The organism is Halobacteria archaeon AArc-dxtr1 (assembly GCA_025517425.1).
Classification (GTDB): domain Archaea; phylum Halobacteriota; class Halobacteria; order Halobacteriales; family Natrialbaceae; genus Halostagnicola.
Map to the genome: position 1 here is coordinate 1,392,305 of JAOPJY010000001.1, position 55,554 is coordinate 1,447,858.

Here is a 55,554-nt window from a genome sequence, read left to right on the forward strand (position 1 = left end):
GAGAGGCGACTGTTATCGAGCGCATCTACGCCGAGCTCGAGTCGGCAGATCGCATCGAGGAGGTGTACGTGAGCACGAACGAGCGGTTCGCTCCGGCGTTCGAGGCACAACTGGCCGACAGCGACTACGAAAAACCGCGACTCTCGATCGAACAAACCCGCGCCGAGGACGAGAAACTCGGCGTCGTCGGCGCGCTCGCCCAGCTGGTCGACCGCGAAGAAATCGACGACGACCTGCTGGTGATCGCCGGCGACAATATCTTCGATTTCGCGGTCGAGGACTTCCTCGAGTACTACGATCGGAAGGGCGCGCCGACGATAGCCGCCTACGACGTCGGCTCGCCCGAGCAGGCGACCGAGTACGGCGTCGTCGATCTCGAAGACGACCGCGTCGTCGGGTTCGAAGAGAAACCCGACGACCCCCCAGGGACGCGCGTCTCGATCGGCTGTTACGCGTTTCCGCGAGATTCGATCGAGTTACTACCGACGTATCTCGAGGAGGACAACGATCCCGACGAGCCGGGCTGGTTCGTCCAGTGGCTCCAGGCGAGAGAGCCGACGTACGCGTATACGTTCGGTGGGAGCTGGTTCGACATCGGGACACGAGAGAGTTATCTCGACGCCGTCGCCTGGAAACTCGATGGAGACTCGTACGTCGCCGATTCGGCGACCCTCGAGAACGCGACAGTCGGGTCGAACGCCCACGTCATGGCGAACGCGACGCTCGTCAATACCGACGTCGAACGGTCGGTCGTCTTCCCGAACGTGACGCTGGAGTCGACGACCGTCTCTCGGTCGATCGTCGACGAGAGCGTGAGTCTCGAGGGCACCGACCTCCACGACGCGATGATCGGCGCATACACACAGCTGCCGGGTGGGCCACAGGCCTAAGACCGCCTCTCTGGCGCGGACGCGAGCCATTGCTGCTCAGGACGGTTGCAGCCGTCGTCACGGTGAGTCGGCGCTGACTGGAACGCAAAACACTGGCGTATCGGCCTCGCGAACGACGTTCTCCGTGACGCTCCCGAGGAACCACTGTCCAATTCCGGTCCGGCCGTGGGTCCCCATAACGATCAGGTCGACATCGCGTTCGGTCGCGGACGTGAGAATGATGTCCGCCGGCGATCCGGACGTTATCGCCCCGGAAACGCTGACACCGGCGTCGATTGCCTGCTCTCGGACAGTCGCCATCGCGTCCTCGCCCTGTTGCTCGAGCGCGCCGAGAAGTTCGTCCGGCGCGTTCGCGGTGAGGGCACGGCTCGTATCGACGGAGTACACCGCGTGGATCATCGACTCCAGTCGGCTCGCCAGCGCGATGCCCCACTCGGTCGCGATGGCGGCGCCGTCGCTCCCGTCCGTCGGCAGGAGAAGGTCGTCGAAGGTGATCTCGTCGATTTCGCCTGCACCGGCGTTCGGCGGGACGGCGAGAACGGGCGTGCGCGCCGTTCGGAGGACGTTCTCCGTCACGCTACCGAGAAGCACTCTGTCCAATCCGTCCCGACCTTTCGTCCCCATAGCGATGAGGTCGATCTCGCGTCGGGTGGCGTACTCTCTGATCGACTGAAACGGCGTTCCGCGCGTGACGCTAGTCGTCACCTCGAGATCCGTATCGTGGGATCGTACCATCTCCGCGATGGTCTCGACTGCATCTTCTGCTTCGTCCTCGAGCGACGCGTACATCGACTCCGCTGCGTCGGTGATCCCCTCTACATCACTGCGAACGGCAACGACCGAGAGGACGTGTACGTCCGCGCCAGTTCGCGACGCCAGCGCAATTGCGCGTTTCGCTCCGGCGAGGGCGCCCTCGCTATTGTCCGTCGGAATCAGTATCGAGTCGATGAACCGGCTCATAGCTCCACATCGCTTCACCGCCACGACGCATAATTGTGTGGGGGTACCCCACCCGCAGACAGAGAGAAATCGGCTCGGTACCGAAGACAGACGTGACAGACTCGCCCTGCAGACAGGCGCGATCGACCCGTCAGTGGTCGCGGGTTAGTTCGCGGGCGATTACGTCGAGTAACTCCACGAGTTGCCGGGGCAAGAGGAACTGATCCCGAACGTGCTCACGTGCGTTCGCTCCAAACCTCGTCCGACGAGCGTCGTCCTCGAGTAGGTCGGCGATGCGATCGCCGGCTCCCTCCGCATCCTCCGGGTCGACGAGATACCCGGTTTCTCCGTCCACGACCTGCAGCGGGATGCCACCAACGTTCGATCCCACAACCGGCGTCCGCTTCCAGAGTGCCTCCGAAACGACGAGTCCGAACCCCTCGCGCAGCGACTTCTGAACGACGACGTCCGACTCGCGCTGCAAGACGTTCACGCCGATATCCGGCAGATCGGTCAGCACGTGAACATTCGGATCTGTCGCTGCCTCTTCGGCGACCTGTTCGTACAGCTCCAGCCCCTCCGGGTCGTCGCCAGCCATCCCACCGACCAGCGCGAGCTGGAGATCCGGGACGGTCTCGCAGGCACGACGGTACGCTGCCAGCGTCCCGAACTGATCCTTCCACGGGTCGAATCGGGAGATCTGTGTGACGAGCGGGTCCTCGAACGAGAGTGGATCCAGCCGGTCGCGCTCGGTTGCGACCGTGTTCTCGTCGAGCGACCGGTTCTTCTCCGTAACTGGATCGATCGACGGGTAGATGATGCTCGTGTCCGGAACCGCGGTGTCGCCGATATAGCTGGACCGGCTGAAGATTGCGTGATCGACGCGCTTCGTATACGCGGAGATGAAGGCGAGGTACTCGGGGGTCGGATCGGTGAGGTCGATGTGACAGCGCCAGACGATCGGCACGGTTGGCATGGCCTCTTCGAGATGATCGAGCATCCCCAACGGCTGTGGATCGTGGATGACGACGAGATCGTACTGGTCCTCGAGTTCGCGGGCGTTTTCCTCGTTGACGGCCCGATAGGTCGCTTTCATCGCCTCGGTCAGCGGCGGTCCGCTCCCTTGTAACGCATTGTGCATCGCCTTCGTGACTTCGAAAAACTCGTCGTCTGCGTCCATCACGAGCCAGTCGGTATCGATGCCAAGCGCGTTACAGACCGGGATGATCGATCGGAGCAGTTCAGCGACCCCGCCACCGGTCGCAGTCGAATTGATGTGAAGAATCCGCCACTCGGCCAGCGTATCGGCGAGTGACCGAAGCCGTTCGAGGCGCTGCTGACCAATCACGTGCATGTATGCGTCGATCGATTTGTTCGGAAGTGATGGTGCGTGCATCGGCCTGGCAGCCGTACAACGAGTAGGGGTATCAGTTGTGGGGAGGGGGTGCGGGCGATTGCGAGTGGAGAACGAGACGCCGTGGACACGACAGTGCTGCAGACGGCAGCGGATATCCTATCCAGGTAGGGAGCAGAGCCATGCCCATCGGTACCAATTGTAGTCCTATGCGACTCGCACACATCGGGCTGCTCGAGGAGTTCGGAAACCGCTCACTAACCATCCACGGGATCATGGTGCTCGCATTCGTCAATGCGGTGCTCGTCGGCCTGTTCGTTGGCGGCCAGGTGGGTGTGGTCTCGTTCGTCGCCCTGCTCAACTTCACCGCCGGACTGTGGATTGCACACACGATCCACTCGCTGGGGAACGCAGTTGGCGACGACGGGTACACGGGTGTGGTGAACGAACTGTTCCGCCCCGAAGAAGCGCCCGAGGAGGGATTCGACACCGGACGGTTCGGAAGATTTCTCGCTCTCGTAGCTGCCGTGACGACGGTGGCACTGTTGACGTCCGCGCAGGTGCTCTCGGGTGCAATCTTCCAGCTCGGCGTCGTCGCAATCGGGGCGATCGCACTCGTGACCGCCATCGTCGGCGTCCTCATCGCGCTAGGAGCCAGCTACGACGAGTCTCAGGCACAGACGGCGGCCGCGATCGACGGTCGAGACGAGCACACCGACGGCGCCGAGGGGGCGCCGACTCGGTAGTTCGGGATTGCCTCGACTGAGCAGTCAGCCCCATCCTGTTGGTCAGATCGAAGAGGCGGTAAAAAAGGCAGTCTCGGTCAGTTGTTCGACGATCCACCGCCCTCAATGGACGGGTCTGGGCCCGATCCGCCGTTGCCGTTTCCGTTTCCCGGCAAAAACGCCCAGACGAGGATCACGGCGAAGACGAGGGCACCGATAGCGACCATCTGAATCGCGCTGATCTCGATACCGAACCAGCCGAACACGACGCGGAGTTCGACGATGAACGGTGTCGACAGGGCGAGTGCGACCAGCAGCGCACCCTTCGAGATGCGCACTACGAGGTCACCCCGGCTAGTGAGAGGGTGGTGTCGACCGCTGGCGTCACAACCGTCGTGACGACGGCATCGAGCAGGAACATGGCGTCCTCAGCGGAATGGATGTGTACCGGCAGTTCGATCACGTCGGTACCGAACAGGCCGCCGCGCTCGATGATGCTCAGCAGCGGGAACGTGTACGCGAAGATGACGAGAACGATCGCGATTCCCGTCCACAGCTTGAGGTTGTCGAGTACGACCGGGGCGTCCTCAGGGCCAGAGAGTGTGTCTGCGTAGCCGTTGTCAGGGATCGAATCGCTCCGACCGTTGAGCGCCGTTCCGACCACGTTCGCGAAGAACAACACGAGCGAGAGGAACAACAGCGTCCCACCGAGTGCGACCTGGAGATCGAGTTCGCCGACGCTCCCGACTGCAGCCTCGAACTCGAAGCCTTCGTACTGCGGTTCGGCGGTACGACGTGGGATGCCGAGCAGTCCGCCGCGGTGCATCGCGTTGGACATGAACGTCATTCCGACGAACCAGAGCACGACCTGAACGAGGCCGACCGACCGGCTCCACAGCGCCCGTCCAGTCAGCTGCGGGAGGAACCAGTAGGTGACGGCCATAAACGTCAGCGCAACACCGGTCCCGACAGTGAGGTGGAAGTGACCCACGACCCAGAACGTGTTGTGAACGAGGTAGTTGATGTTCATCCCGGCGTTGATCATGCCGGAGAAACCGGCGGCGGCGAACATCAGGCCGGCCAGGGCCATCCCGGCGAAGACGGGGTCTCGCCAGGGCAGCGCCTTCAGCCAGCCGACGTAGCCCGTCCCGCCGCGCTGGCGGGCGCCGTGTTCCATACTTGCGACGACGGTAAACGCCGTCAGCAAGCTCGGAAGTAACAGGAACATCGTATTTGTCATCGCGATGAATTTGAACCCTTCTGAGATGCCGGGATCGAGATACTGGTGGTGGATCCCGGTCGGCACCGAGAGGAGCAAGAAGAGGACGAAGACGACGCGGGCAAGCGGGTCGCTAAACAGCTTCCCGCCGGAGATCTTCGGCAACATAATGTACCACATCATGTACGCTGGCATCAACCAGAAGTAGACGATCGGGTGGCCGAAGAACCAGAACAGGGTCCTGGTCAGCAGCGGATTGATCGTCTCGACCAGGCCGAGCGACCACGGCAGGATGAAGACCAGGAGAGCCACGGCGACGCCCAGCGTCGCGATGTACCACATGATCGTCGTCGTCAACACCATAAACGTCGGCAGTGGGATGCGCTCGTCGGGGTTCTCTGCTTTCCAGGCCAGCCACGACCGGATCCAGTCAACGCCAGCCAGCCACGTCCCAACGACGAACAGCACGAGGCCGAGATAGAACAGTGGGTGGGCCTGTAACGGCGCGTAGAAGGTAAACAGAACCGACGCGCTCAGTTCCGAACCCAGTAGCTCCGGCGGATTATCGAGGAACCCGGCGAAGATCGGGAGCGCTGCCATGACGGTGCCAAGCGACATCAGGCCGTACCACAGCCAGGTAAACCGGATGTCCTCGACGCCACGGTCGAGGCTGGTCGTCACCGCCCACGTGAAGATGCCGACGAGGAAGAAGATAGTGAACGTAATCACCAGGAACACACCGTGGGCGGTCAGAACGGTGTAGTAGTCCGCCGAGTCCATGAACCGGTAGACGTCGGTGCGGTGTAACGTCTGGACGAGCCCGAGCAGTCCACCGATCGCCAGGGCGAGGAACGAGCTGTAAAACGCCGCTCGAACCAGCTTCGCCTCAGCGGGGAACTGATCGAGGTAGGCGTTGCGTGTCTCACTCATCGTCGTCACCTCCGTTCTCTGCGTCAGCGTCGGGATCGACGACGCTCAGCGTTCCGCTCTCCTCGTAGTCGTCGACGGTGACGGTCCAGTCGTGGTCGCCCTCGCCGAGCTCCGCCGAATCGATCGGAACCGCCAGTTCGTAGGTTTCGCCACCGGCGATGGTGACGTCTTCCGTGATCGTTTCGTCGCCGATTTCGAACGCAATGGTCGTCTCGAGTTCGTCGAGCATTCGGTTCTCGACGGCGATCTCGACTGTCGTCTCGTTCCCGAGGTCGACCTCGCTGTCCGCGTCGACCGAGAGCTCGGTCATATCGAACTCGTCTTCGTCGACGACGGTGACCATCCCTTCCATGTCGTGATGCCCGGGACCGCAGTACTCGTTGCAGACGACGCCGTATTCGCCGGGTTCGTCGAACTCGACAGGCATCACGGACACCTCGCCGGGTATCGCCATCGTGTTGACGTTGGTCCCGACAAGGCTGAAGCTGTGAATAACGTCGCGGGATGTCACGTAGAACGTGACGTCACTGTCAGCAGGCACTTCGATGGGATCGGGGAGGTAACTGAACGTCTGAGCGACGACGTAGACCTCGTACTCGTTGTCGCCAACGTGTTCAACTCGCGGGTCGCCGAACCGCTCGTCGTCACCGAGCTCGGTCGGCTCGACGGTATCTTCCTGATCGGAGACCATCGTGATACCGAGGGCAACCGATCCGTAGGTAATCGTCGCGATGAACGCGACGATGAGAACCATCGCCGCGATTAACCACGCCTTCTCGTACGTGTGAATATTCATGCGATCCCCACCACCGTCCCAACGACAGTCGGGTCGTTACCGAGGAACTCGACGAAGTACATGAAAAACCACAGGAACACCAGTATCAGGAAATATAGGAGGATTAATACTAGCGTTCCGACAGGATCGAATTCGTCGTGGCCGATCTCGCGCACTCGACCCGATGTCTCTGTTTTCGGCTCCGTCTCTCCGGTCGCCTGGCTCATATGCCGGTCTTAGGAAAGGGGGTGCATTAATCGGGCGTGACGATCCCATCTCGTGGGAACAACAGCGGAGACTATGATGAGTCCTCCCTAACGACCCCGCATGTCACTCGAAGACCTCTCGCCGCGGGTCGGGCTTATCGTCGGCCTACTGGCGTTGCTACCGGTGTCGTGGTACGCCGTCGGCAGTTCCCTGTCGGCGGGAGCAGTGGCTGGACTAAACGTGCTGATAATTATCAGCTGTCTCTATATCGCCTTCCAGCCGGTGGCCACAGAGGGACACGGGCACGGTACCGACGACGCGTCGTAATGGAGCCCTTCCGTCGGCCCAGACCGCGTCCCGACCAGAGATCGGTGGGCTATCGGATGCGGTCAGTCAGCCACAGGGCGGCAACAACCACCGGTTTGACGACTGACGAAGACCAACTCCCACGCCAGTTACCCAACTCATGAGTCGACTCCCGAGTCGCTCTGGTCTCGAGGATACCCACGATCGATCAGCGTCGGAACGTGGTTCCGACGAGGGGTGTACGCTCTGTTCGTTGCCGACGCCGTCGACCCCCATTACCGATCCGAACGTCGATGGGGAGTTCTGCTGTCAAGGCTGTCTGGCAGTGTCACAGGCTTTGGACGACGCCGCAGTCGACGAAAAAGCGGTCCGCGCTCGAACCAGCACGGACTCGCCTGGCCTAGACGAACTCGACGGCGACGACGCGTTCCTCGCGGTCGATGGAATGCACTGTTCGACCTGCGAGGCGTTCCTCGAGACGCGTGCGGAGGATGCAGATGGCGTGTTGGGTGCGGAGGCGAGCTACGCGACGGATACGCTACGCGTGGTGTACGATGCCGACGTACTGGAGACGAGCGATCTTCCCGAGTTGCTCTCGGGATATGGCTACGAGGCACGCGATCGGGCAACCGGGAAAGCGGACGAACCGCGGGACGCCGCGCTCGTCAAATTCCTCGTTGGGGGCGGACTGTTCGGGATGATGGTGATGGTGTGGTATGCGGTCTTTCTCTATCCGACCTACTTCGGCTACGAGCCACTCGCTGAGTTCGGCAGCTACGACGGCTACTATCTCGTGGTGAACATCTGGCTGATGACGTCGTTCGTCCTCTTTTATACCGGCTGGCCGATCCTCCGAGGTGCGTACGTCAGTCTCCGGGCAGGAATGCCCAACATGGATCTGCTCGTCACGCTCGCCGCGGTGGGCTCGTACGCCTACAGCACCCTCGCCATGGGGCTCGGGCGGACGGATCTGTACTTCGACGTCACGGTCGCAGTCATCCTCGTCGTCACCGCCGGCACGTACTACGAAGGGCTGATCAAGCGCCGGGCTGCGGGACTGCTATCGGATCTCACGGCCGCCCAGGTCGAGGACGCTCGCCGGGCGAGCGATGGCGAACTGGTTTCGCTGGATGCGGTCGACCCCGGCGACAGACTGCTCGTCCAGCCCGGCGAGCGGGTCCCCCTCGACGGGGCGGTCGCCGAGGGGGCCGCAGCAGTCGACGAGTCACTGGTGACCGGAGAGTCACTCCCGGTCGAAAAGCAGTCCGGCGATCGCGTCCGCGGGGGAACGCTCGTAACGGATGCCCCCCTCGAGATCACAGTTGGCGCGGACGCCGAAAGTACCCACGATCGGCTCGTCTCCTTGCTGTGGTCGATTCAAAGTTCGCGGCCAGGAGTCCAGCGACTCGCGGACAAGCTTGCAACGATCTTCGTCCCGCTAGTCGTCGTTCTGGCAGGCGTCGCAACGCTCGCGTTGCTCGCAACTGGGTCGAGCCTGTCGACCGCGTTTCTGGTCGGCCTCACAGTCGTGATCGTCTCCTGTCCCTGCGCACTGGGACTGGCGACGCCACTGGCGATCGCCTCGGGTGTCCAGACGGCGGCCAAACGCGGGATCGTCGTCGCCGCCGAAACGATCTTCGAGGACGCACCAGAGGTCGACGTCGTCGTCCTCGACAAGACCGGAACGCTCACCGAGGGCACGATGAGAGTCGCTGCGGTATACGTCGACAATGAAGCCGATGAGAGCCAGGACGACGCTCCCGACACCACGGCAGTCCTTCGCCGGGCCGCGGCGGTCGAAGCGCTCTCCGAGCATCCGATCGGGGCTGCGATCGTTGAGCGGGCGCAGTCGGCAGGGGCCGAGTACGAAACGGCAGCCGTCGAGGGGTTCGAGCGCGACGTTCGAGGTGTGAGCGCGCTCGTCGGAGGTGATCGCGTCGCTGTTGGCCACCCGGACTTTTGTCGAGAGCAGGGGCTGTCGATTCCAGCCGCCCTCGAGTCGCGGGCCGAATCCATCCGAGCCGACGGCGCCGTGCCGGTCCTCGTCGGGTGGGACGGACGCGTGCGCGGTGCGATCGCCGTCGGCGACGCCCCACGGAGTAACTGGAAGCGTGCAGTCGAGAGCCTCGCAGCCGATCACGAGGTCGTCGTTCTGACCGGCGACGAGGGAGCCGCCGTCGAAACACTGCGTGAGGCCGACGGCGTTTCGGAGGTCTTCGCAGGCGTTCCCCCCGAAGCCAAAGCCGAGACCGTCCACCGACTGCGCAGTCGCGGCGTCGTGGCGATGGTCGGCGACGGGAGCAACGACGCCCCGGCACTCGCGGCTGCCGACGTCGGCATCGCCCTCGCCAGCGGGACGGAGCTCGCGACCGACGCCGCAGACGCCGTAATCGTCGGCGACGACCTCCAGGCCGTCGCCGAGACGTTCGACTTGGCCGGAGCAACCAACCGACGTATCCGACAGAATCTGGGCTGGGCGTTCCTCTACAACGCGATCGCGATCCCACTGGCGATTGCCGGGCTGCTCAATCCGTTGCTGGCGGCTGGGGCAATGGCAGCCAGTAGCCTGCTTGTCGTCTGTAACTCCGCACGCTCGCTTCGATAGCAGGCGTTCTCAGTCGTCACGGCACAGACGCAGAGCAGAACGCAGCGCGGACGTCACCGGTACGCTGCGAACTCCTCGCCAAAGAGTGCAAAGTAGCCGACGCCGACTAGCCCGATCACAGTCGCGACGGTAAAGGAAAGTTCCGGGCTGGCAAAGGCCCAAAGGGCACCCCCGAGGACGCCGCTGGGGATCACGATGGCGCCCCGGAGGAGGTAGTACGAACCGGTGACGCGTCCGCCGACACCGGCTTGTGCGGGGCCGACGATCAGCGCCTTGTGCGCCGGGAGCCCGGCAAATCGGAGGCCGGAGAACGCAAAGAGTGCGATCAGCACCCAGGCGTTCTCCGGCGCGAAGATCAGCATGACCGGGAAGATCGCGTAGACGAGGAAGCCGAGTCCAACGACGGGCTTGAGCCCGGTTCGCTCGGCGATGGTGGCGGCCGGCGCCATCGTTAGCAGGGCGACGAGCATCTCGACGCTCAACAGGACACCGAAGAACGCCGCCGGTGAGAGATCGACCGTCCCGACGACAGGCAGCGACAGCGAGAGCCCAATTCCCATCACCTGGGTAATGACGAGGATGAAGAAAGCGTAGACCATCCCGTTGGCGAAGCGAACCAGCGCGTCGGCGACGAGCAGTGGACGTAAGGGCTCGGGCAGCACCCGGAGGTCCGCGATGACCTGGCCGACTCCCTGGAACTGCTTGCCGACGGTGTCCGCATCGACCTCGTACAGCAGGTGCTGGGCGAGGGTTCCCAAAAGGGCGACGACGATGCCGAGTGCGAGCACCCACAGGAAGCCCGGCATGAGATCGTCGACGACGAGGACGGCAACGATCAGCGGGGCGAGCAGAAACGCTGTCCGGCGAAACGTCTCCGTGCTGGCGAACCCGCGTGCGAGCCGGTCCGGATCGGTGGCCTGCTTGACGATGGCGTAGTGGCCCCCGATGCCGAAGGATTTCCAGCACTGGGCCAACAGCAGGCCGACGAACACCCAGACCCACGGCTCGAGGACGAACGCGCCGAGGTCGATCGACGGGACGAACGCCGCCGCCAGCCAGATGGCGAAGCCGAACGTAGAGAGAAATCCGAAGACAGTGAGGGCGTACCGCGAACCGACACGGTCGGAGACGACCCCGCCGTAGTAGGGGTAGACGGCGCCGATGACGTTCCCGAGCGTCGCAAACAGACCGACGACGAAGCCGCCCGCGCCGAGGTAGACGAGGTAATCCGGCAGGAATCGGTTCGTCATCTGAAATCCCAGACTGAACGCGAACATCGCCAGCGACAGAACGAGAACGTCCCGCTCGAGCGAGAAGAACTGTCGAAACGCATCGAGTGGGGCAGCACTCTCGTTCGACTGGCTCACCATAGTGCGTCTCAGTTAGCAGGCCGTAAAAGTTCCAGTGGTGGCAGCTACCGGGAACGAGAGCGACGGGAGACTCCGCGTCCGAGCCGTTCACTCAGCAACAGGATCGTCATCTTCGAACCGGTCGATTCGCTCGATCGTTCGGATCTGTGAGGAATCGTACGAGGAACCCATCGAGATGAGGAAGCCGATGATCGCAGTGACGACCGCGATGGCGCCCAGCGCGACGATAGCGACCGGGAGGAGCGTCCCGGAGAGTACCTGTGCGGAGGTGAGCAACGCAATCGCCGTCACGACTGAAACCAACAAGAGAAGTCGACCGAATCGGCCGATATCGAGGGAAGCGTTCGGCCGGTCACGAGTGCGAAACAGTTCGTTTACGACGCCAGCGTACTCGTCGTCGCCAATTGCGTTCCCCAGCGAGTGGACCGAGTGAGCGACCCACAGCCCGGCGGTGATGTTGACCAGCGCGACGAACGAGACGAGACCGATCTGGCCGCCGACGAGCAGCCCGGCCAGTATCGCGTTGACGAACGCAAGTACCATGAGCCCGTGGACGACCAGCGAACGCGTACCGAACTCCTCGAGTAGCTCAATGTGTGCAAATCTCATGCGTAGACAGTCGCCATTCGACGGTATACCGCTGGTCCTTACACTTGCAGCCCCGGGCGAGTCAGCACACAGACACGACAGAGCTGAAGCGACCAAACTCTCAAGTAAGGGTGCCAACAGCGGGTTTCGACGACGGATGGGAAGAATCAACTGGGGCGGGTGTCCACCGGGAGCTAATGAGTATCGCGCGGTACGACCTTGATCCCGACGTTGACAGGAAATACGTCGCTGCGCTCTATATCAGCGCGCTGGCGCTTGCGATCGCGGGAGCCTTCTTCGGATTGCTGTACGCGCTCGGGGAGTTCGGCACCTACGTTCGCTCGCTGGGGTGGGCGGCCGGCTGGTACGCGCTTGCAGTGTACGTCGCATGGTGGACCGTCTACTACCGCTCGTCGAAGCGACCCGACCAGGCCGATCCGACGCTCACCGAGGATGCCTGCGTCGATCTGCCGGAGGGAAACGTCGTCACCCTCCGGACGTTTCTGACCTACAACACGCCCCGTGGACGGAGCTCAAACAAAGGGAAGGACCTCGCGGAGAAGGCCGCGAGAACGATCCAGACGGTCGGGGTGATCGTCGGTTTCTCGCTGCTCGTATTCTCGTTTACCCTGCAGATGCTGTACACCGAGTCGCCGGCCTACCACGAGGCACACATCTTCACGGCGGTGCTCGGCGTCCAGCTGATCGCCATCGCGAACTTCCTGATCGCCATCGACTCACTCGACACCACGACCAACGAGTTCGACGCGTTCAGCCCGGAGATGATCCACGAGCACAGACAGACGTTCTACGACCGCGGCATCGCCAACTACTACCGGGGGCTGTCGATTCTGGTCTTCTCGATGTTCCTGCTGACGATGATCGTACTGCCCGTCCTGACTGCGGTAGGCGTCCTCGCGTTCGCCTACTACGGCTACAACTACTGGTTCGGCTACACTGAGTATGCTTGAGGGAGCACTCTCTGCGGTCGTCCCGCTCGCGCTGCTGGCCGGCCTCCCGCCGGAGACGTACGCCATCGCGAGCGCGTTCGCGTGGGCCTTCTCGACGCTGTTCGTCAACCGCGGCCTCTCGCGGATGCGGGCGGCCGACGGCGAGAACGATATCTTCCTGGGGCTGGCAGCGAGCCTGCTCGTCGGCTGTCTCTTCCTCACGGCGGTCACGGTCGGTCGGTTCTCGCTGTCCGACGTCTCCCTGACGCTCGTCGCCGCCGGCGTGCTCACGTTCCCGGTCGGAACCGGCCTCTACTACTACACCGCCGAGCGCTACCGCGACCGCGCCGAGATAGCTGCCCAGTTCTCGAAGGTCAAACCGATCTTCTCGGTGCTTATCGCGCTCGTCTTCCTTCGGGAGGCGATCAGCTCGCTGATCTGGCTGGCCCTCGGGCTGATCGTCCTCGGTGTCTCCCTACTGCTGTGGGCGACGGTTCGCAGCCAGTTCAGCCTCGTGACGGCAGTGCTGGGGCTCGCGACCGCGCTGGCCTGGTCGGCCGGCGAGGGATTCATGGCCGTCGGCGTCGAGGGGACTTCCTCGCTGCTTGCGACCTACGTCGCCATCCTGACTGGCAGTCTCGTCTACCTGCTGGCGGTGTTTCCAGTGTTTGGCTCCGGCCTGGACCCACGGGGGGCGGTCGGGGAGGGGTGGCTGTTGCCGTTCGCCGGCCACGGACTGTTGAGCTTCGGGATCGCCTACACGCTGTTTTTCACCTCGATCGGCGAGATCGGACTGGCTCGCACGGCGCTGATCACCGCGTTCTGGCCGATGCTCGCGCTCGGAATTGGCTACCTCGTGGGCCGACTCACGGGCGACGGCGTCGACGAACGGATCGCCTTCCGACACCTGTTTCTGGCGGCCGGGTTTCTCGTCGCCGGCAGCGCAATCGCAGCAGTCTACTGATCCACACAGTCGGATTGCCCGCCATCTTTATTGGGCCACTCTCGAAGTGATCATCAACATGTCACGAGTTCCAGGCGAGCGTGCCATCGCGACCGCCCGACGTGACGTACTGCGGGCGGCCGGCGTCGGCACCGGCGCGCTGACGCTTGGACCGACAGCCGGGATCGGCCTCGTCGGCGCGGAGAACAGCGTCGATGAGACGACCCAGACGCCGCCGCGGCTGTCGGTCGAGGGCAATCGAATCGTCACCGACGACGGCGAGGACGTGACGCTTCGCGGGCTCAACGTCATCGACCCGAAGCGAGCGAACGGCTCGACGGCCGACCGCGGACGAACCCCAACGGAAACGATCGACCTGCTGACCGACGCGTCGGCGGGCTGGCACCCGGACGTAATCCGGGTTCCGGTCCAGCCGATCGACATCGGGGATCACGAGGCCGGACAGGCTCCAGAGCCGATCGCGTTCACCGCGGCGCAACTGGAGAGCTACCTCGATGAGCACCTCGACCCGGTCCTCAAGCAGTGTGCCGACGCCGGCGTCTATGCCATCGTCGACTTCCACCGCCACTGGCCGGAGGTGCAGTGGGGCGACGATGAGGCGGGGACGATAAACGAGACGCTGCAGGCAGAGACGCTTCAGTTCTGGGAGACCGTCGCGCCGCGGTACGCCGCCGACGACCACGTGCTCTACGAGGTGTACAACGAGCCGACCGAACCCGGGATGTGGGACTCGATCGAGGAGTCGTGGGTTCAGGACGTGTGGGAGCTCTATCTGGAGTTTATCCAGCCAGTTGTCGACGAGATCCGCACCCACACCGACACGGTCGTTCTGGTCGGCTCACCGGGATGGTCCTCGAGTCCCGAGGGAGCGCTGATCGAACCCGTGGCTGGCGAGAACGTCGGGTACACGTATCACGCCTACCCGGGCCACGAATCGAGCCAGCAGGGGGACTGGGAAGACTCCGCGATCAACGGCCAGGGCGTCGAGGCGGTCTACGAGGAGTACCCAGTGTTCGTCACCGAGTTCGGCTGGCGCGACTACGACGATAGCCTCGAAAGCGGGACGACCGCCGAATTTGGCGAGCCGTTCATGGAGTGGCTCGAATCCCACGACTCGATCCACTGGATGGCGTGGGTGGCCGACGTCTGGTGGGAACCGGCCATGTTCCAGCCCGGCTTCGACGGCACGTGTGACGATCCGCCCTGCGAGTGGGAACTGCTCGGGCGGGACGCCGGCTCCGAGGTCGATATGGGGGAGTATCTCCGCCAGGCGCTCGAGGTGGGTGGCGTCCCCGACAACTACTGGTCGGATGAAGACGGCGATGCGGACGGTGGCGGTAGAGGCGTAGACACCGGCGAGGAGGATGAAGACGAGACCGATAGTGGCAATGACGACGAGGATGGGTCAGAGGATTCCGTTGACGGAGGCGACGACGAGCCCGCCGACCAGCCGACCGGGAGCGGCGACCAGCCGAGCGATGACGGGAGCGGTGACGACGATTCCGACGCATCGGACGACTCCGTCCCCGGGTTCGGAATCGTTGCGACGGCTGCAGGGCTCGCCGGCGGGGCTGCGGTCGCGGCGCGGCGGCGACTGGACGGCGGCGAATCCGAGTAGGCGGCCGCACCGTCCCGCGAGACGCTCGCCGCGACCCCCACGATTTAGTCGCCAGCCACCGACCCGTCACACATGGGCTTCGACACCGCAGCGAAGACTGACGTCGACTCGGTCGTTCCGGAGGAAGCGGGCGGCATGTGGTTCCTCAAAGATGCACTCGAGAGCGAAGAGGTCGGGTTTACCGTCCTCGAACTCGAGCCGGGCGCTGAGGGGATGGAACACGACCACAGCGACGACGATCAGGAGGAGGTCTACTACGTCGTCGAGGGATCGATCACGGTCACGGTCGCGGACGAATCGGTCGAGCTCGGCCCCGAAGAAGCGATCCGACTCGATGCCGGCGAGACGCGCCAGATCGAAAACGACGGCGACGAGCGGGCCACGCTCGTGTTGGCGGGGGCACCGCTGTAATCGCTCCCGTGTAGGGCACCACTGTAATCGTGCCCGTGAGTGTACTACGAACCCGTGTAGGCGTCGTGCCGAGACGTCACCCGGGACAAATTGTGGTACCATCGACCACACCTAGTGTGTTTGGCCCCCCTGTTCCGTCTGCCGCCTACGACCGCGAGAACGGGCGGTTGGGGCGGGGCTTCAACATCCTTAACCGCGCTGATGGCCACGTTCTGCGTAATGCCACCGGCCATCGAGACGACGGACCTCGTCAAGGAGTACGGGGAGTTGCGGGCCTTACAGGAGCTGTCCCTGACCGTCGAGGAAGGCGAGTTCTTCGGCCTGCTCGGACCCAACGGTGCGGGCAAGACCACGTTCATCAACACGCTGGTCGGACTCGTGCGCAAGACCGGCGGCGAGGCGCGCGTGTTCGGCCACGACGTCGAGAGCGAGTACCAACAGGCCCGAGACGCGATCGGCCTCGCGCCCCAGGAGTTCAACGTCGACCGATTCTTTCCGATCAAGGAGGTACTGATGCACAAGGCTGGCTACCACGGCGTCTCCGAGGACGAGGCCGAACGCCGGGCCGAAGAGGTGTTAAAACGGGTCGGGATCTACGACAAGCGCCACGAGCGCTTCGACTGGCTCTCCGGCGGGATGAAGCGCCGGCTGTTGCTCGCGCGGGCGCTCGTGACCGATCCCGATCTGCTCATCCTGGACGAGCCGACGGCGGGCGTCGACGTCCAGTTGCGCCACGACCTCTGGGAGCTCGTCACCGAACTCAACGAGGAGGGAACGACGATCCTGCTGACGACTCACTACATCGAGGAGGCAGAACGCCTCTGTGACCGCGTCGCGATCATGAACGAGGGGCGGAAGGTGACCGTCGCGACGCCGGACGAACTGAAAACGCGCGGGACAGATACGATCTCGGTCCGGCTGGAATCGTCGATTACGTCGTCTGCAACAGCCGATCTCGAGGACGATCTGGGCGCCTACGCCCACGGAGTGTCGACGGCGGCCGACGGCCGCCTCGAGGTCCGCGTCGACGACGGCGGCTCGACTGCGCCACAGCTACTCCACGATCTGGAGGCCGCAGGCTACGAGATCGCAGACCTCGAAATCTCGCGGACCTCGCTCGAGGAGATCTTCGTCGACCTGACCAAAAGCGAGGACCGGACGGTGACGCGGTCGTCGGCCGGAACCGCTGGAGACGGCGAAGAGGAGAGCGCGCCAGCGGACGACTCAGTTGCCGAGCGCGAGCAGGAGGGGGTCGCCTGATGCTCTCGGTCGGCTTCCGGACGCTGTTCCGCCGGGAAGTGCTGCGATTCGTCCGTCGCCCGAAGAACACGTTCATGCCGCCGGCGATCACAAACGTGCTCTACTTCGCCGTCTTCGGGCTCATCCTGGGCGGTCGGATCGACGAACCCGTCGAGGGAATCGGCTACATTCTCTTTCTGGTTCCCGGGCTCGTGGTACTGGGAACGATCTCGAACTCCTTCGAGAACGCCTCCTTCTCGATCTTCCACGGCCGCTGGAACGAGTACATCCACGAGACGCTGACCTCGCCGCTGTCGTACGTCGAGATGGTCGTCGCCTACGTCGCCGCCAGCGCGGTTCGCGGACTGATCGTCGGCGTCATCATCGCGCTGATCGGTCGACTGTTCGTCCCGATCAGCATCGAGAACGGACTCTTCCTGGTGGCGACGATGGTCGTCATCGCGGCGCTGTTCGCAGCGTTTGGAATCATCGGCGGCCTCGTCGCCCGCGACTTCGACGACCTGACGGTGATGAACCAGTTCATCCTCCGACCGCTGGTCTTCTTCGGTGCGGTGTTTTACTCGCTGACGATGCTGCCGACGACCTGGCAGTACGTCTCGCTGCTGAACCCGATGGTCTATATGGTCGACAGCGTCCGGTACGGGTTACTGGGACACTCAGATATGTTCGAGGTGGCGCCGGCGGCGGTCGCCGACGTCGCCCCGTTGCTCTCGCTTGCAGTTCTGACGGGACTGACGCTGGTCGTGCTCGCGATCGACGTCTACTTGTTCAAGACGGGCTACGGGCTGACAGACTGAGTTCGAACTCGACGAGACCGAGCCGGTCGAACGCGACGTGATCACCGGCGACGACGAGATTACCGAGCTGCGCCACGGTAGCGGGCTCGGCCTCTGGCTCGTCAAGTGGACGGTCGAGACCTTCGGCGGGGAACTCTCGTTCGTCCGCAGCCGAGCCGGCGGAAGTCGGGTGCAGATACGGCTTCGGCGTTGCCAAGACGACGCGTCGTGTCTCTGAATCCATACGGTGGGCAAAGACCGTGAATCGACATCGCAAAGAGCAACTGTTTTGATCGTCGTCCCTCCCACAGTCAGGTATGGGAACTGACGACGAACGTGACAACTCGACGTGCGTAGACGGCGACGGCGGCGTTCTCGCCGAGTTACTCTCGGGCAACGAACGCCACATCGACGGCCTCGAAACGGATTATTTTGCAGCGGTACAGACTGGCCAGCACCCAGACGTCGTCACGGTTTGCTGTTCTGACTCTCGGGTACCCCAGGAGCGAATGTGGGGCACAGACGAGCCGGGAACTGTCTTCACCCCGAGCAATATCGGCAATCAGGTCTGGGACGACGATGACGGCGAGCGGATCGTCGATGGCGGCATGCTGTACCCAATCCACCACGCCGGAACTGACGCCGCAGTCGTCGTCGGTCACACAGGGTGTGGAGCGGTTACGGCGGCCTATCAGGTGGCGACCGGTGGGGATCGACCGGGACCCCGCGGCGTCGACAAGTGGGTCGACATGCTGGTTCCGGTCGTCGAAGACGGACTGGAGAGCGAACTGGTCGACGCGGACGCGCCCGTCGGCGAGGTCGTCAACCAGCTCGTCGAGTACAACGTCGACCGGCAGGCGCAGTTCCTCCGTGACTCCGACGATATCCCCGAAGACGTCTCTGTCTACGGCTTCGTCTACGACTTCCAGGGCGTCTACGGCGAAGAGCACGGACGGGCGTACCTGGTCAACGCAAACGGCGAGACCGATCCGGAGGCGATCGCAGCTGCGATTCCCGACGAGTTCGAAGGCGCGGTTCGGAGCCTGCTGTACTGATCGGGGTCGAACAGGCGTCGTCGCAGGAGCGTGTGGCGGTAAGCCTTTGCACGCCCGCTTCGAACGTCGGTATATGCGCTCGCTGTTCGACTCGGATCGGCAGTTCTACGCGATCGTCGGAGCGGCGACGATCGCCATCTTCGTGCTCGCACTCGTTGGTATCGCCGTCGTCGGTCCCGCAGGAGTGGGAACTCGCGAACTCGTCGGACTCGTTGCAGGCTTTATCGTGTTCATGTTCGTCTTCTTTATCTCGTACGCGATCAGACGGCTCGAAGACGCTGAGAACGTCTGAGGAAGCGGTTTTCCGCGCATTCTGATACGCCGACGAGAGTCACAAGGGTTATCAGTACCGAGCACCTCGATTCACAGGCAATGGCGAAAGGAACCGTTGATTTCTTCAACGACACTGGCGGCTACGGATTCATCGAGACTGAGGACGCGGACGACGACGTGTTCTTCCACATGGAAGACATCGGCGGCCCGGACCTTGAGGAAGGACAGGAGCTCGAGTTCGACATCGAGCAGGCCCCCAAGGGCCCACGCGCGACGAACGTCGAGCGCCTGTAAGGCGGATTCGTAAACGGTATCGACTCTTGACTGCAGCACTTTACACCTTCTAGCGACAGCACTGTCGGTAGTCACTGACTCTCCGCACAGCGCGCGCCCGACTCCGAACCGCTCAAGTACGCGACGCCGTTACCTACGCCCGTGTCGAAGCAGGTCCAGGATGTCGAGACGATCTTCTGTCACCAGGTCGGCGACGACTACCTCGTCGTCGTCCGACGGGACGGCACGCGGCTGTTCCGGGCGAAGCTCGGTCTCACCGAGACGGACGCGGGGCCGCGTCCGGCGAAGTTCCGGCTCAAGCGTGGGTCGAGCGAGGAGCCGCGCCAGCCCGACGAGTTCGTCGAACTCGCGCGCCGAGCGAAGCGGATTCGGCTCTCAGAGCAGACGTCGCCGTCGGCGCGTCGGCGATTTACCGAGATGCTGGCGGGGTACCAACTCGAGGAGAAGGCAAAGACCGTCCGGACCTGCCGGTACTGTGCCTCCGCAGGTCGATACTCGCCGGTGACGACCGATACGGCGGTCAAAGACGATGCAGACTGGATCTGCCAGGAGTGTGCGACTCAGGAGCTAGAGCGCCAGCTCTCCTACGCTGGGGGTGGGACGGTAACCGGCGCCGCCAAGGAGCGGTTAGAGGAGCTGATGCTTGAGGTCCAGGACTTAGAGCGAATCGTCAACCTGCTCAAGGGCCGACTCGATCCCGATTTAACGAAGTTCGATACCATCTCGGCGACGACCGACGAGGTCGATCCCGTTCGGGTCGACAGCCTCGACCTACACCCCGACCTCCAGGGACTGCTCGAGGATCGGTTCGAGACCCTGCTGCCGGTCCAGAGCCTCGCGGCTGAGAACGGGCTGTTCGACGGCGACGACCAACTCGTTGTTTCCGCGACCGCGACCGGAAAGACGCTGGTCGGGGAGATGACGGGGATCGACAGAGTGCTGAACGGAGAAGGGAAGATGCTCTTTCTCGTCCCGCTGGTCGCGCTTGCGAACCAGAAGTACGAGGACTTCAAAGAGGAGTACGGCCACCTCGTCGACGTCTCGATTCGCGTGGGTGCAAGCCGGATCGCAGACTCGGGAAACCAGTTCGATCCGAACGCTGACGTGATCGTCGGCACCTATGAGGGGATCGACCACGCCCTGCGGACGGGCAAGGAGATGGGCGATATCGGAACCGTCGTCATCGACGAAGTGCACACGCTAAAAGAGGACGAGCGGGGTCACCGGCTGGACGGGCTGATCTCGCGGTTGAAGTACACGTGCGAGCAGCGCGCCGCGCGTCGCGACGGCTACGATGGTGCCCAGTGGATCTACCTCTCGGCGACCGTCGGCAACCCCGAGCAGCTCACAGAAGCGTTGGAGGCAACGCTAGTCGAGTTCGAGGAGCGGCCGATTCCCATCGAGCGCCACGTCACGTTCGCGGACGGCCAGGAGAAGGTACGGGTAGCGAACAAGCTGGTCAGACGCGAGTTCGACACGGAGTCCTCGAAGGGGTATCGGGGCCAGACGATCATCTTCACGAACTCTCGCAGACGGTGTCACGAAATTTCGCGAAAGCTCGAGTACTCGGCCGCACCGTACCACGCCGGACTCGACTACAAGCGCCGCAAGCGCGTCGAGAAGCAGTTCGCAGACCAGGACTTAGCAGCCGTCGTGACGACCGCCGCGCTCGCGGCCGGCGTCGATTTCCCGGCCTCACAGGTCGTTTTCGACTCGCTGGCGATGGGGATCGAATGGCTCTCGGTTCAGGAGTTTCATCAGATGCTCGGGCGCGCAGGCCGGCCGGACTACCACGACGAGGGGAAGGTGTACGTCTTAGTCGAGCCCGACTGTTCGTACCACAACTCGATGGAGATGACCGAAGACGAGGTCGCGTTCAAGCTCCTGAAGGGGGAGATGGAATCGGTAATGACCTACTACGACGAGGGAGCCGCAGTCGAGGAGACGCTCGCGAACGTCACCGTCGGCGGAAAGGCCGCAAAGCAGCTCAACGACCGGATGCTCGGCGACGTGCCGACGAAACACGCCGTCGGCAAGCTGTTGCAGTACGACTTCATCGACGGCTTCGAGCCGACGCCGCTGGGACGGGTCATCACCGAGCACTTCTTAGATCCCGGCGCGGCGTTTACCCTGCTCGACGGGATTCGAAAAGACGCCCACCCGAACGAACTGGTCGCGGACATCGAACTCCGAGACACGGAGCTGTAAACCCGTCGAGTCGGGTGAGCCCCACCGCGTCAGAAGGCGACGCCGAACACCGACAGGACGACGACGAGCACGGCACCCGGCAGTCCCCCGAGTGCGACGATCGCCAGCGCGAGCGGACCCACGGAAAGCGAGATACCGAGGAGCCACTGCGCGAGAAACAGGCCCAGTAAGCCGACGGCAGCGTTGACGATGAGCGGACGCACCGCCTCAACGAGCACTGAGATGCCGAGGACGAGCACGAGAACCACGGCGAGGACCAGGATCTCGATGCCAGTGACCATGTCCGGGCATCACCAACCGGGCTGGTAAGTCGTTCGGTGGAAGGGGTCCGCTTTCGCGCCGGCGGAACGAAACCCTTTATGGGGTCCGGGTAAAAGTGAGGGTACGGGATCGTGGGTTAGCTTGGTATACTTCGGGCCTTGGGTGCCCGTGACCCCGGTTCAAATCCGGGCGATCCCACTACTTTTGCGCCGAACAAACTCGTGAGGCGCAAACTCGTCACATCGGCCGATTTGAATCAGGGAGATGAGCGGAGCGAATCGACCGTGGTTCAAATCCGGGCGATCCCATCTTACTGCTGGGAGCAATTCCGCGAACAGCGCTGCCCGAAAGCAGCGACTACACCCGAAGAGACGAGCCGCGTCGTTTCGGTGCAGTGTTCCCCACTAGAATTTGATTGTTAGCAGCGTTGGTCAACACGACCCGTGCGAGAGTGAGAGAAGATAATTGTACTGAAACCACCGAAATAGCGTATTACATGCCACCCGCATCCGAAAGTCGGTGGGAAACAGTGGGCGGCGAACGCCACATGCAATATTATCTTAAACAGGAGCGTACGGTCAGAAATGGTATCTTTCTTCATAGAACATAATCCGTGATAGACCGACGAATTGCCATAATCTTTTTAATCGCTGGTTACGAGCATACGACCATGTCCAAAGAACGGACTGACGATGCAAGTTCCTCCAGTGTCAATACTCGTAAACGTTTCCTGCAAGGACTCGGTGCCGCAGGAGCCGTCGGACTCGCCGGCTGTCTCGGTGACGACGACGAGAACGGCGACGACGACAACGGAGAGGACGATCCAAACGGGAACGGCCCAGAGAACGGCAATGGCCCAGAAAACGGCAACGGCGACCCAGAGCCAGAGCAGACCTACTGGTTCCGCGACATCGACGCTGACGCCGACCCAGACGCTGCCACTGACTGGGACAACTACGAGGAGACTGAGATCTTCAGTTCGGACGAAGTCGACGGCGAGCTGATGGCCATCGACGTCGACCCCGAGGGTCGCGTCTGGTACATCGACCGCGGTGAGGGCTTCGTCGCTTCCGGTGACGGTACCTGTGACATCGGCTACATCGACCCGGACACGGAAGAGCACACGCACGCGCTCGAACTCGACGTCATCTTCAGCGGTGACGATGTCACGGATCCCGGTGACACCTCGATCGCCCGCGAGCTGGGTGGACAGAGCGTCGCGATCTGTCCGAACTTCGAGGAGACCAACCACGTCTACGTCTTCTATCACCCCTCCAGCGAGGACCAGGAGGTCCTCGACAACCCGTACGCTGACGGACTTCACCTGGTCTACCAGGAAGTCGTCCGCTTCGAATTCGACGGCGAAGTGCTCGACCCCGACTCGGAAGAGCGCATCATCGGTATCCCACACCAGCAGACTAACTGCTGTCACCACGGTGGCTACCTCGAGTTCGGCCCCGAGGGCCACCTCTGGATCTCGACGGGTGACAACGCGAACAACGTCGGTAACCCCGACAGCGAGGTCAACTGGTCGATGACCGACGAGCGAGACGGCGACGTCCACGGCCGTCCCGCCGCAGCCTCGGACGCCCAGCGAACGTCGGCCAACACGGCCGACCTCCGCGGGAAGATCCTGCGCATCACGCCGACCGAAGACGGCGAGGAAGGCGAAATGTACGAGGTTCCGGATGGGAACCTCCAAGAGTGGTACTCCGACAAGATGGGCGAGGACTACTCGGACGACGAGATCCTGCCCGAAATCTACGCGATGGGCTTCCGGAACCCGTTCGTCATCTCGCTGGACTCCCACACCGGCTCGCTGTTCACCGGTTCGTACGGGAACGACGCGGGCTCGGTCGAATTCGAGCTCGGTATGCAGGGCCAGGCCGACTACCACCTGTTCTGTGAGCCAGGTAACGCCGGCTACCCGTACTTCCGTGGCTACTACCCCTACCGCGACTACGACTTCGAGAACGACCAGCACGGTCAGCCGTTCTGGTTCGACAACCTGCGCAACCGCTCGCCGAACAACACTGGTATCGAGAACATCCCGAACGTCACGCCCGGTATCATCTGGCATCCCCAGGGCTTCGACGGCTACGAGGACGCCCCCGCCTGGATGGACATGCCCCGTCCCGGCGAGGTCACCTGGGACGAACTCGACGCTGGCGGCTCCGCCGACCCCGGCGTCATCTACCGCCACTCCGACGAGCACGGCGAGGGCGCGCTTGACCCGTACTTCGAGGGCAAGCTGTTCTTCATGAACCCCTCGAACGCGGACAACATCCGCTACATGTCGTTCAACGACGACGGCAGCCTCGAGATCCACGACTTCCTGCCAGACAACGGCATCGGCGGCGCCTACGACATGGACGTTCTGCCAGACGGCCGCATCGTCTTCATGGGCATGTACTCCGGCATCCACCTCGTCGAGTACACCGGATAACGAGTCTCACGGAAGCGTTCCGCGGACGATTTTTTCGAGACAGTAGCTGTCGTCAGTGCGTTCACACTGAGTACCGACATCGCTCTGATAGAGAGCGGTTCGCTCATCAGTCGCAAAATCACGGGCACGATGGGATTCGAACCCACGACCGTCGGATTAGAAGTCCGACGCTCTATCCAGACTGAGCTACGTGCCCTCACGTACGAGTCGACGACGGAGTGGTATAAGCAGTTGGGATTCCAAGCGGCTATGGCCCCAAAACCCGGTTGTAGGGTAGTTGGGCGCCCGTTCGGTCGAGCCACAACACAGCCCTTATGCGAGTCAGCCGTGTACTCGTCTCCGATGCACGTCATCGGAACGGTGGGGTTGCCCGGCAGCGGGAAGGGTGAAGCCGCAGCCGTCGCGCGCCAGGAGGGGATCCCGGTAGTGACGATGGGCGACGTCGTTCGCGCCGAGACCGAAGATCGAGGACTGGATCCAACGAAAGATCACGGCACCGTCGCACAGGCATTGCGCGAGGAGAACGGGCCGGCAGCGATCGCCGAACGGTCACTCCCGATGATCGAGGAGTTCCTCGAGACGGAGCCGACTGTCCTCGTCGACGGAATTCGCTCGGACGTCGAAGTCGACGTCTTCGAGGCGGAGTTCGGGGCGGCGTTCACGCTCGTCAGCGTCGAAGCACCGTTCGAGATCCGCGCCGAACGGATCGGTACGCGCGGCCGAGACGCGGACGAAGACGACGGCGGCGAGTCCCTCGCGGCCCGAGACGAGCGCGAGCGCGGCTTCGGGATGGAGGAGGCGATGGCACGCGCCGACGTCGTCATCGAGAACACTGAGTCGCTGTCGGCGTTCCAGGATCGGGTTCGCGATATCGTCACCGACAAACACACCCAGACGGATGGAAACCGGGTAGAACAACGATGAGTAGCGAGACGACGGACGGGGGCGTCTATCGCGTTCACGTCGAGATCACTGCTCCCGTCTACGATACCGAGGTGACCGCCCGCGTCGCAGACGCGGTCGCGAACATCTTCCCAGGCGCCGACCTCGAAGAGAGCCACGGCGAAATCAGGGGAGAGACCCACTCGCTTTCGCACCTCTCGGAACTCCTCCATCGCCAGGAGATTCTTGACACTGCCCGCGGCGAGTTCTTCGAGCGCCGGCAAGGCGATACGTTCTCGTTCGCGCTCAAGAAGCAAGCCGCGTTCGAAGGCCGCGTGAACTTCTCGGTCGGCGAACCAGACGAACTCGGCGAGATCGCAGTTCGGGTTCGTGTCGACGAGCCAGACGTCGAGCCCTACGTCGACCACGTCGCTCCACCGACGGAGGACGGGCGACCCGTTACGGAGTGACGTCCTCGCAATCGTCGCGCCAACAACGTTGTGCTGTGTGAGATTATCACGTGGGTAGGTCTGCCAACACACATATATAGGTGAATTATAATATATGGGTCATGACTCGATCGGAGCCGTCCGAGCTAGTACTGAAACGGTACGCAAATCGCAGACGGTTCCTACAGGGTGTCGGAACGGCCGGAATTGTCGGCGCTGCCGGCTGTCTGGGCGACGATAACGGCGATGATACGGGTGAAGACGACGACCCCAACGGTGGAGACGGTCCGTTTTTCGAGGTCAGTGATCTCTCGCCCGGAGAGACGACCGTTATGGAAACAGCCGACCTCTCGGTCACTGCGACGATCACGAACACGGGAGACGACGAGGGGACGCAGGACGTTTCGCTGCGGGTAGCCGGCACGACGCGGGCCAGCGAGACGATCACGCTCGGTCACGGCGAAAACGAGGAGGTGTCGCTCGACACCACCGAAGTAGCGATCGGCGATCACGAGTACGGAATCTACTCGACGGACGACGCGGAAACGGCGACTCTCACGGTCGAAGGGGAGGATCGGATGGGCGACGATCCGGCGGTGCTGGTGTTCTCGGCGACCGATGGGTTCCGCCACGCGAACATCGAGGACGGGAACGAACGGATCACCGAAATGGGATCGGAGATGATCGAACGCCACGCAGCCGTCCGCGAGACGGAAGCCGACTCGGTTACGTTCGACGTGATCGACGATCCCGGCGGCGACGCCTCCGAGTTTCCCGACGACGCCTCCGAACTCGACGCGTACGACGTCGTCGTCTGGAACAACACGACCGGTGATCTGCTGGACGACGAGCAGCAGGCGGCGTTCGAAGCATACATCGAGAACGGCGGCGGCTTCGCGGGAATCCACTCTGCCTCGGATACCCACTACGACTGGGAGTGGTACGGCGAGCTCGTTGGCGCGTACTTCGAACACCACCCGCCCGGAACCCACGACGCCGAGTTGAAGGTCACCGACAGCGTCCATCCGTCGACAGAGTTCCTCCCGGCAGTCTGGGAGCGCCACGACGAGTGGTACGACTTCGATCGCAATCCCCGCGGGGACGTTCACGTGCTCGCAACGCTCGACGAGGATACGTACGAGGGAGCCGAGATGGACAACGGCCGCGTCGATCATCCGATTGCCTGGTGTCAGGAGGTCGAGAATGGTCGGTCGTGGTACACCGCGAGCGGGCATACGAGCGAGAGCTGGGAAGAAGACGAGTTCGTCGAACACGCGATGAACGGTATCATGTGGGCCGCAGGCTGGCTCGAGGGCGACGCCAGCGCCACCGTCTGGGATAGCTACGAGCGGACCGAACTCGCCGGCGGCCTCGACGAGCCGATGTCGATGAGTATCGGCCCGGACCAGCGCGTCTTCTGCATCCTCCGGGGCGGGGAGGTGATCTCGATCGATCCAGACACCGGCGAGGTGACGACCGCACTCGAACTCGACGTCTGGCATCAGGAAGAAGACGGCGGACTAGGGCTGGCCCACGATCCGAACTTCGAGGAGACGGGTTGGATCTACATCTACTACTCGGTAGCGAACGACGATCTCGATCCGGACGAAGAGATGCCGTACAACCTCTTGGCACGCTTCGACGCCGACGGCGCCGTACTCGATCCCGACTCGGAGGTCGAACTCCTTCGAGTCATCGAACAGCGAAACGAGTCCCCGGATGCGACCGGCCACTCCGCAGGCGAGATCCAGTTCGGGCCGGACGGGGTACTTTACCTCTCGACCGGTGACGACGTGACGCCGTTCGAGTCCGACGGGTTCACCCCAATCGACGAGACCAACACTGAACAAGAACAGTACGCAGACGCCCAGGGAACCTCCGCGGACACCTCCGATCTACGCGGCAGTATCTTGCGGATCGTCCCAGAGGCGGACGGCTCGTACACGATTCCCGACGGGAATTTCAAGGAGTGGTGGGAAGGCGAAACCGGCGAGACGTTCGACGACGACGTCGTTCGGCCGGAGATCTTCGCGATGGGCTTTCGAAATCCGTTCCGATTCAGCGTCGACCCCGAAACCGGATGGCTCTACATGGGTGACTACGGCCCGGACTCGCTGACGTGGAATGCAGACCGCGGACCGATCGGCATCCGCGAGTACAACCAGATTCGCGAACCCGGGTTCTACGGCTTTCCGTACGTTCGCGGCCCGAACTATCCCTACATCGACTACGACTTCGAAACCGGCGAGTCCGGTGACCCCTTCGACCCCGACGGGCCGATCAACGATTCTCCGAACAACCACGGTCTCGAAGAGCTGCCGCCGGTCCCCGAGGCGACGTTGCACGTTCCTACGGACTGGAACAACTACCTCGACGCTCCGGACAGCGATGTCTGGAACGTCCCCGACGAAATTCCGTGGCCACAGCTGACCGATCGCGCGCCCAACGGCGGTCCGCTCGTCCGGCTCCCAGAGACGCTCGACGACGGCGCCCTACCAGAGTACTTCGAGGGTAAGTGGTTCATCGGTGAGTGGAACACGGGCAACTTCAAGTACGTCTCATTCGACGAGGACGGCGAGGTGACCGAGATCTCCGAATTCCTCTCGGATCTCGACCTCTCCGCACCGCACGACATGGAGATCGGGCCAGCAGGCCGGTTCTACTACGTCGATTACGATCAGAACGCGATCTACCGAATCGACGCCGACGGCGAGTAGCGTCGACGAAAATCGATGTCGACGGCGAGTAGCTTCTAGAAGGGGTGAAGTGAGCAGAAATCGGCGGTACGGAACGCGATATGAGCGTTAGCCGAACGGGCCGCCACCCATGCCGCCCATTCCGCCACCACCGCCACCGCCTTGCATCTGCTTCATCATCCGCTGCATCTCCTTTTCGGAACCCATCCCCTGGAACTGTTTGATCGTCCGCTCCATCATCTTGTACTGCTGGAGTAGCTCCCGGACCGACTCCTCGCTCGTCCCGGAGCCCCGAGCGATCCGTTCGACCTGACTCGCGCCGATGGCTTTGGGATACTCCTTTTCGGCGTCGGTCATCGAGTCCATAATGACGCTGAACGTGCGCATCCGGTCCTGGGTGACGTCCATCGCGTCGTCGGGAAGCTGGTCTTTGATCCCGCCGCCGAAGCCGGGGATCATATCCATCACCTGATCGAGGGGCCCCATATTGTTCATCGCCTCCATCTGCTTTTGCATGTCGTTCAGGGTGAACTGACCCTGGAGCATGTCCTCGGGGTCCCAGTCGTCGTCTTCGATCTGGGTCTGCTCCATCGCGCGCTCGACGCGCTCTGCGAGCTGTCCCAGATCGCCCATCCCGAGCAGCCGCGAAATGAAGCCGTCGGGCTCGAAGCGCTCGACGTCCTGTACTTCCTCACCGGTGCCAAGGAAAGCGATCGAAGAGTCGGTCTGGTCGACGGCGGTCAGCGCCCCGCCACCCTTGGCAGTACCATCCAGTTTCGTGATGACGACGCCGTCGATGCCGATCGACTCGTCGAACTGCTGGGCCTGCTCTTTGGCACCCTGACCGATCGCCGCGTCGAGAACCAGCAGCGAGGTATCGGGCTCGACGACGCCCTCGATCTCCTCGATCTCGTCGATCAAGTCGTCCTCTAAGGCGTGGCGACCCGCAGTGTCGACGATGTGGACGTCGGCCTCGCTGGTCTCCTCGAGCCCCTTGCGGGCGATCTCGACGGGGTCGTCGTTATCCGGGTTGCCGTAGAAGTCGACCTCGGCGCGGCCAGCCATCTGTTCGGCCTGGTCGTAGGCGCCGGGTCGGAAGGTGTCGGTCTGGATGACGGCGGGTTTGAGGCCTTTCGTCGAGAACCACCAGGCCATCTTCGCGGCGGAGGTGGTCTTCCCCGACCCCTGCAGACCGGCAAGCAGGATCGTCTGCTTCTCTAGGGGAAGCTCGGTCGACTCGCCGATGAGACCGACGAGTTCCTCGTAGACGATGCGGAGGACGAAGTCCCGGGCGGGCGTTCCCGCCGGTGGCTCTTCCTCTAGGGCCCGCGTCTTGATGTTATCCGACAGCTCCATGACGAGGGAGACGTCGACGTCGGCGGAGAGCAGCGATCGCTGGATCTCCTTGACGATCTCCTCGACGTCTTCCTCGGAGATGCGGGATTTGCCGCGCAGTTTGTCGAGAGTGCCCCGCAGGGAACTCTCGAGATCGTCGAGTACCATTTGCTCGGTGTACGAGACGGCGGCGTTAAAGCCTTTTTCTGTAGCGAGTGCAGCGACCGAGGCTCACACACCCAGTAGTACGGCCAGCGCGATCCGAGCCGGGAGGTAGCCGACGAACAGAGAGAGGACGAGCACGGTGACGGTCTTCTGGACGCGTTTTTCGTACTCCGTAAGTTCGTCACTGTCAGTCCCAGCGATCTGCAGGGCGCGAACGGGTCGGAGATACAGCGGCGTCTCGGGGTGGTTCGGCGGCTGCTGGTGTAGGGAACGCTCTCGCAGTCGCCGTTGTTTCCAGAACGACCAGACGACGTATCCGACCATCGAAACCGCCGTTCCGGTAAGTGACAACAGCCACACCCACCCGGTGATCGGATCTTCGAGGTGTGGCTGATCGACGAACGGTTCGTCGGACGCTATGAGCAAGACCACGACCAGCGCAATCATAGAGAGAAGGGTCAACAGGAAGAACGCGAGCGCAGTCCGAACGAACAGTCCGCCCAGATCCGGCGGGATGACGAGCCTGTGGACCCAGGATCGGTCCGCACCCTCGTCGTCCCCGCCGCTAGTTTCATTGTCCCACCCATCACCATTGTTGACCCAACCGTCGTCATCGTCGCCCCACCGATCGCCATCCTCGTCCCATCCATCGTCTTCGTCGTCACCGTCTGACCCGATTCGGATGCTCATGCGTGAGAGATACCTTGGCTGTTGACCGTCTCTTGGAACGCACTATACTAAACAGTGAACGATATTGGAGCGAGACGAAAACCGGGTCAGGTCACGGGGACCGAGACGCCGCGTTCGACGAACTGTCGGCAATCTCAACGCCGCTGTCAGCAGATACTTGGCTCTGTCAGAGAGAGTATCGGGTATGACGAGCGATAGGCGAACCACGGTCGAACTCGCCGAGGACGAGTCGATCACCGTCACCAACGAGGACGGGCTCTACGTTGCGGAGGATTCGAAGACGGGGATCTCCAGCCAGGGGAAAACCGAGGAGGCGGCGCTCTCGAACCTCGCGACGGCGCTCGAGACGTACTACGAGGGGAAAGACGAACGAGACGACTGGCTCTGACCTGCCAAGCTGTTGTGGTCTCGAGACTACGTCGCGTCCACGACGGCGACGCCGGGAATTTCGGGAGTGTGCTGGCACGAGCAACCGCCACACCGCCCCAGTTATTTGACGCCGCCCGTGGACGGACGGCACATGAAAGAGTACGGCGTCGTCGTTCTCGGCGGCGGATCAGGCTCGCAGGTGGCCACCGCCGCGGCCGAGGCAGGGTACGAGGCAGCCGTCGTCGAGCCCGGCCCGCTGGGCGGCGCCTGTATCACCAGAGGGTGCGTGCCGACGAAGGCGCTGATCCACCGCGCGGATCTGATAACGGAGATCCAGGATGCCGACCGGTTCGGCATCGACGCCGCCGTCGAGGACGTTCGGTACGACGAGATTACGACCTCGGTGCACGAGACGGTCTTCGAGAAGGCCGAAAACCAGCGCGAAGCGCTCTCGGAGGCAGAACACGTCACGCTCTACGAGGCTGCCGGCCGGTTCGTCGACGAGCGCACGATCGAACTCGCCGACGATCTCGAGACGTTGAGAGGGGATGATGACGAGGGCAATGACCGCGAGCGAATCCGGGGCGAACACGTCGTCGTCGCGGTCGGCTCCCGGCCGGCAGCGCCGCCGATCGACGGCCTTGATGCGGTCGACTACCTCACCAGTGACGACGCACTCTATCTCGAAGAGCGCCCCGACAGTCTGGTGATCGTCGGTGGCGGCTACATCGGCGCCGAGCTCGGCTACTTCTTCGGCGCGGTAGGCACCCAGGTTTCGATCGTCGGTCGGAGCGACCATCTGGTCCCCCGCGAGGACGAGGCCGCAAGCGAGGTGGTCGAGCGGTCGCTCGCGGAGTACTGCGAGCTCTACACGGGATACGAGGCGTCAGCAGTGGCAGAGGACGGGGACGGCGTCTCGGTGACGATCGAGGGCGTCTCAGGCGAGGAGTCAGAGACCATCGAAGCCAACCAACTCCTGGTTGCCGCGGGCCGGAAACCGAACACGGACCTGCTCGACCTCGAAGCGACCGGCCTCGAGCCCGAAGACGACGGCTCGATCGCGGTGGACGACCGGCTCGAGACCGACGTCGAGAGGATCTGGGCGCTCGGCGACGTCACAGGCGAGTATCCGTTCAAACACGTCGCCGACTACGAGTCCGAAATCGTTGCGGCGAACGTCATCGAGTCGGCGGCGGAGACGGTCGACTACGCGGGTGTTCCACACGCCATCTTCACCTCGCCGCAGGTCGCGAGCGTCGGCGAGACCGAGTCGGCGCTTCAGGAGGCAGAGCGAGAGTATGAGTCGGTGACCGTGGAGTACGTCGCCGCCCCAATGGGGATGGTGCTCGATCCCGACGATGGGTTCGTAAAAATTCTCGCAGCGCCTGACGGAGAGGTGCTTGGCTGTCACGTCGTCGGCCCGCAGGCGTCGACGCTGATCCACGAGGTCGCCGGATTCGTCCGGCGTGGCGAGGGGACGGTCGACGCGCTCGCCGACGTCGTCCGCGTCCACCCGGCACTAAACGAGGTGTTGGGGAAGGCAGTCGATGATCTTGCAGGCGTTACGTACTCGACTGCGCCGGACTGGCAGGACGTGGCCGGTGAGTGAAGAGGCAGACAGGCCACAGGTCGATTCGGCGTCCGTGCCGTCTTGGCCCTACGTGTCGCCGGTTTCGACTGGCCCATTGCCGGCGAGCCAGTCGGTGAGGCTGCCTTCGTAGAAGGCGAGGTTCTCGTAGCCGAGCGCACGCAGGACGACGTAAGTGTGGCTGATCCGGCGGGCGGTGTTGCAGTAGAGGACGATTTCGCGATCGGGCAGAATGCCGTGGTCTGTGAGTAGCGTCTCGAGTTCGGCCTCGGGTTTGAGGCGGCGGGCCCCGTCGTCGACGACTTCTCGCCAGTCGAACCGGACGGCACCGGGGAGGTGAGCCTCGGCGAACTCGTCGGGTTCGCGCGTGTCGACGAGCAGGACGCCCCGATCGATCGCCTTCTCGACGTACTCACGGTCGACGAGCGGGCTCTCGGCGGGTGAGACGGGGTCGGTTTCGTAGGTGCTGGAGTCGACCTCGGTGGCCTCGGTCGTCGTCTCGAAGGCGCGATTCCAGGCGCTGTAGTCGCCGTCTAACAGGCGGACGTCCGCATGCCCGTAGACACGCGCAGTGAGCACGAACCGGGCCGCGAAGACGCCGTGGGTGTCGTCGTAGGCAACGATCGTATCCTCGGGCTGGATGCCGGCGGCTCCGAGCAGGTCGGCGAACGCCTCGGCGCCCGGGAGGGTTCCGGGCTCGTCGCCGGTCTCGTCGCGATAGCTGCCGAAGGGGATGCTGACCGCACCCGGCACGTGGCCGATGCCGTCGAACTCCCAGGCGTCCCTGACGTCGACGACGCGGAGATCGGGCTCCGCGAGGCGCTCTTCGAGCCACTCCGGCGAGACAACGTGGGCTTCGTCCATCGGGTCGACGAACGAACCGGGGGGCCGAAGGGGCGTCGGTTCCGGCACCGCTCTCAGCCGAGACGGGGTGGCGACAATATCTGCCGGGACAAGGACGGCCGGTCGGTCGGGATTCGATTGAACGGGTGACCGCCCCCGTTCGGGGGCGTTTGGCGGTATAGGTCGTATGTTCCGTCCCACTGGACCGTTGCGAGGCCGACCGAAACACCGGCAAGACTGACCCACAGGACACACCGCTGACCGAATTGTCCGGTTGAGGTGGCACTTAGTGAATGGGGGGCGTCGAGTCGAGTATGGCAGCAAACGACTACGCGAACGACGTGCTCGTCACGGCCGACTGGGTAGCAGAGCGACTCGACGACTTCCAGGACGACGATTCGAACCTGCGGCTGGTCGAGGTCGACGTCGACACGGAATCGTACGACGAGGCCCACGCGCCCGGCGCAATCGGCTTCAACTGGGAGACACAGCTCCAGGATCAGACCCGACGTGACATCTTAGAAAAAGAAGACTTCGAAGAGCTGCTTGGCAGCCACGGGATCAGCGAAGACGACACGGTGGTCCTCTATGGCGACAACGCAAACTGGTTCGCCGCCTACACCTACTGGCAGCTCAAGTACTACGGCCACGACGAGGTCTACCTGTTAGACGGCGGCCGCGAGTACTGGCTCGAGAACGACTACCCGACGACCGACGAGGAGCCCGACTTCTCCGAGACCGAGTACGAGGCCTCCGGTCCACGTGAGAGCATCCGTGCCTACCGCGACGACGTCGAGAAGGCGATCGATCGCGGCGTGCCCCTCGTCGACGTTCGCTCTCCCGAGGAGTACCGCGGCGAGATTCTCGCCCCGCCGGGCCTCCAGGAGACCGCCCAGCGCGGCGGCCACATCCCGGGTGCGAAGAACATCTCGTGGGCGGCCGTCACGGACGACGACGGACTGTTCAAATCTCGCGAGGAACTCGAGGAGCTGTACGGTGAGGAGGGAATCGACGGCGAGGGGACGACCGTCGCCTACTGCCGCATCGGCGAGCGCTCCTCGGTCGCCTGGTTCGCCCTGCACGAGCTGCTGGGCTACGAGGACGCTGTCAACTACGACGGTTCCTGGACGGAGTGGGGGAACCTTGTCAACGCGCCTGTAGAGAAAGGCGAGGGCGACTGAACGGAGTGAGGGAGCCCTCGAAGTGGAGCGGGGAGGCACTGCCGACCCGCGAAACAAGGCGAGGGTGAGTGAGCGACGCGAACGAAGCCTCGAAGTGGAGCAAGGAGGCACCGCTGACCCGCGAAACAGGGCGAGAGAAGCGTTTTTTCGGACCGTACGACGACGACGCTTCGAATTATCGCACACAGAGGACGGCGGATTACGGCGCGCTACTCGTACACGTACTCCGTGAGATCACCGGGGAGGGCGACTTCCAGGTCGCCGTCGTCTACCAGCTCCCGAATGTCGGCGACCGTCTCCTGTAATTCGGCGAGGGATCTAGCACCGAGATCGTTGTAGTAGATCGTCGTGATGCCGTTCCACTCCGCGGTCCGCTCCAAGACGTCGCGCGCCCGGTCAGCATCGGGATTCCCGATTCGGGGACAGAGCTGTGGGTTCGCGAGGTACCCGTGACCGGGGCGTCCACCACCGAATGCAAGGTCGTGGACCGATCCGGCGGCTTCGAGGACGTTGGCGTCGTATCGGCCGAGGGGATACGAGAGGTAGTTCGCCCCCTCCTCGAAGCCGTGCTCTTCGAGCCACTCTCTGGAGGCTTCGAGCGTCGCGTCCGGATCGTCGACCTCCGTCAGCGACATCTGAGTGGGGCCCTGGCTCCCGATCACCCAGCCGTCGTCCTGCAGTTCGGTGAGTTGGTCCTCGTCCATTCGCCCCTCGGCACCGACGAAGTCGGTGTTGACGAACGCCGTAGCGGGCAGATCGTAGTGTCGCAAGACCGGATAGACGTCTTCGTAGATGGCTTCTCGTCCATAATCGAACTGGAGAAGGACCGTCCCCGTGTCGGGTTTCGGTACGAAGTGGAGGTCATCACACCAGAATCGCTTCTCCTTTCCGTCGCCCGCCCAGGCTGTGATCTGGATCGACGTAATGTCGGAGAGGTCGGGGTCGCCGACGACCTCGTTGACGCCGAACTGACAGCGCATGAGCGGGAGGTCGGAACGGACCCGTCCCCGGTACTCGACCTGGTCGCCATCGCTGTCGGTGAGCTGGATGTCGGGATTGACATCGCCGTCGGTCGCAAGCGCGAGCCCAGGGGCCAACCCCGTGAGATCGAGAGGGTCGTCGAACGACCGAGAGAGGCGAATCTGGTCGTCGAACAGACCTGCCTCGAGCATGAGCGCAGGCGAGTCGGTGTACGACCGGTCGTCTGCGATCGACATCGTTCCGGCCTCGATCGACCACAGCGACGGATCCGAGAAGTCGTCGAACGTTCCCGGCTCGACGCCGTCGGAGCCGTTCGAGGATCCGTCATCATCGTCGTTGTCATCGGAGCCGTTTTCGTTCGATCCGGATCCACCAGATCCACTGCCGCCGGATCCGTTACCGTCGTCGGCGCTGGTGTCGTCAGTGGGCTCATCGTCGCCGGCGCCGAGGCAGCCGGCAACCGCAGCCGTTCCGGCCGCGGCGGTGAGGAGATATCTGCGTCGATGCATACCGATTCAGTACAGTCGTGTGATGCAAATTGTTATAGCCGAGTTACCGAGAGGATGAGAACCGAAGCCAGTCCATTCGAGCGACGACCCTGCGTCACGACACACCTAACTCGGGGCCAACCGAACGACGGGTATGAGCAACGCCGAATCCGTCATCGAGCACGTTCGCGAGGACAACCGCACCCCCCTTTCTCGACTCGGCTCCTCGAAGTCGCTGTACGCCACAACCGGCGGCGAAATAGAGACAGCGCCGGTGTTGCAAGCGACGGCCGATGCCGAGTACGCCGCCTGGCAGACGTTCGATGGGTGGGCCGAAGAGGCAAGCGAGGAGGCGGTACGCGAGGCTTTCGACCGGATCGCCGAGCAGGAACGGGGTCACTACCAGACAGTAGGGGAGCGCCTCGACGACTACGAACCCGACCGAGTGCCGGCGCTACACGAGTACCTCCGCGACCTCGAGTCGACCGTCGAGCGCGTCGGCGGGCTCGTCGGCCGAATTCTGGCCAGCGAGCGCTCGAAAGACCAGGTCGTCGGCTACTTCGTCGGCAACGCAGATCCGACGACGGCGAGCCTGTTCCGTGAGTTCGGCGAGGATTTAGACGAACAGCTCGAACTCACAGAAGAACTTCTCGGGACCGTCTGTGACGACGCACAAGACCGCGAGCGTGCCGTCGAGGCCGCAACCGGCGCGATCGAGGCAGCCTACGGCGAGTACGTCGCGAACCTAGAGGAACTAGGCGCGAATCCGAAGCCGGTCTGTTGAGGGGTCATTTTCCTGTCCGTTCCAACGCCGTCAGTTCGGTCCGACAACGTGCTCAGTCGAGACGCTCGAACCGCCCCGCGAACCCGGTGTCGGACGCCGCCGCGTCAGCGTCAAATCCGTACACGGCGTCGTGAAACTGCGTCCGGTAGCTCGCTGGGCCAGAAACGTCGCCCTCGGCCGCGCGCTCGCCGGCCAGTCCGAACGCGAGCGTGCCGTGACGGGCGGCCCGGAACGGATCGTCGAGCGCGCCACAGAAGGCTGCAAGGGTCGCACCGAGCATACAACCGGTGCCGACGACCGATCCCAGCAGCTCGTGGCCCGCATCGATCCGGACGGGGTCCTCGGCTCCCGGCGCGGCGACGATATCCGTCATCCCGGAGGCAACGACGACCGAACCAGTCGACTCCGCCAGCGAGGCAGCCGTGTCTTCGATCGCGTCGTAGTCGCCGACGGATTCGACGCCCTTGACGTCCGCCTCGACGCCCGCGAGCGCGCTGATCTCGCCGTAGTTGCCCTTGATGATGGCGAAGTCGACCGTCTCGAGCAGCGACTCGGCGACGGCCTGTCGGGTCGCCGTCGAGCCCACACCGACGGGATCGAGAACGATCGGGACGCCGCGCTCGTCGGCTACCTGCGCGGCCTCGTGCATGGCCTCGACCTTGCGCTCGGGGACCTGGCCGACGTTACAGAGGACAGCGTCGGCGAGTTCGGCCATCTCGCCGGCGTCGCCGGGCGAGTCGGCCATCACCGGGAGTGCCCCCCAGTGGAGGACGATGTTCGCCGCGTCGTTCATCGTGACCGTGTTCGTCAGCTGCTGGACGAGAGGCTCGCGCTCTGTGAGCGTTCGCAGGGAGTCCGCGAGGTCGTCGCCAGGAGCGTCGACGGCGCCGGAAGCGTCGCTCGAGTCAGTCATCACGCGCACCTCCGTGCGCCGCTTCCTTGGCGGTTTCGACGGCATCGGCGAGATCCGCGGTCGCCGCCTGCGGATCGCCGGCGGCGGTGATCTCCGAGATGACGGCAACGCCGGCAGCTCCGGCCCGGACGACCGGGCCAGCGTTTGCCGCGGTGATACCGCCGATGCCGACGATCGGGATCGAGACCGCGTCGGCGATTTCGGCGACTCGTCCGGGGCCGACGTTGTCTTTGGCCGGATCGACATCTTTCGAACCGGTACCGTAGATCGTTCCGACGCCGAGGTAGTCGGCGCCGGCGGCTTCCGCTCGCCGAGCTTCCGCGACGGTCGACGTCGAGCAGCCGACGATCGCGTCCGGGCCGAGCAGGTCGCGGACGACAGGGACGGGGAGATCGGACTGGCCGACGTGGACGCCGTCGGCGTCGATTGCCCGCGCGATGTCGACACGATCGTTGACGAGCAGCGGAACGGTCGCCTCGGCGGTCAGCTCACGGAGTTCGCGGCCCTGATCGTATCTGACGGCCGCGTCGGCGTCTTTCTCCCGGAGCTGGACAGCGTCGACGCCGCCTGCGATCGCGTCGGCGACGACCTCGGGAGTCGTCCGGCCGCGCGAGAGCGACGCCTGCGTGACGAGGTAGGTTTCCCAGCCGGCTGGGTTCATGATGGAGACGGCGCGCGGCGGGCCGAAAGGCGCTTCGGTCCCGGATAGTTGGGAGAGAGACCGAGCCGAGAAACTGGATAATCGGACGTCAACTCACCGACCCTGCCCATTCGAGCCCAACCTATATCCGGCCGATCGGTGGATACGACCCATGGGCGACACGACCAGCCACGAGGAAGAGTTGGCAAGAGAGTCCGCAGCAGCGCGGCTACAGGAGCTCGCACGAGAACTCGACAGCGACGGAACGGCCGACGTGCGTGTGGGCAACAAGATGGTGACGCTCACCCCGGCGTCGGTGTTGAACTACGACATCGAGACGCAGGAGCGCTCACCGATGCTCGGTGGTCACAGCGAGGAGATCACGGTGAAACTGTCCTGGAAGCGAGAGAAAGCCGAAGAAGAGTAGTCCGAGTTACTCGTCTTCGAGCAGCCGATCGACCATCTCGTCGGGGTCGAACCGCTCGATGTCGGGATACTCCTGGCCGACGCCGAGGAAGAGAATCGGCTTCCCCGTGACGTGGGCGATCGAGATCGCCGCCCCACCGTTGGAGTCGGCGTCGGCTTTCGTCAGGATCGCGCCGTCGATTTCGGCAGCCTCGTTGAACTCCCGGGCGCGGTTGACGGCGTCCTGGCCGGCGACCGCTTCGTCGACGAACAGCGTCATATCCGGGCCGACGACGCGGCCGATCTTCTCGAGTTGGTCCATCAGCCCCTCGTCGGTGTGGAGCCGACCCGCCGTGTCGCCTAAGACGACGTCGATGTCGTTGGCTTCGGCGTACTCGACGGCGTCGTAGAGCACCGCGGCGGGGTCACCGCCCTGTTCGTGGGCGATTAGCTTGGAGTCTCGTGCCTCGGCGTGCTCTCTGATCTGCTCGTTCGCGCCGGCACGGTAGGTGTCGCCGTTTGCCATCACCGTCGAGTAGCCGCGTTCTTCGAAGTAGCGATCGAGCTTCGCGATCGAGGTCGTCTTGCCGACGCCGTTGACGCCGGTGAAGATGATGACGACGGGTTTGTCCTCGACGGCGATGCGCTCGTCGAAATCGAACTGGCCGACGCTGATGACCTCGAGGATGGCGTCTTTGAGCGCCTCCTCGACGACGTCACCGGTCGAGGTCGTAAACGTCCGGGTCTCGCCGACGAGTTCGTCGCGGATCGAGTCGGTGATCTCCTCGGCGACGCCGAGTTCGACGTCAGCGGAGAGCAAGGCGAGTTCGAGCTCCTGGAGGGGACCTTCGAGATCCTCCTCTTCGATGACGAACTTCCCGCGAACGAGAGATTTCGCCTTCCGACCGAAGCTGGTGCCGGAGTCTGCCTCGTCAGCGTCGTCCGTCTCGTCGGAATCATCCGCATCGTCAACCGGCTCGGCGGTCGCGGGCTCGTCGTCTGCGGTGTCGACAGTCGAATCGGGCTCCGTCGTGGCAGACCCATCTGTCGGAGCCGGTGTGGACGCCTCGCTGGCCGCGGCCGAGGCGGGCGTCTCGTCGGCACCCGACGAGACATCCGTGGACGAATCGCTGGTTCCGTCGTCGTCAGTCGCCTCGTCAGGGGACTCGACGGCGGCATCCGCGTCGGCGCTCCCCTGATAGGCGGTCTCTTCGGCGGGAACGTCGTCCGCGTCGGCCTCGTCTGCGACTGGCGCGTCCTCGTCGTCTGCGACCGGTTCGACGTTCTCTTCGGCCGCCTCCGTCGCGTCGCTCCGGAAGCTGCCGAGTTTTTCTTTCAGGTTATCGAACATGGGTCAGCCCCTTACTCGTCCGGGCTCGGGCCCTGCCCCATCCCCTGCATCTGCTGTTGCATCGCCTGCTGCTGGAGCTGCTGGGCCTGCTGTTCGAGCTGGGTGCTCTCGCCTTCGAGTTCGGTGATCTCGTCGTTGAGCTCGTCGATGCGGTCGTCGAGGCGCTCCTTGCGGCTCTCTAAGGCGTCGACGGCGCCGTGCTGGTCGAATTCGGCAGCGTAGTCGGCGCCGAGGTCGACGATGACCTCGTCGATGTCGTCGATCGTTGCACGGACGTAGGCACCGCCGCCGAGTGGCACCTGCACCGTCGAGCCCGACTCGAGGGTCTCGATCGCTTCGGTCGCCTCGTCGATCGCAGACTGCTCGTTGCGGACGTCCTCGACGTCCGTCTGGAGGTGTTCGATCTCGCCCTGGATCGCCTGAAGCTGCTGGGAGAGTTCCTGGAGGCGCTGTTGACTACTCATTGGCGCTCACCCTCGACGATGCGTCCGTTCTCGGCTCGAAACTGACCGCGGACCGTGTACTCGTCCATGGCTACGCATCCGTCGGGGAGTCGGAAGAATCTTCCCTTCCACATACGGACGGCGGGAAACCGAACGGTAGAAAGGTAGCAGCCGATTCCGGGGCGATATGGAGGTCTTTGTCCTGCTGTTCGGGATGCTCGCGGTGTTGCTGGCCGGGATCGGTCTGCGCTCGCGAGGAGTGCTCGACGCGCGCCGAACGGACAGGGTAAACGCCGCCGCCTACTACGTCGCGCTACCAGCACTGATCTTCGTCTCGACGTACGATCAGGCGATCGGCGAGTTGCTCTCGCCTGCGCTGTTCGGAGGGTTGCTCTTCGTCCTGGGAGTGACGGTTGCACTCTCCTGGCTGATCCACCACCGACGGAACCCCTCGGCTGGGGCGGACGTCCGAAGTGTCGCAATCGTCCAGTCGTATCACTCGAATTTGGGTTATCTCGGGCTCCCGCTTGTGGCGGCGACCTTAGACGCCGAGGCGACGGCGATCGCGAGTGTCATACTCGGGACGCTCTCACTGGTGCAGGTCCCGCTTACCGTCACCGTGCTCGCGACGCTAAACGGCGCCGAGACCCAGCTCGCGGCCCGCCTCCGCGGGCTCCTGAAAAACCCCGTCATCGCGGCGCTGCTGGCCGGACTCGTCGCGGGCCCGATTGGTGTGGAGTTCCCGGGAACCGCAGTCACAGTGCTCGACGCCGTCGGTTCGCTGGCGCTACCACTCGCCTTGCTCTGTGTCGGCGCCTCGCTCAAGCTCGATCTCCCGTCGGTCGACGTCGAGGCGGCGGGAACCGTTCTCGCGCTGAAACTCGCCTGGATGCCCGCGCTGGCGTGGTTCGTCTTTACCGTGTTGACGGTCAACACGTCTACGCTCGCCGCCGCTGTGGTCATGCTCGGCACCCCGACGGCAGTCTCGACGTACGTCTTCACCAGCGAACTCGGCGGGGACGAGGCGTTCGCGTCGCTGAACGTGTTCACGACGACAGTCGCCTCGATCGGGACGCTGCTCGTGCTCGTGACGATCCTCGGGTGAGGCCAGCAATCAAAACCCGACCCGAGCGCAAACTGTACACCCTCAGATCCCACGCACAGTACGGCCAGGCGCTACGCCGTCTCTTCTTCCTCCTCGGGGTCTGCCGGCTCTTCCTCTTCGGGGTCCATCGGCTCTTCTTCCTCGGGATCACCGGGCCCTTCGTCGCCGCAGCCGGCGAGTGCGGCCATCGAGCCGGTTGCCAGAAGTCCGGAGAGTTGGATCGTTCGTCTACGGTCCATCGTCGGCCAGTGTGGGCCGCGTGTCTCGTCAGTCATGGGTTCTCAGGGCACACGCCCACCGATGGTATGACGAACCCATGAAAATGCGTTCGGCTTGCAGACACAAAAAAGAGCAAGCACGCCGGAAACATGCCCATTCAGTCCGGATAGCCGAGCGCGTCCTCGATCCGCCTCAGCTCGAGATCGACGCCTAGACGGATCAGTAGTGTAGAGTTTTTCCAACACCACATTTATATCATATTGGTTCCTTGGTAGGGATATGGACACAAACGTTGGCCAGACAGACCGATCGATTCGGATCGCTCTCGGTGCGCTTGCAGGTATCGTTTCGCTCGCAATCCTCGCCGATATCGTCTCACTGCCGATGCTAGCCGCGCCGATTCTGGGCATCGTGGCGATCGTGTTGCTCGCCACTGCAGCCATCCAGTACTGTGGCGCCTACACACTGCTGGGGATCGATACCTGCCCAGTCACCAGAGACGAGTAAGGGACCTGTTTCGTTCGAGACCGAGACGAGAACGCACGAGAGAAAAAGCCGGCCGTGAGAACGGACGGCAATCGTTGCGATCGGCCCACCGTTACCGAGACGACGACAAGACCACTACCGAGCAACCGGAGCGAACGTGCTCAGTCGATGTAGCCGAGCGCGTCCTCGATTCGGCCCAGTTCGGGACCGGTGGTATCTTCGCCGACGACGTAGCCCGACTCGTTGGCGAGCAGCCCGGAACCGACGAGGGGTGCGCCGTAGTTGACCGTGCCGACGTCGGCGCGGACGTCTAACACGTCCTCTACGTGATCGAGTTCGGCGTCGGTCGCCTTCGGATGGCAGAGGACACCGGTGTTGTTCGCGACGGCGGCCGTCCCGACGGTGCGGACGCCTGCGAAGTCGCCGCGTTCGACGGGGACCTCGAGCGTGTCTTTGATGAGCTTGACTACCTCTCGGGACAGATCGGGATGGACGTAGGCGCCGTAATCGTTCGCCAACACGACGTTCCCGGCGGCGTTGATGCTGCCCGGGAGCTCCGTGACGGGGACGTCGATAGCTGACTCCAGGCGCTCGCGCTCGTAGTCGAGTACGCGGGCACTGACCAACAGCCCGTTCTCGTTGCCGGTGGCTAACGCGCCGACTGTCGAGGAGCCGGCGAGCGTCGTCTCGACGGCAGGGACGGCGAGTTCGTCGGCCAGACTCGCCACGAGGTCGTCGTCGGCGTCGGGTCTGACGAGTAGGCAGGTATCCGTCGCTCGGGCGAAGACGCCGACGTACGACGACCCGACAAACGATGCGCGCTGCAAGTTACTCGGCGACCTCGGCCTCGACGACGGCCTCTCCCGCCTCGTCGAAGCGTGCCGCACGGACGCGGAGCTTGCGTGGCGGGTTGGCTCTGCCGCCCTCCCAGACCGTCTCGTTGATCGAGGGGTCTAAGCGGACCGCAGACTCGTCGACCGAGAAGTGTTTCGCGAGGTGCTCGCGGACGATCGTCATCGCGCGATCTGCAGCCTCGTGGTTGGCTCCCTTCTTGACGTCCCGTAGCGGGACCGTCACGACGCGTTCTTCGAAATCGGATGTACTCATGATTACTCGTCGGTGTCGCTACGACGCCAGTTGCGTCGTTTCGGGTTTCGCTGTACGTTCATGTCCGTCTTGAGCATGACCCAGGCCGGAACGCGGCTGTTCTGGTTCTCGAGTTTGGCAAGACGCTTCTTCTTGCCCTTGGACTTTTTCCCCATAGTGGCCGCACGTAGCCCACGCTGGCTTAAAATCTTGTTCATCCGTTCCCCCGACAGGCAGACGTCTCGGGGGTTCGGCCGCTCGACGGCCGCTCTCCAGAGGGCGTAAGCGCCAGCAAGCCACCTCAGTCGAGCGAAAAACGTTCGACGGTCTCGTAGCGCGGTCCAGCTGCCGTGAGGGTGCTCTCAGTGAGGCGGATCTCCTCGACCCGAGTTTCGCCGACGGTCGGTTCGCGCTCCCGAACGAGTTCTTGGACAAGCTCCTTGCCGGCTGCGTGTTCCATCCGCGCCAGCGTAACGTGGGGCGTGAAGTCGTGGGACTCGGCGTCGAACCCCATTTCCGTCGTCCGCATTTCGATCGCCTCGTGGAGCCGGGTCAACTGCGGCCCGCCGCGCTCGACACCGAGCCAGAGCACGCTGATGTACTCGAGATCAGGGAAGACGCCGAGACCGCCGTAGCGGGCGCTGAAGGGGGACACACCGCTTTCCTCGACGGCCGCGGCGAGTTCCGACCGGAGTGCGGGCAGCCGATCCTCGTCGACATCGCCGAGGAATTTGAGGGTAACGTGGGCCTGCTCAGGGGTGGTGAAATTCAGCCCACTTGCGGCGTCGAACTCGGCTTGCAGGTCGGCGACTGGCTCCGCGAAGGCGTCGGGAAGATCGACGCTGACGAAGAGGCGCATACGTAGTAGCGGACGGCTATCTACTCAACAGTGACGGCTCCAGCAGTGCCCGCTCCAACAGTGCCCGCTCCAGCAATGACAGCGCCAGCAGCGGCAGCTCCCGCAGCCGTTAGGGGTCGGCATTATGCATCTGAGGGTCCACTACTGAGACAATGGCGGACGTAGTCGTCGTCGGCGGCGGAATCGGTGGGCTCACCGCGGCTCACGAGCTCGCCGACCGGGGACTCGACGTGACGGTCCTGGAGGCCACAGACCGGTTCGGCGGAAAGGCACGGTCGGAGCCGATAACCGACGCGCCGGCGGCCATCCACGGCGAACACGGATTCCGGTTCTTTCCGGCCTTCTACCGGCACGTGATCGAGACGATGGAGCGGATCCCCGACGGACCGGGAACCGTCGCGGGCAACCTCGTCGAAACCGAGTCGACGCTGATCGCAGGGATCGACAGCCCCGATCAGATCGCCGAGACGCGCAGCCCGGACACCGTCCGCGGCTGGCTCGAAGCGCTGCGCCCCGCGTTCGCTGAGGACCTGCCCGCGCGGGACGTCCGATTCCTCCTCGAACGGCTGCTGTACCTGCTGACCGCCTGCGAACAGCGCCGCGAAGCGGAACTAGACGAGATCTCGTGGTGGACGTTCGTCGACGCCGAGAACCGCTCGCAGGTGTTCCGGGAACGCCTGGCTTACGCGACGCAAGCGTTGGTCGCGCTGCGACCACAGGTCGGCAGCGCCCGCACTATCGGGCTGATCTACCTCCAGTTGCTGTTCGGACAGCTCGATCCGAACCGGCCGACCGAGCGCGTGTTGAATGCGCCGACCAGCGAGGCCTGGATCGATCCCTGGGTGGACGCACTCGAGGGACTCGGTGTCGAGCTTCGGACCGGCTCGCCGGCCCGCGAGCTGTCGTTCGACGGGCGCCGAATTACGGGGGTCGAGCTGGCCGACGGCGAGACCGTGGTCGGTGACGACTACGTACTCGCGGTTCCGGTCGACGTCGCACCGCAGTTCGTGACCACAGCGCTCGGTCGGGCGGCACCGGCGCTGACCCGAATCGAGCGCTTAGATACCGCCTGGATGAACGGAATCCAGTTCTATCTCACTGCGGACGTCTCCCTGACCCGGGGCCATCAGGTCTACACTGACTCGCCGTGGGCGCTGACTTCCATCTCCCAGCGACAGTTCTGGACTGACGTCGATCTCTCAGAGCGCAAGCCCGAGGGCGTCGACGGCGTGCTGTCGGTGATCGCCTCCGACTGGGAGACGCCGGGGATCGTCTACGGAAAGCCAGCACGGGAGTGCAGCCGCGAGGAGGTCGCCACGGAGATCTGGGAGCAACTCAAGCGCCACTTGAACGGGCCGGAGACGCGCCTGACCGACGAGTCACTGGTCGACTGGTTCCTCGATCCGGCGATCGTCGAGGGGGAAGACGGCCTCGAGAACCACTCGCCGCTGTTGATCAACACGGCCGGCTCGCTGCGAAACCGACCACGGGCAGACACTGGCGTCGAGAATCTGACGCTCGCAGGCGATTACGTCCGGACGAACGCCGATCTCGCGTCGATGGAGTCGGCCAACGAGGCCGGCAGGCGGGCGGCAAACGCCGTCCTCGACCGACGGGGGAATCGCGGCTCCCGGGCCCGGATCTGGGAGCTCGAAGAGCCGGTTATCTTCGAGCCGTTCAAGCGACAGGATCAGCTTCGGTACCGACTCGGACTGCCACATCCAGCGGCAGTGACGCAGTCGCTACGCGCGGCAATCCGACCGCGACGTTGACGGTTGAACGAAACGGGGGCGCAGACGGTTGAGCAAAAACGGAACGCTCACGGTGGGAGCGAAACGGGGTCGCAGACCTTAACAGTCGTCAGCGCTAGTGTCCGCCAATGAGCGACCGAGACGAAGACCGCGACCACCAGTTCTCACACGGGAGCGGCTTCGACGATCCCTACGAGGAGTTCGATCTCGATCCACCGGAGTTGGGCGTCGACCCGGGGAAGGTCGACCCCGTCGACTCGCGAGTCGTCTCCGACACGCTCGACGAGCGCCAGATCGCGGCCGACGACGTCGACGCCGACGAACTACTCGACGTCGGCTTAAATTACATGGCGATCAACCGCTACGAGCAGGCTACGGATGCCTTCGAGCGGGCCGCCAACTTCGCCGACGACGACGGGCTCGCCCAGGAAGCCTGGGTGAACAAAGGCGTCGCCCACGCCGAACTCGAGGAGTACGACGCCGCCATCGGCGCCCACGAGGAGGCGCTGCGGATCGACCGTGAGGCACGTGCCGGAGATGGCGAGCACGAAGGTGAGATGCGAGCCGCGAGCGAACACGCCGCCTCGGCGCACACGAACCTCGCCTACGCCCTCTGGGAGTTCGGCGAGACTGCCCAGGCACTCGAACACGCCGAGCGCGCCGTCGAGATCGACGACCGGTTCGCCCAGGGCTGGTACAACCGGGCCTTTTTCCTCGCCGAGCGCGGTCTCGCGGAGGACGCCTTGCACTGTATCGACAACGCGATCCGGCTGGGGCTTCGCAACGCACAGGTCCTAGAGGAGAAAGCCCGCATTCTGGAGGAGCTCGGCGAGTACGACGAGGCCGAAGAGATTGCCGACGAGGCAAACGATCTCCGCGAGCGTGCAGAGGAGCGTCTCGTCGAGGAGCGCCGGCAGATGCGGGAGTAACTGTGGGCGAACCGGACACTGCCGGCAGCGAGGACGAGGCAGGCGAGGACGAGGCGGTCACAGACGCGTTGCTCGTCACCGAGCGCCAGACGCCAGAGGGATTGCTCGTCACGGTCTGTGACGGAGACGTGTTAGGGGAGACGTTCGCCGAGGGTGAGTTCAGCTTGACGGTGACCGAGGAGTTCTACGGCGAGGGCGCCGAGGCGGTCGACGAGGCAGGTGTCGTCGACAGCTTACAGCGGGCGTCCGTCGCGAACATCGTCGGTGCGCGGTCAGTCGACATCGCCGTTGAGGCCGAACTCGTCGACGAGGCGAACGTCTTAGAGATCGGCGAGACGCGACACGCCCAGCTGTTGTGGCTCTGAGTGCGCCATAGACGGAACCGAGAGAATCAGAGATCCGTTTTCTGGAACCGGTAGTAGCCGATCGCGACCGGAACGGCGATCCACAGCAGTAGTGGGACGATGCCGAACCACTCCTGGAGATAGAAGGGTGCGTCGCCGGCGTACCGCTCGGCGGAAGTCATCCCGGTCGCCTCGAAGTCCTCAAGCCCGTACTGGAAGAGGAACGGATAGGCCTCGCCTTCGAGCGCCTCAGTCGCGAGATTCGCGTAGACGACCATCGGGTTGAGCTGATCGAGAAAGAGGTACCAGGTTTCGGCCTCGACGGGCGGCGTCTCGTCGTAGAGCAGGTAGTACGGACCGGCCGTCAGCAGCTCCCAGAGGCCGACGAAGACGAGGTAGATGCCGACTGCCGCGGCCATCGACCGCCCCCGCGAGGAGACAGAGGCGGAGACGCCGACGGCCATCCCGACGAACGTCAGCCCGAACAGGAGCGTGATCGCGGCGAAGACGAGCCAGTCGACGATCGGGGCACCGCCGAAGAAGACGAGCCCCAACACGAGCGCGAGGACGAACGCGACACCGATGGCGACGGCGACGACGGCCGTCCGCCCGAGGAGTTTCCCGAAGACGACGTCGGTCCGATTCGGGGGCAGCCCGAGTAAGATTTTGATGCTACCCGAACGGCGCTCGCCGACGACGGCCATGTAGCCGACGACCAGCGCTGCGATCGGGAGAATGGTCTGGAGGGGGAACGAGATGAAACCAAGCACCTCGGCAGCGGTCGCGTCGGGGTCGCTGACCCAGATCGCGACGTAGCCGATCGCGACGATCGCACCAAGGAGGGCGATCATCCCCCAGAGGAGCTTCGACCGGGCGGCGTCGGCAAAGTCCTTTCGCGCGACAGCGTCGATGTGTCCGGTCATCGGTCGGCCCCCGCGGAGGCTGAGCCGGCAGCGTCGGCCGAGAGTTCGGCGGTCGTCGTGTCGACCGGGGTCGACGTGGTTCCCTCGGTGCTCGGCGGCTCACCGTTTGTCAGGGCAGTAAACAGCGATTCGAGCGAGACTTCGTCGATCCGCACGTCAGTTATCGTCGCGCCCGCGTCGGACAGTACAGTGATCGCGCGAGCCTTCGCGGCGGGTTCGGTAACCGAACACTCGAGGGTGGTGCCGGCCGCGATCGGGTCGATGACACCACCAACCTCGGCGAGAACCGGCTGCATCGGCTCGGCGGAGTCAGCGAGTGAGAGCGTCATCGTCGCGTCGCCACCCAGCGACTCACGAAGCCCTGCGATCGTGTCGACGGCGACGAGTTCGCCCTCGCTGAGCACGCCGACGCGGTCACAGACCGCCTCGACGTGCTCTAAGATGTGACTCGAGAAGAACACGGTCGTCCCCCGATCGGCCTCGTCACGGACGAGTTCTTGCATCTCGCGGATGCCGTGGGGGTCGAGTCCCGAAGAGGGTTCGTCCATGATGAGCAGGTCCGGATCGCCGACGAGGGCGATCCCCATCGCCAGGCGCTGGCGCATACCCGTCGAGTAGTCCCCAGCCGGTCGGTCACGGGCGTCAGGGTCGAGACCGACGCGGTCTAAGACCTCGTCGGGGTCGTCGTCTGTCTCTTTCGTCTCGATTGCGAAGGCGACGTGCCGGCGACCGGAGAGTCGCGGGTAGACGTCGAATCCCTCGGGCAGAATGCCGACCCGTTGGCTGATCTCGTCGGCACCATCCTGGGCGTCGTAGCCGAGCACGGTCGCCGAGCCGGCCGTCGGGCGGACGAAGTCGAGCAGCATGTTGATCGTCGTCGACTTGCCGGCGCCGTTCGGGCCCAAAAATCCGAACACTTCGCCCTCCTCGACTGCGAGGTCGAGTCCCTCGAGGGCGGTCAGTTCGCCGTACTCCTTTCGCAATCCGGACGTTCGTATGGCGGCCATCGGGCTGTGCTACGGAAGAGGGGTATATAATAGCGGGAGGGCGGTTTCCCGGTTGGAAGCCAGGCTATCGGGGCGAGAAGGGGCACAGCACTTGGGGCGACGAACACAGTGAGAAGCGCCACGGACGGCCGGTTGAGACGAAGTGTTTATACTTGCGACCGAGTATCACAGATACCATGGGAGCCACCAGTTCGAGTCCACTGGATCGCTTGAAGCAACCGGAGTACACCGGCGAAAATCGGTGCATTCCGTGTACAACGGTCAACGTCGCTATCGCAGTCGTCCTGGCAGGGATAGTGGCACTCCTCACGCCGATTGTTGCAAACACCGTCGTCGGGCTCTCGCTGGCCGGTGGCGTCCTCGTTCTCTCGCTTGCGGCGATCTACTTCCGAGGCTATCTGGTGCCGGGAACCCCCACACTGACGAAGCGATACTTCCCTGACTGGCTGCTCGCGAAGTTCGACAAGCTCGACGAACCCGAGGAGTTCGGCGAGCCGGTCGAGAAGATGCAAGCGGCCCCAGAGGGCGAGTCGCCAGACGAGATCGAGCCGGAGAGCTGGCTGCTCGAACAGGAGGTACTCGTCCCCTGTGCTGACGTCGACGACCTCTGTTTCCCCGAGGACGTCCGCACCGACCTCTACGCGGCGGTCGAGCAACTGCGAGACAGCGACCAGCAGGAGGCTGTCGCCACGTTTCTGGAACTCGAGCCAGAAGAGATTCGATTCAAAGACAGCAGTCGCATCATCGTCTACGCCGGCGACCGGATCGTCGCCCGATGGCGTTCCGAGGGGCCGATGTTGATCGACCTCGCGGCAGCCGAGACGCTCGGGGAACGGGTCGACGACTGGAGCAGCCTCACGCTCAGACAGCGAAGCAAGATCGCCAGCGCCCTCCGGCCGTTCGTCGACGAGTGTCCGCTGTGTGCCGAACCGGTCGGCATCGAAGAGGAGACGATAAGTAGCTGCTGTCGCGCGAAAAAGCGCTACGACGTCGCCTGTGAGGGCTGTGGCGAAACGCTGTTGCAGATCAGTCGCAACATCCACAGCATCTGAGACCCCCACGAGAGTAGGGGGGCAGTTCGCCACGGACACAGTCACAGATCGTCTGCAAAACGGGCGGATACGGGGGAGACCGAAGGAGTGTTTTGTCTTCGGATCCAGTACTGAATCAATGAGTCATCACGACGTCGGCGCGCTCGATCCCGAGCCACTGCGGGCCGACTTTCCGATCTTAGAACGGGAGTTCGACGGCCAGCAGGTCGTCTACCTCGACAACGCGGCGACGACACAGACGCCGGACCAGGTCGTCGACGCGATGAGTGACTACTACCGCGAGTCGAACGCGAACGTCCACCGCGGGATTCACCACCTGAGCCAGGAGGCCTCCGAAGCCTACGAGGTAGCCCACGATCGCGTCGTCGAGTTCATCGGCGCCGACGGCCGCGAGGAGATCGTCTTCACGAAGAACACGACCGAGGCAGAGAATCTGGTCGCCTACTCGTGGGGGCTGAACGAACTCGGCCCCGGCGACGAGGTCGTCATGACCGAGATGGAACACCACGCCTCGCTCGTCACCTGGCAGCAGGTCGCCGAACGCACGGGCGCGGACGTCAACTACATCCGCGTCGACGAGACGGGCCGGCTCGATATGGACCACGCCCGCGAGCTGATTACCGACGACACGGCGGTGCTCTCGGCGGTCCACGTCTCGAACACACTCGGAACCGTCAACCCCGTCTCCGAGCTGGTCGACATCGCCCACGACCACGACGCCATCGCCATGATCGACGGCGCACAAGCAGTGCCAAACCAGCCGGTCGACGTCGCCGAGATCGGCGCCGACTTCTACGCCTTCTCGGGCCACAAGATGGCCGGTCCCACCGGTATCGGTGTCCTCTACGGCAAGCGAGAGCTGTTCGAGTCGATGGAGCCCTACCTCTACGGCGGCGGCATGATTCGGAAGGTCACCTTCGAGGAGTCGACCTGGGCCGACCTCCCCTGGAAGTTCGAACCCGGCACGCCGCCGATCGCCGAAGCCGTCGGTCTTCACGCCGCGATCGACTACCTGGAGGAGATCGGGATGGAACGCATTCGAGACCACGAACAGGCGCTGACCCGCTACGCCTACGAGCGCTTAGACGAGCACGACGACGTCGAGATCTACGGCCCCGAACCCGGCCCCGACCGGGGTGGACTGGTAAGCTTCAACCTGGAGGGGGTCCACGCCCACGACCTCACCTCGATCTGTAACGACCACGTCGTCGCCATCCGGGCCGGCGATCACTGTACGCAGCCGCTACACGATGCGCTCGGGGTTGCGGCTTCGGCCCGAGCGTCGTTTTACCTGTACAACACGCGTGAGGAGGTCGACAAACTGATTGGGGCGGTTGAAGACGCGCGGGAGCTGTTCGCCTAAGGCAGGTAGCGTTAGCCGGAGTACTCGACGACGTGGATGCCGGAGTACATGCCCATGATCGCGAGTCGGCCGTCCGGGAGGACGTCCATGTCGTAGGCGCCGCCGATGTCGTTGTCCGGCAGGAACTCGTCGATCTCGAGGCTGCCGTCCTCGTTGAACGTCAGATACCGGATCACGTCGGCGTTGGAGGGGTTCATGAAGAACTGTTTACCCTCGAAGTACGGGTCGAGCGCACCCTCGCCGAACTCCTCCGAGTAGCGGTACGCGACACCCGCGTCGGCCGAGCCGCCAGCGTCAAGTTCGGGCCAGGTAACCTCGCCGGGACGGGGCATGTCCATCCAGGCGGGGGCGTCCTCGTAGCCGTCGAAGCCCTGGGGATGCCAGATGAGGCCAGGCGTAACGTTCGGGATGTTCTCGATACCGGTGTTGTTCGGCGAGCGGTTGCGCAGGTTGTCGTGCCAGAATGGCTGGCCGGGCTGGTCGTTCTCGAAGTCCCAGTCGCGGTAGGGGTAGTAGCCACGGAAGTACGGGAAGCCGGCGTTACCTGGCTCACAGAACAGGTGGTAGTCGGCCTGGCCCTGCATACCGAGGTTGAAGTCGACCGAGCCCGCGTCGTTCCCGTAGTTACCCGTAAAGAGGTAGCCGGTGTGGGAGTCGATGCTAACCGCGAACGGGTTGCGAAGCCCCATCGCATAGATTTCGGGGAGGAACTCGTCGTCCGAGTAGTCCTCGCCGGTTTCTTCCTCCCAGTGGTCTTTGAGGTTGCCCTCGGGAACCTCGTACATCTCGCCGTCCTCACCGTCCTCGGTCGGGGTGATGCGTAAGACACTCCCGCGGAGGTCGGCCGTGTTGCCGGAGGTACGCTGGGCGTCGGAAACCGCCGCCGGTCGGCCGTGGACGTCGCCGTCTCGCTCGTCGGTCATCGACCAGTTGACCTCGCCGTCGGGGTTGCCGACGTTGTTCGAGTCGTCGCCGGTCGTGATCCAGAGATCACCCTCCGGGCCGAACTCGAGGTAGCCGCCGATGTGACAGCAGGTGTTGAGCTGGAGCGGAATCTCGATGACCACCTCCTCGGAGTCGGGATCTAAGCCGTCACCGTCCATCTCGAAGCGAGAAACCCGCTGGAGCATGGTCACGATGTCCTCGTTGTATGGGTTGTCCCACATGTCCATCTCCTCGCTGGAGGGATGGTAGTAGACGTAGACGTGGCCAGTCTCCTCGAAGTTCGGGCAGATCGCCACGCTCTGTCCGCCCAGTTCGCGGGCGAGGCTAGTGTCGCCGCCGTCGGCGACTTCTTCGGCCCCGACGATGACGTCGAGTTCAAGCGCGAGCGTGTGCTCTTCAGTGTCGGGATCGACGTAGACGACCTGGCAGTCGTCGTCGCCGTGGGCGACGAAGCCGGCACCGCGCCCGATGTACCAGATGCGACCCTCGGGGTCGACGTCGATGGCCATCAGCTCGCCGTCAGCTTCCTCGCCCAGGTCGTGGACGTCGTAGTTGTCCCAGTCGGTCGCGGCGTCGGGATCGGCCTCCGCCTCGATCTCGCGGTTCCAGGAGAGGAACTCCTCGTCGGGCTCGCCCTCGATCGTCAGGCTTCCCGTATCTGCGTCGTCCTCAGAGTGGACGCCGTGGCTGTATTCGCCGGGCTCGAGGTCGTCGGTCTCGATGGCCTCGAACGAGACCGTCTCGTCGGCGCCCGCCTCGAGCGTCAGCTCCGTCGCGTCGAGCGTCTCGTCGCCGACGCGAAGTTCCACGTCCTGAGTCCCCTCCTCGTCGCCGGTGTTCTCGACGGTCGCGCTGACGTCGATAGGCTCGCCCGCATCGATCGTCGCCACCGCCGGCTCCAGGTCGGCGACTTCGAAGAACGCCTCGTCTTCCTCGGGATCGTCGTCGACTCCGGGGATGTCGCTGAGACAGCCGGCGAGGCCGATCGCGCTCGCCGCTCCCGTACCCTGGAGAAGCCGTGTTCTCGCGTCTGACTCCGTCGACTGTACATCGTCCGTATCGGAATTGGACATGGGAAATGCCACCACACTGGGAGTGATGTCGCTTGTGTCATATCTGCGCCCCCGCAAAACGGCGGAACATTCATTTACCGATGAGACTCAGCGCTCGGTGACGGTGTTGGTGGGCGACTCGTTCGGTGAGCCGGTACCCGCGGAAAAACGGTGATAACGCAACCATAGTGATGGGAACTGCGGGCGCTCCCCGGTCGGTTGCCCTCGCTAGTCGTCGAATCCGTCCTCGAAGACGAACGTTCCGTCGCGTTGGACCACCTCACCATCGACCGCGATGAGCGAGTCGTCGCTCATGTCGACGATCATATCGACGTGGACCGCCGAATCGTTCTGCTCGTTGCCCTCGCCGACGGTGTCGTCGTAGGCGCGGCCAACCGCCATATGGACCGTGTCGCCCATCTTTTCGTCGAAGAGCATGTTGTAGGTGAACTGGTCGATATCGCGGTTCATGCCGATACCGAGTTCACCCAGCCGGCGGGCGCCGTCGTCGGTGTTCAACACTTCGGTCAGCACGTCCTCGTTTTTCGCCGCCGAATGCGAGACGACCTCGCCGTCCTCGAATTCGAGAGCGACGTTCGTGATCTCTCGGCCCTGGTGGTACAGCGGCATGTCGAACAGCACCTCGCCGTCGACGCTGTCGGGGACGGGTGCAGTGAAGACCTCGCCGCCGGGAAGGTTGTGCGCGCCGTGGTCGTTGATCGTCGGGTTGCCGGCGACGGACATCGTCACATCGGTAGTCTCGCCGCTTACGATGCGGACCTCGTCGGCCGGATCGAGGATCTCGACCATGTGTTCCTGGTGCTCGCGCTGGGCCTCCCAGTCTTTGTTGACGGCGTCCCAGACGAAGTTCTCGTAGCCCTCGGTGCTCATCTCGGCGAGCTGGGCGTTTGCCGGCGCAGGGAACTGGGTGAGACACCACCGCGTCCCGAGGCGCTTCTCTAGGATGGGGCGGTGGGCCTGCTGGTAGGCCGCCTGAGTCTGGGGGTCGACGTCGGCGGTCTCGGTGACGTTGGCGCCCGCACGGATGGCGATGTAGACGTCGGTGTTCTCGATAAGTGCGAGTTCGTGCTCGGGCGTCTCGAAGTCAGGATCGGCCGCCCGGAGATACGCTCGCCGGCGTCGCTTTCCGGTGCGCTGGGTCGTCGAGAGCGGGTTCGCGCCAACGTCGCCGATCACCTCGTGGAGGGCGACGACCAGATCGGAGGCGACGGGGTGGGCGTCGATGATGACGTTGTCGCCTTCCTGTAACTCGACAGAGTGGTTCGCGATGATCTGGGCGTGTTCGCGAATGCGTGGATCCATACCGGTTACTCGCAGCGACGGTCAAAAACGGTTTGCGGTCGGCGCAACTGATCAGCGCATCCCGTCGCGGAACTCGAGGATCGTCCGGCGGACGAGCAGGTACGAGAAGAAGATCAGCGAGAGCAAGATCAGGACGATCACGATGATGACCGGATCGTCGGGGATGAAACCGAGCATACCACGGGGTACAGTGTGCCCTCGCAAAATCGTTTCGGACCGCTGCGAGAGGTGGACAACGGGCAAGACCGACGCGACGGGTCCAAGGCGCACTGACCTGCGAACGCGATCACGTCGGTGCGTCTCTGTCTGGGTGAAACACTGATTTTACCTTACGCTGCGTATTTTTGTATCCGGTTCGTACTGTGAACTGTCCCGGATCCCTGACTGAAAGCCGGCTGGGACCGGGATGCCTGTCCGCGTTCGGACTCGTCGGCTCGTCCGACACCCCCATCCGAACGTCCGCTGGTCACGCTGCCCGCTCGG

The 55,554-nt window shown here is 63.7% G+C and carries 58 protein-coding genes and 2 tRNA genes (1 of these 60 running past the window's edge); 32 read left to right on the plus strand and 28 right to left on the minus strand.

The genetic code is table 11. The annotated features are described in order from the left end of the window. A protein-coding gene (locus OB905_07180; protein ID MCU4925765.1) for an NDP-sugar synthase crosses the window boundary here: on the plus strand, positions 1–890 show its 3' portion. 85 nt of this gene lie to the left of the window's left edge; only the last 890 of its 975 coding nucleotides appear in the window; its start codon lies beyond the left edge, outside the window; it ends in the stop codon at positions 888–890. A 57-nt stretch (positions 891–947) separates the two neighbouring features. Here the strand turns inward: OB905_07180 and OB905_07185 are convergent, their stop codons facing one another. Both OB905_07185 and OB905_07190 read right to left on the minus strand, forming a co-directional pair. Beyond that, positions 948–1,850, minus strand: a complete 903-nt coding sequence (locus OB905_07185; protein MCU4925766.1) for a universal stress protein — start codon at positions 1,848–1,850, stop codon at positions 948–950. Between the two features lie 130 nt (positions 1,851–1,980). Next, complete coding sequence (locus tag OB905_07190; GenBank protein ID MCU4925767.1) at positions 1,981–3,225, minus strand: glycosyltransferase; 1,245 nt, start codon at positions 3,223–3,225, stop codon at positions 1,981–1,983. Positions 3,226–3,392: 167 nt separating this feature from the next. Between OB905_07190 and OB905_07195 the strand changes: the two genes are divergently transcribed. Then, positions 3,393–3,929, plus strand: coding sequence for a hypothetical protein (locus OB905_07195; GenBank protein MCU4925768.1), 537 nt, complete (start codon positions 3,393–3,395; stop codon positions 3,927–3,929). 77 nt (positions 3,930–4,006) lie between these two features. On the opposite strand, the gene OB905_07200 is transcribed toward OB905_07195, so the two are convergent. The 4 genes from OB905_07200 to OB905_07215 are packed head-to-tail and all read right to left on the minus strand — an operon-like array spanning position 4,007 to position 7,059. Then, positions 4,007–4,246 (minus strand): CbaC protein, encoded by a 240-nt coding sequence (locus tag OB905_07200; GenBank protein ID MCU4925769.1) that lies wholly within the window; start codon positions 4,244–4,246, stop codon positions 4,007–4,009. Next, positions 4,246–6,057, minus strand: coding sequence for a b(o/a)3-type cytochrome-c oxidase subunit 1 (locus OB905_07205; GenBank protein MCU4925770.1), 1,812 nt, complete (start codon positions 6,055–6,057; stop codon positions 4,246–4,248). Before OB905_07205 ends, OB905_07200 begins: the two co-directional genes overlap by 1 nt. Then, positions 6,050–6,853: a cytochrome C oxidase subunit II gene (locus OB905_07210; GenBank protein ID MCU4925771.1), complete on the minus strand. Its 804-nt coding sequence runs from the start codon at positions 6,851–6,853 to the stop codon at positions 6,050–6,052. Before OB905_07210 ends, OB905_07205 begins: the two co-directional genes overlap by 8 nt. After that, positions 6,850–7,059, minus strand: a complete 210-nt coding sequence (locus OB905_07215) for a hypothetical protein (GenBank protein MCU4925772.1) — start codon at positions 7,057–7,059, stop codon at positions 6,850–6,852. The genes OB905_07210 and OB905_07215 overlap by 4 nt, the downstream gene beginning before the upstream one ends. Before the next feature lie 100 nt (positions 7,060–7,159). On the opposite strand from OB905_07215, the gene OB905_07220 reads away from it, so the two are divergent. Both OB905_07220 and OB905_07225 read left to right on the plus strand, forming a co-directional pair. Then, positions 7,160–7,366: a cytochrome-ba3 oxidase subunit gene (locus OB905_07220; GenBank protein ID MCU4925773.1), complete on the plus strand. Its 207-nt coding sequence runs from the start codon at positions 7,160–7,162 to the stop codon at positions 7,364–7,366. Positions 7,367–7,505: 139 nt separating this feature from the next. After that, positions 7,506–9,950 carry a cation-translocating P-type ATPase gene (locus OB905_07225; protein ID MCU4925774.1) on the plus strand — a complete coding sequence of 815 codons (2,445 nt, stop codon included), beginning with the start codon at positions 7,506–7,508 and terminating at the stop codon, positions 9,948–9,950. A gap of 53 nt (positions 9,951–10,003) precedes the next feature. Here the strand turns inward: OB905_07225 and OB905_07230 are convergent, their stop codons facing one another. Both OB905_07230 and OB905_07235 read right to left on the minus strand, forming a co-directional pair. Further along, positions 10,004–11,317 (minus strand): MFS transporter, encoded by a 1,314-nt coding sequence (locus tag OB905_07230; protein ID MCU4925775.1) that lies wholly within the window; start codon positions 11,315–11,317, stop codon positions 10,004–10,006. A gap of 90 nt (positions 11,318–11,407) precedes the next feature. Then, positions 11,408–11,929 carry a hypothetical protein gene (locus OB905_07235; GenBank protein MCU4925776.1) on the minus strand — a complete coding sequence of 174 codons (522 nt, stop codon included), beginning with the start codon at positions 11,927–11,929 and terminating at the stop codon, positions 11,408–11,410. A 176-nt stretch (positions 11,930–12,105) separates the two neighbouring features. Here OB905_07235 and OB905_07240 point away from each other — a divergent pair, with 176 nt between their 5' ends. From OB905_07240 to OB905_07290, 11 genes are all read left to right on the plus strand, one after another. After that, positions 12,106–12,879 (plus strand): hypothetical protein, encoded by a 774-nt coding sequence (locus OB905_07240; protein ID MCU4925777.1) that lies wholly within the window; start codon positions 12,106–12,108, stop codon positions 12,877–12,879. Continuing rightward, positions 12,872–13,822, plus strand: coding sequence for an EamA family transporter (locus OB905_07245; GenBank protein ID MCU4925778.1), 951 nt, complete (start codon positions 12,872–12,874; stop codon positions 13,820–13,822). Before OB905_07240 ends, OB905_07245 begins: the two co-directional genes overlap by 8 nt. 58 nt (positions 13,823–13,880) lie before the next feature. Further along, positions 13,881–15,440, plus strand: coding sequence for a glycoside hydrolase family 5 protein (locus tag OB905_07250; protein MCU4925779.1), 1,560 nt, complete (start codon positions 13,881–13,883; stop codon positions 15,438–15,440). 72 nt (positions 15,441–15,512) lie between these two features. Next, a complete protein-coding gene (locus tag OB905_07255; protein MCU4925780.1) occupies positions 15,513–15,851 on the plus strand; it encodes a cupin domain-containing protein in 339 nt (112 codons plus the stop codon). Between the two features lie 219 nt (positions 15,852–16,070). Continuing rightward, entirely contained in the window at positions 16,071–17,111 is a 1,041-nt protein-coding gene (locus OB905_07260; protein MCU4925781.1) for an ABC transporter ATP-binding protein, read from the plus strand. After that, complete coding sequence (locus OB905_07265; GenBank protein MCU4925782.1) at positions 17,111–17,908, plus strand: ABC transporter permease; 798 nt, start codon at positions 17,111–17,113, stop codon at positions 17,906–17,908. Before OB905_07260 ends, OB905_07265 begins: the two co-directional genes overlap by 1 nt. A gap of 37 nt (positions 17,909–17,945) precedes the next feature. Further along, positions 17,946–18,125, plus strand: a complete 180-nt coding sequence (locus OB905_07270) for a hypothetical protein (protein MCU4925783.1) — start codon at positions 17,946–17,948, stop codon at positions 18,123–18,125. Between the two features lie 79 nt (positions 18,126–18,204). Next, entirely contained in the window at positions 18,205–18,942 is a 738-nt protein-coding gene (locus OB905_07275) for a carbonic anhydrase (protein ID MCU4925784.1), read from the plus strand. Positions 18,943–19,015: 73 nt separating this feature from the next. Continuing rightward, entirely contained in the window at positions 19,016–19,234 is a 219-nt protein-coding gene (locus OB905_07280; GenBank protein ID MCU4925785.1) for a hypothetical protein, read from the plus strand. Between the two features lie 80 nt (positions 19,235–19,314). Continuing rightward, the gene (locus OB905_07285; GenBank protein ID MCU4925786.1) at positions 19,315–19,509 is read left to right on the plus strand and encodes a cold-shock protein; all 195 of its coding nucleotides are present in this window, start codon (positions 19,315–19,317) and stop codon (positions 19,507–19,509) included. A 141-nt stretch (positions 19,510–19,650) separates the two neighbouring features. Beyond that, positions 19,651–21,717 (plus strand): DEAD/DEAH box helicase, encoded by a 2,067-nt coding sequence (locus tag OB905_07290; protein MCU4925787.1) that lies wholly within the window; start codon positions 19,651–19,653, stop codon positions 21,715–21,717. Between the two features lie 29 nt (positions 21,718–21,746). Here OB905_07290 and OB905_07295 read toward each other — a convergent pair whose 3' ends face one another. Further along, a complete protein-coding gene (locus OB905_07295; protein ID MCU4925788.1) occupies positions 21,747–21,998 on the minus strand; it encodes a hypothetical protein in 252 nt (83 codons plus the stop codon). Positions 21,999–22,103: 105 nt separating this feature from the next. On the opposite strand from OB905_07295, the gene OB905_07300 reads away from it, so the two are divergent. Both OB905_07300 and OB905_07305 read left to right on the plus strand, forming a co-directional pair. After that, positions 22,104–22,176, plus strand: a tRNA-Pro gene (locus OB905_07300). A gap of 472 nt (positions 22,177–22,648) precedes the next feature. After that, positions 22,649–24,424, plus strand: a complete 1,776-nt coding sequence (locus OB905_07305; protein MCU4925789.1) for a PQQ-dependent sugar dehydrogenase — start codon at positions 22,649–22,651, stop codon at positions 24,422–24,424. A 121-nt stretch (positions 24,425–24,545) separates the two neighbouring features. On the opposite strand, the gene OB905_07310 is transcribed toward OB905_07305, so the two are convergent. Then, positions 24,546–24,620: transfer RNA gene (locus OB905_07310), tRNA-Arg, on the minus strand. Positions 24,621–24,766: 146 nt separating this feature from the next. Between OB905_07310 and OB905_07315 the strand changes: the two genes are divergently transcribed. The 3 genes from OB905_07315 (at position 24,767) to OB905_07325 (ending at position 28,472) form a co-directional block, all read left to right on the plus strand. Then, positions 24,767–25,348 carry an AAA family ATPase gene (locus OB905_07315; GenBank protein ID MCU4925790.1) on the plus strand — a complete coding sequence of 194 codons (582 nt, stop codon included), beginning with the start codon at positions 24,767–24,769 and terminating at the stop codon, positions 25,346–25,348. Continuing rightward, positions 25,345–25,776, plus strand: coding sequence for a coaE operon protein (locus OB905_07320; protein ID MCU4925791.1), 432 nt, complete (start codon positions 25,345–25,347; stop codon positions 25,774–25,776). The genes OB905_07315 and OB905_07320 overlap by 4 nt, the downstream gene beginning before the upstream one ends. 101 nt (positions 25,777–25,877) lie before the next feature. After that, on the plus strand, positions 25,878–28,472 hold the full coding sequence (locus OB905_07325) for a ThuA domain-containing protein (protein MCU4925792.1): 2,595 nt from the start codon (positions 25,878–25,880) through the stop codon (positions 28,470–28,472). 87 nt (positions 28,473–28,559) lie between these two features. Here OB905_07325 and OB905_07330 read toward each other — a convergent pair whose 3' ends face one another. Beyond that, positions 28,560–29,954 (minus strand): signal recognition particle protein Srp54, encoded by a 1,395-nt coding sequence (locus OB905_07330; GenBank protein ID MCU4925793.1) that lies wholly within the window; start codon positions 29,952–29,954, stop codon positions 28,560–28,562. A 63-nt stretch (positions 29,955–30,017) separates the two neighbouring features. Further along, the gene (locus OB905_07335) at positions 30,018–30,641 is read right to left on the minus strand and encodes a hypothetical protein (GenBank protein ID MCU4925794.1); all 624 of its coding nucleotides are present in this window, start codon (positions 30,639–30,641) and stop codon (positions 30,018–30,020) included. Between the two features lie 184 nt (positions 30,642–30,825). Here OB905_07335 and OB905_07340 point away from each other — a divergent pair, with 184 nt between their 5' ends. Both OB905_07340 and OB905_07345 read left to right on the plus strand, forming a co-directional pair. Further along, positions 30,826–31,029, plus strand: a complete 204-nt coding sequence (locus OB905_07340; protein ID MCU4925795.1) for a hypothetical protein — start codon at positions 30,826–30,828, stop codon at positions 31,027–31,029. A gap of 132 nt (positions 31,030–31,161) precedes the next feature. Further along, positions 31,162–32,619: a dihydrolipoyl dehydrogenase gene (locus tag OB905_07345; GenBank protein MCU4925796.1), complete on the plus strand. Its 1,458-nt coding sequence runs from the start codon at positions 31,162–31,164 to the stop codon at positions 32,617–32,619. 48 nt (positions 32,620–32,667) lie between these two features. On the opposite strand, the gene OB905_07350 is transcribed toward OB905_07345, so the two are convergent. Next, on the minus strand, positions 32,668–33,462 hold the full coding sequence (locus OB905_07350; protein MCU4925797.1) for a sulfurtransferase: 795 nt from the start codon (positions 33,460–33,462) through the stop codon (positions 32,668–32,670). 293 nt (positions 33,463–33,755) lie between these two features. Between OB905_07350 and OB905_07355 the strand changes: the two genes are divergently transcribed. Further along, the gene (locus OB905_07355) at positions 33,756–34,622 is read left to right on the plus strand and encodes a sulfurtransferase (GenBank protein MCU4925798.1); all 867 of its coding nucleotides are present in this window, start codon (positions 33,756–33,758) and stop codon (positions 34,620–34,622) included. Positions 34,623–34,831: 209 nt separating this feature from the next. Here OB905_07355 and OB905_07360 read toward each other — a convergent pair whose 3' ends face one another. Continuing rightward, entirely contained in the window at positions 34,832–36,112 is a 1,281-nt protein-coding gene (locus OB905_07360; protein MCU4925799.1) for a polysaccharide deacetylase family protein, read from the minus strand. Positions 36,113–36,245: 133 nt separating this feature from the next. Here OB905_07360 and OB905_07365 point away from each other — a divergent pair, with 133 nt between their 5' ends. Next, positions 36,246–36,875: a rubrerythrin family protein gene (locus OB905_07365; GenBank protein ID MCU4925800.1), complete on the plus strand. Its 630-nt coding sequence runs from the start codon at positions 36,246–36,248 to the stop codon at positions 36,873–36,875. A 52-nt stretch (positions 36,876–36,927) separates the two neighbouring features. On the opposite strand, the gene thiM is transcribed toward OB905_07365, so the two are convergent. After that, a complete protein-coding gene (thiM, locus tag OB905_07370) occupies positions 36,928–37,788 on the minus strand; it encodes a hydroxyethylthiazole kinase (GenBank protein ID MCU4925801.1) in 861 nt (286 codons plus the stop codon). Further along, the gene (thiE, locus tag OB905_07375; GenBank protein MCU4925802.1) at positions 37,781–38,449 is read right to left on the minus strand and encodes a thiamine phosphate synthase; all 669 of its coding nucleotides are present in this window, start codon (positions 38,447–38,449) and stop codon (positions 37,781–37,783) included. The genes thiM and thiE overlap by 8 nt, the downstream gene beginning before the upstream one ends. A gap of 151 nt (positions 38,450–38,600) precedes the next feature. Between thiE and OB905_07380 the strand changes: the two genes are divergently transcribed. Next, positions 38,601–38,855, plus strand: a complete 255-nt coding sequence (locus OB905_07380; protein ID MCU4925803.1) for an amphi-Trp domain-containing protein — start codon at positions 38,601–38,603, stop codon at positions 38,853–38,855. A 6-nt stretch (positions 38,856–38,861) separates the two neighbouring features. On the opposite strand, the gene ftsY is transcribed toward OB905_07380, so the two are convergent. Together ftsY and pfdA are read right to left on the minus strand one after the other, a co-directional pair. Beyond that, positions 38,862–40,184, minus strand: a complete 1,323-nt coding sequence (gene ftsY / locus OB905_07385; GenBank protein MCU4925804.1) for a signal recognition particle-docking protein FtsY — start codon at positions 40,182–40,184, stop codon at positions 38,862–38,864. An 11-nt stretch (positions 40,185–40,195) separates the two neighbouring features. Continuing rightward, positions 40,196–40,648 (minus strand): prefoldin subunit alpha, encoded by a 453-nt coding sequence (gene pfdA, locus OB905_07390; protein ID MCU4925805.1) that lies wholly within the window; start codon positions 40,646–40,648, stop codon positions 40,196–40,198. 166 nt (positions 40,649–40,814) lie between these two features. On the opposite strand from pfdA, the gene OB905_07395 reads away from it, so the two are divergent. Next, a complete protein-coding gene (locus OB905_07395; protein MCU4925806.1) occupies positions 40,815–41,732 on the plus strand; it encodes an AEC family transporter in 918 nt (305 codons plus the stop codon). A 71-nt stretch (positions 41,733–41,803) separates the two neighbouring features. Here OB905_07395 and OB905_07400 read toward each other — a convergent pair whose 3' ends face one another. Beyond that, positions 41,804–42,007 (minus strand): hypothetical protein, encoded by a 204-nt coding sequence (locus OB905_07400; GenBank protein ID MCU4925807.1) that lies wholly within the window; start codon positions 42,005–42,007, stop codon positions 41,804–41,806. A gap of 223 nt (positions 42,008–42,230) precedes the next feature. On the opposite strand from OB905_07400, the gene OB905_07405 reads away from it, so the two are divergent. After that, the gene (locus OB905_07405; GenBank protein ID MCU4925808.1) at positions 42,231–42,458 is read left to right on the plus strand and encodes a DUF2892 domain-containing protein; all 228 of its coding nucleotides are present in this window, start codon (positions 42,231–42,233) and stop codon (positions 42,456–42,458) included. 140 nt (positions 42,459–42,598) lie between these two features. Here the strand turns inward: OB905_07405 and OB905_07410 are convergent, their stop codons facing one another. The 4 genes from OB905_07410 to thpR all read right to left on the minus strand — a co-directional run bounded on the left by OB905_07410 (position 42,599) and on the right by thpR (position 44,382). Further along, entirely contained in the window at positions 42,599–43,264 is a 666-nt protein-coding gene (locus OB905_07410) for a translation initiation factor IF-6 (GenBank protein MCU4925809.1), read from the minus strand. 1 nt (position 43,265) lies between these two features. Then, the gene (locus tag OB905_07415; GenBank protein MCU4925810.1) at positions 43,266–43,544 is read right to left on the minus strand and encodes a 50S ribosomal protein L31e; all 279 of its coding nucleotides are present in this window, start codon (positions 43,542–43,544) and stop codon (positions 43,266–43,268) included. 2 nt (positions 43,545–43,546) lie between these two features. Next, a complete protein-coding gene (locus OB905_07420; GenBank protein MCU4925811.1) occupies positions 43,547–43,699 on the minus strand; it encodes a 50S ribosomal protein L39e in 153 nt (50 codons plus the stop codon). Between the two features lie 125 nt (positions 43,700–43,824). Further along, positions 43,825–44,382 (minus strand): RNA 2',3'-cyclic phosphodiesterase, encoded by a 558-nt coding sequence (thpR, locus tag OB905_07425; protein MCU4925812.1) that lies wholly within the window; start codon positions 44,380–44,382, stop codon positions 43,825–43,827. A 152-nt stretch (positions 44,383–44,534) separates the two neighbouring features. Here thpR and OB905_07430 point away from each other — a divergent pair, with 152 nt between their 5' ends. The 3 genes from OB905_07430 to OB905_07440 all read left to right on the plus strand — a co-directional run bounded on the left by OB905_07430 (position 44,535) and on the right by OB905_07440 (position 47,427). Beyond that, positions 44,535–46,154: an FAD-dependent oxidoreductase gene (locus OB905_07430; GenBank protein MCU4925813.1), complete on the plus strand. Its 1,620-nt coding sequence runs from the start codon at positions 44,535–44,537 to the stop codon at positions 46,152–46,154. Positions 46,155–46,261: 107 nt separating this feature from the next. Then, positions 46,262–47,062, plus strand: a complete 801-nt coding sequence (locus OB905_07435; protein MCU4925814.1) for a tetratricopeptide repeat protein — start codon at positions 46,262–46,264, stop codon at positions 47,060–47,062. A 68-nt stretch (positions 47,063–47,130) separates the two neighbouring features. Next, complete coding sequence (locus OB905_07440; GenBank protein MCU4925815.1) at positions 47,131–47,427, plus strand: DUF424 domain-containing protein; 297 nt, start codon at positions 47,131–47,133, stop codon at positions 47,425–47,427. A gap of 26 nt (positions 47,428–47,453) precedes the next feature. On the opposite strand, the gene OB905_07445 is transcribed toward OB905_07440, so the two are convergent. Beyond that, positions 47,454–48,329, minus strand: coding sequence for an ABC transporter permease (locus OB905_07445; protein ID MCU4925816.1), 876 nt, complete (start codon positions 48,327–48,329; stop codon positions 47,454–47,456). Then, complete coding sequence (locus OB905_07450) at positions 48,326–49,336, minus strand: ABC transporter ATP-binding protein (protein MCU4925817.1); 1,011 nt, start codon at positions 49,334–49,336, stop codon at positions 48,326–48,328. The genes OB905_07445 and OB905_07450 overlap by 4 nt, the downstream gene beginning before the upstream one ends. A 296-nt stretch (positions 49,337–49,632) precedes the next feature. Here OB905_07450 and OB905_07455 point away from each other — a divergent pair, with 296 nt between their 5' ends. Then, positions 49,633–50,388, plus strand: coding sequence for a hypothetical protein (locus OB905_07455; protein MCU4925818.1), 756 nt, complete (start codon positions 49,633–49,635; stop codon positions 50,386–50,388). A gap of 118 nt (positions 50,389–50,506) precedes the next feature. Beyond that, positions 50,507–51,751 carry a cysteine desulfurase gene (locus OB905_07460; protein ID MCU4925819.1) on the plus strand — a complete coding sequence of 415 codons (1,245 nt, stop codon included), beginning with the start codon at positions 50,507–50,509 and terminating at the stop codon, positions 51,749–51,751. A gap of 11 nt (positions 51,752–51,762) precedes the next feature. On the opposite strand, the gene OB905_07465 is transcribed toward OB905_07460, so the two are convergent. The 3 genes from OB905_07465 to OB905_07475 all read right to left on the minus strand — a co-directional run bounded on the left by OB905_07465 (position 51,763) and on the right by OB905_07475 (position 55,248). Continuing rightward, positions 51,763–53,769, minus strand: coding sequence for a PQQ-dependent sugar dehydrogenase (locus OB905_07465; protein MCU4925820.1), 2,007 nt, complete (start codon positions 53,767–53,769; stop codon positions 51,763–51,765). 207 nt (positions 53,770–53,976) lie between these two features. Beyond that, complete coding sequence (locus OB905_07470; protein MCU4925821.1) at positions 53,977–55,071, minus strand: aminopeptidase; 1,095 nt, start codon at positions 55,069–55,071, stop codon at positions 53,977–53,979. Positions 55,072–55,122: 51 nt separating this feature from the next. Next, positions 55,123–55,248, minus strand: a complete 126-nt coding sequence (locus OB905_07475; protein MCU4925822.1) for a hypothetical protein — start codon at positions 55,246–55,248, stop codon at positions 55,123–55,125. Between the last annotated feature and the right edge of the window lie 306 nt (positions 55,249–55,554).

Excerpts from the sequence above, each read along its gene's own strand:
- OB905_07185 (MCU4925766.1), bottom strand. The coding sequence starts at position 1,850 with ATGAGCCGGTTCATCGACTCGATACTGATTCCGACGGACAATAGCGAG.
- OB905_07190 (MCU4925767.1), bottom strand. The coding sequence starts at position 3,225 with ATGCACGCACCATCACTTCCGAACAAATCGATCGACGCATACATGCAC.
- OB905_07195 (MCU4925768.1), top strand. The coding sequence starts at position 3,393 with ATGCGACTCGCACACATCGGGCTGCTCGAGGAGTTCGGAAACCGCTCA.
- OB905_07205 (MCU4925770.1), bottom strand. The coding sequence starts at position 6,057 with ATGAGTGAGACACGCAACGCCTACCTCGATCAGTTCCCCGCTGAGGCG.
- OB905_07210 (MCU4925771.1), bottom strand. The coding sequence starts at position 6,853 with ATGAATATTCACACGTACGAGAAGGCGTGGTTAATCGCGGCGATGGTT.
- OB905_07215 (MCU4925772.1), bottom strand. The coding sequence starts at position 7,059 with ATGAGCCAGGCGACCGGAGAGACGGAGCCGAAAACAGAGACATCGGGT.
- OB905_07220 (MCU4925773.1), top strand. The coding sequence starts at position 7,160 with ATGTCACTCGAAGACCTCTCGCCGCGGGTCGGGCTTATCGTCGGCCTA.
- OB905_07225 (MCU4925774.1), top strand. The coding sequence starts at position 7,506 with ATGAGTCGACTCCCGAGTCGCTCTGGTCTCGAGGATACCCACGATCGA.
- OB905_07235 (MCU4925776.1), bottom strand. The coding sequence starts at position 11,929 with ATGAGATTTGCACACATTGAGCTACTCGAGGAGTTCGGTACGCGTTCG.
- OB905_07240 (MCU4925777.1), top strand. The coding sequence starts at position 12,106 with ATGAGTATCGCGCGGTACGACCTTGATCCCGACGTTGACAGGAAATAC.
- OB905_07245 (MCU4925778.1), top strand. The coding sequence starts at position 12,872 with ATGCTTGAGGGAGCACTCTCTGCGGTCGTCCCGCTCGCGCTGCTGGCC.
- OB905_07250 (MCU4925779.1), top strand. The coding sequence starts at position 13,881 with ATGTCACGAGTTCCAGGCGAGCGTGCCATCGCGACCGCCCGACGTGAC.
- OB905_07255 (MCU4925780.1), top strand. The coding sequence starts at position 15,513 with ATGGGCTTCGACACCGCAGCGAAGACTGACGTCGACTCGGTCGTTCCG.
- OB905_07260 (MCU4925781.1), top strand. The coding sequence starts at position 16,071 with ATGCCACCGGCCATCGAGACGACGGACCTCGTCAAGGAGTACGGGGAG.
- OB905_07265 (MCU4925782.1), top strand. The coding sequence starts at position 17,111 with ATGCTCTCGGTCGGCTTCCGGACGCTGTTCCGCCGGGAAGTGCTGCGA.
- OB905_07275 (MCU4925784.1), top strand. The coding sequence starts at position 18,205 with ATGGGAACTGACGACGAACGTGACAACTCGACGTGCGTAGACGGCGAC.
- OB905_07280 (MCU4925785.1), top strand. The coding sequence starts at position 19,016 with ATGCGCTCGCTGTTCGACTCGGATCGGCAGTTCTACGCGATCGTCGGA.
- OB905_07285 (MCU4925786.1), top strand. The coding sequence starts at position 19,315 with ATGGCGAAAGGAACCGTTGATTTCTTCAACGACACTGGCGGCTACGGA.
- OB905_07295 (MCU4925788.1), bottom strand. The coding sequence starts at position 21,998 with ATGGTCACTGGCATCGAGATCCTGGTCCTCGCCGTGGTTCTCGTGCTC.
- OB905_07305 (MCU4925789.1), top strand. The coding sequence starts at position 22,649 with ATGTCCAAAGAACGGACTGACGATGCAAGTTCCTCCAGTGTCAATACT.
- OB905_07315 (MCU4925790.1), top strand. The coding sequence starts at position 24,767 with ATGCACGTCATCGGAACGGTGGGGTTGCCCGGCAGCGGGAAGGGTGAA.
- OB905_07320 (MCU4925791.1), top strand. The coding sequence starts at position 25,345 with ATGAGTAGCGAGACGACGGACGGGGGCGTCTATCGCGTTCACGTCGAG.
- OB905_07325 (MCU4925792.1), top strand. The coding sequence starts at position 25,878 with ATGACTCGATCGGAGCCGTCCGAGCTAGTACTGAAACGGTACGCAAAT.
- OB905_07330 (MCU4925793.1), bottom strand. The coding sequence starts at position 29,954 with ATGGTACTCGACGATCTCGAGAGTTCCCTGCGGGGCACTCTCGACAAA.
- OB905_07335 (MCU4925794.1), bottom strand. The coding sequence starts at position 30,641 with ATGAGCATCCGAATCGGGTCAGACGGTGACGACGAAGACGATGGATGG.
- OB905_07340 (MCU4925795.1), top strand. The coding sequence starts at position 30,826 with ATGACGAGCGATAGGCGAACCACGGTCGAACTCGCCGAGGACGAGTCG.
- OB905_07345 (MCU4925796.1), top strand. The coding sequence starts at position 31,162 with ATGAAAGAGTACGGCGTCGTCGTTCTCGGCGGCGGATCAGGCTCGCAG.
- OB905_07350 (MCU4925797.1), bottom strand. The coding sequence starts at position 33,462 with ATGGACGAAGCCCACGTTGTCTCGCCGGAGTGGCTCGAAGAGCGCCTC.
- OB905_07355 (MCU4925798.1), top strand. The coding sequence starts at position 33,756 with ATGGCAGCAAACGACTACGCGAACGACGTGCTCGTCACGGCCGACTGG.
- OB905_07360 (MCU4925799.1), bottom strand. The coding sequence starts at position 36,112 with ATGCATCGACGCAGATATCTCCTCACCGCCGCGGCCGGAACGGCTGCG.
- OB905_07365 (MCU4925800.1), top strand. The coding sequence starts at position 36,246 with ATGAGCAACGCCGAATCCGTCATCGAGCACGTTCGCGAGGACAACCGC.
- thiM (MCU4925801.1), bottom strand. The coding sequence starts at position 37,788 with ATGACTGACTCGAGCGACGCTTCCGGCGCCGTCGACGCTCCTGGCGAC.
- thiE (MCU4925802.1), bottom strand. The coding sequence starts at position 38,449 with ATGAACCCAGCCGGCTGGGAAACCTACCTCGTCACGCAGGCGTCGCTC.
- OB905_07380 (MCU4925803.1), top strand. The coding sequence starts at position 38,601 with ATGGGCGACACGACCAGCCACGAGGAAGAGTTGGCAAGAGAGTCCGCA.
- ftsY (MCU4925804.1), bottom strand. The coding sequence starts at position 40,184 with ATGTTCGATAACCTGAAAGAAAAACTCGGCAGCTTCCGGAGCGACGCG.
- pfdA (MCU4925805.1), bottom strand. The coding sequence starts at position 40,648 with ATGAGTAGTCAACAGCGCCTCCAGGAACTCTCCCAGCAGCTTCAGGCG.
- OB905_07395 (MCU4925806.1), top strand. The coding sequence starts at position 40,815 with ATGGAGGTCTTTGTCCTGCTGTTCGGGATGCTCGCGGTGTTGCTGGCC.
- OB905_07400 (MCU4925807.1), bottom strand. The coding sequence starts at position 42,007 with ATGACTGACGAGACACGCGGCCCACACTGGCCGACGATGGACCGTAGA.
- OB905_07405 (MCU4925808.1), top strand. The coding sequence starts at position 42,231 with ATGGACACAAACGTTGGCCAGACAGACCGATCGATTCGGATCGCTCTC.
- OB905_07415 (MCU4925810.1), bottom strand. The coding sequence starts at position 43,544 with ATGAGTACATCCGATTTCGAAGAACGCGTCGTGACGGTCCCGCTACGG.
- OB905_07420 (MCU4925811.1), bottom strand. The coding sequence starts at position 43,699 with ATGGGGAAAAAGTCCAAGGGCAAGAAGAAGCGTCTTGCCAAACTCGAG.
- thpR (MCU4925812.1), bottom strand. The coding sequence starts at position 44,382 with ATGCGCCTCTTCGTCAGCGTCGATCTTCCCGACGCCTTCGCGGAGCCA.
- OB905_07430 (MCU4925813.1), top strand. The coding sequence starts at position 44,535 with ATGGCGGACGTAGTCGTCGTCGGCGGCGGAATCGGTGGGCTCACCGCG.
- OB905_07435 (MCU4925814.1), top strand. The coding sequence starts at position 46,262 with ATGAGCGACCGAGACGAAGACCGCGACCACCAGTTCTCACACGGGAGC.
- OB905_07445 (MCU4925816.1), bottom strand. The coding sequence starts at position 48,329 with ATGACCGGACACATCGACGCTGTCGCGCGAAAGGACTTTGCCGACGCC.
- OB905_07450 (MCU4925817.1), bottom strand. The coding sequence starts at position 49,336 with ATGGCCGCCATACGAACGTCCGGATTGCGAAAGGAGTACGGCGAACTG.
- OB905_07460 (MCU4925819.1), top strand. The coding sequence starts at position 50,507 with ATGAGTCATCACGACGTCGGCGCGCTCGATCCCGAGCCACTGCGGGCC.
- OB905_07465 (MCU4925820.1), bottom strand. The coding sequence starts at position 53,769 with ATGTCCAATTCCGATACGGACGATGTACAGTCGACGGAGTCAGACGCG.
- OB905_07470 (MCU4925821.1), bottom strand. The coding sequence starts at position 55,071 with ATGGATCCACGCATTCGCGAACACGCCCAGATCATCGCGAACCACTCT.
- OB905_07475 (MCU4925822.1), bottom strand. The coding sequence starts at position 55,248 with ATGCTCGGTTTCATCCCCGACGATCCGGTCATCATCGTGATCGTCCTG.